Origin of the sequence: Parasphingorhabdus sp., assembly GCF_036963805.1 — a bacterium.
Taxonomy (GTDB): Bacteria; Pseudomonadota; Alphaproteobacteria; order Sphingomonadales; family Sphingomonadaceae; genus Parasphingorhabdus.
Map to the genome: position 1 here is coordinate 57,672 of NZ_JBALUN010000006.1, position 57,671 is coordinate 115,342.

Consider the following 57,671-nt stretch of genomic DNA (forward strand, 5'->3'; position numbering starts at 1 on the left):
CGCCGATCACGCCGCCGAGGCAAATTTGGATGTGCCCGATTTTCCAACCATATTTGCTAGATTTTCCTCAAATTTAATCGGCCATGACGCACCGATCTTGAAACCGAAAACCTCCGATCAGCTGGATTATGAAGGCGAGATGGTAGCGGTAATCGGCAAACGGGCAAAAAATGTTCCGGCATCCGAAGCCTTGTCCCATGTCATGGGTTACTCTGTATTCAATGATGGTTCGGTTCGCGATTATCAGCTCAAAACTCCGCAATGGACGGCAGGCAAAAATTTCGACAACACCGGATCATTCGGCCCTTGGCTGGTGACGGCCGACGAACTGCCTGCGGGTGGCGAAGGACTGAAAATCGAAACGCGGCTCAATGGCAATGTCATGCAATCGGCTAGTACTGACCAGATGATCTTCAACGTCGAACAGACGGTAACCCTATTATCGTCCTTTTTGACGCTGGAACCCGGCGATGTGCTGGTGATGGGAACACCTTCGGGAATCGGGCTTGCCCGCACCCCGCCGGTTTTCATGAAGGATGGCGATGTTATCGAGGTAGAGATCGAGAATATTGGCTTGCTGCGCAATCCGATTGCAGCAGAATAAGCTGCGACAAGCGAGCCAGGCAAAGGTGAGGAATGTGATATGACGGCAAAGAGAGCGGGAGCGCTAGGCGTTCATTCGATTGACCATTTTGGTCTGCAGGTACCGGACCTGAATGTAGCCCGGTCCTTTTACAAAGCGTTCGGGCTCGATGTCCGGGATTTGGATGAAGGGCTGGAGCTGTTCACAGTCGGCCATCCACAATGCTGGGGCCGGATCGTGCAAGCGCCAGTCAAGCAACTGCGATATTTGAGCTTTGGTATCTATGCCGATGACGAGGCCGCCATGATCGCCGATCTCGAATCCAAAGGGGCCGTGAAGATTGACGCTTTGCCCGGTGCACCTGCGGGTGGCATATGGATCGAAGGTTTTGACGGCCTGCCCCTCAACATTCGCGTAGCGGAAAAATGTTCGCCTGATGCGAAGACAAAATTTGAGACAATTTCGTCAGCGCCAGGCACTTCGGGAGCAATCTTCAATTCTGCAGCTCCCAAAACGCAACCGCGCAATCTTTCCCATTTTGCTGTTTATACCACCGATGTCATTGCCGCGACGGCATGGTATGAAAAGATGCTGGGGCTCCGCCTCTCCGATGGCAGTGGTCCTGTGGTTGCGTTCCTGCACGGCCCGCATGGTAGCGATCATCATCTACTCGCGCTGGTCGGCTCTACCCATCGCGGGATGCATCATAGCAGTTGGGACGTCGGATCGTTCCAGGAAGTCGGCCTTGGTTCCGCACAGATGTTCCGCGCGGGGTACAAGGAAGGTTGGGGCGTAGGCCGCCATGTACTGGGTGGTAATTACTTCTATTATGCCCGCGATCCATGGGGCAGTTATGCAGAGTTCTCAGCGGACATTGACTATATTCCTGCGGACTGTGAATGGCCTGCTGCCCAACACCCACCGGATGACAGTTTTTACCTTTGGGGGCCTGACGTGCCGCCAGAACTTGTCTCCAACCTTGAACCGGGAGCACCAGAATAATGGCTACATATCTTTTAATGCACGGCGGCGGCATGGGCGGCTGGACTTGGAAGTTCATGCGCGAAATCCTTGAAGCAAAGGGCCATAAAGTTTTCACCCCAACGTTTACCGGCTTTGGGGAACGGGTGCACCTGATTGGCCGAGATGTCGGCAATGAAACGCATGTAGCAGATATCGTCAACGTGCTGCATTATGAGGATTTGAACGACGTCATCCTCGTGGCACACAGTTATTCTGGTACAGTTGCACCGGGCGTACTGGCGCAGGCCGGGGACCGTATACGCCGGGTGATCTATCTGGATGCGATCATCCCTCATGCAGGCGAACGAATTGCTTCCCTGCTCGGTTTTGCGAGTGAAGAAGAAATGGTCGGGCTTGATGCGATGCTCGATGCAGGCGAAGGACCAATTGGTTCTGGTGTCCACGAACAGCAGCGGGCCATGGCCAAGGAACATCCGCATATGATGGACCCGGATCGCGAAAAATGGTTGCTCGATCATCTGTCTGACCAGCCGATGCGCGCTACTTGTTGCGTCATTTCTGTCGGGGCTGAGAGCATCAAGCATCCGGTTGATTATATCGCTGCAAAAAACACCATCATGACAGCCATGCATGATCGCGCTCGCGCTTTGGGTTGGCCGGTTCATGATCATCCTGGCGACCATGCGTTCAATGTGGGTGACCCCGAAGGCGTATGCGAAATCATTGAAAAGATTGTCGGCTGATGGATACTTCCAACCTTTTTTCCGTCAAAGGTCGCGTTGCCCTTGTTACCGGCGGAAGCGCTGGCATTGGCAGAATGATCGCAACCGGTCTCGCCTCTGCAGGTGCGCGCGTTTATATTTGTGCGCGCGGGGCTGAAAAAATTGCCAAGGCCGCAGCCGAAATGGATGGCGACGTCATCGGATTAGCGGCTGATGTTTCTACTGTAGAGGGAATCACTCCGCTGGTTGCCGAAATCGAACGGCGGGAATCCGCTCTTCATATTCTGGTCAACAATGCAGGCACGCTAACAGACGCGCCGATTGATACGTTCAGTGAAAATCAGTGGGATGACGTGATCGACCTCAATCTCAAGACACCCTTTTTCCTGATGCAAAAGCTCCTTCCTCTTCTACGCGCCGGAGCGAGTGCAGAACGCCCGTCAAATGTGATCAATATAGGATCGGTCGGCGCACTAAAAATCGGCCCGCGCGAAGTGTATAGCTATCAGGCATCAAAGGGTGCAATCCACTGGCTCACCAAATCAATAGCCAAGAAGCTGGGGCCGGATCACATCACGGTCAACGCAATTGCTCCAGGCTTTTTTGAAAGCGACATGACAGTCATCACTGACGACAATATGCGCAAAATGGTGGAAGGCATGGTGCCGCGTGGGCGCACCGGCACACCGGAAGATATGGCTGGTGCTGCCATCTATCTGACAAGCCGTGCTGGCGCTTATGTCACCGGCTCCGTCATTCCTGTCGAAGGCGGACTGGCGATTTAAACCCCACGTTCGATAGGTTGCCAATCACCGCAGAGCCTACAAGGATAAAATATGGACTTTAATCTAACAGAAGAACAGACCGCGTTCCGCGACACCGTACACCGCTGGGTTGACGCCGAGCTCCCGAAAGACCTGATGCGCAAGCTAGAGGCCGACGAAGAAAATTACCCATATGAAATCTGGGACAAGCTCAAAGAACAGGGCTTCTTCGGCATTGGCATCCCGGAAGAATATGGTGGGTTAGGCGGCGATGTCGTCATGCAGATGATCTTTGCGCGTGAAATGGCGCGGACAGCAGGCGGTTTGCTCTGGGTTTGGGGCCTCACTTCCTTTGGCGGCGCCAAGACACTGGCGACGGCGGGCTCCGACGAGCAGCGCAAAAAATGGCTCCCTAAAATGGCAGCGGGTGAACTCCGCGTTTCCCTCTCTATGACCGAACCCGATGGTGGTACGGATGTGCTGGGCGCGATGAAAACCTATGCCGACAAAGTCGACGGCGGGTGGAAAATCAATGGGGCAAAGATGTGGACAACGGCGGCCCGCGCCGCTGACCGGTTGCTGGTTCTCTGTCGATCCGACCGCAATGCCGAGAAAAAGCATCATGGTCTGACAGCCTTTTTTGTCGATGCCAAATCGCCTGGAATTACCGCCACGCTCCTACCCAAACTAGGCATGCGCGCGATGGGTAGTTGTTCGGTTACCTATGATGATGTTTTTGTTCCTGATGAAGATGTGCTGGGCGAACCACACAAAGCGTGGAGCGCAATGCTGCCGAGCCTCAATAATGAACGCATCATGGTCGGCGCGCAGTGCCTTGGGGCAATTGACGGCGTACTGGAAGATGCGCTCGATTATATGAAACAGCGCAAGGCCTTCGGAAAAATCATTGGAGAATTCCAGATACTCCAGCATTATATTGCCGATATCGCAACGTCGCAAAAGCTTGTTGAATTATTGCTCTACAATGTCGCCTGGATGCAGGCGCAGGGCATGCCGTGCGGCAATGAAGCGAATATGCTCAAGATGGTCGCAACGGAGCGCGCAGTTGAAGCGGCGGACCTTGGCATCCAGATATTGGGCGGCATGGGCTATTCAGCCGAAACCGACATGCAGCGGTACTGGCGCGATCACCGTATTCTTCGCATGACACCAATTTCCAATGAGATGGTCCGTAACAGCATTGCGGAGAATCTTGGTCTGCCGAGGTCATTCTGATGAGTGGAGCCGATTTTCCCCCTGCCCCCGACGTCGCTGGAACATCACTGGACGGCACTAAGATATTCACGATCACTGCCGAAGAAAATGCCGATCTTTGCCGCTCGACCGGTGTTGAACCGGCTATAGATGGCAGCGCACACCCGATCTATTACTACATCGCAACCCAGGTTGCGATGGGCAAAACGGTCGCCGGTGTCTGTGAAACCTGTGAATTTGATGTAGATGATGGCCCCATGATGGGCTCATCCGGCGTCAAATTCTCCGAGCCGCTGATGGTCGGGCAAAGCTATAAGGTCACCGGCGAGATACTCAGCTTGGTCCGCAAGCAAAGCCGCAAATTAGGCGTAATGGACGTTCTCACCTATCGTCTGCGCCTTCACAAGGAAGCGGATGGCAGTTGCATACTCGAAACTGATAATGTCTGGGTTCTCCCGCGCAAGGAGCTAGCCGCATGAGTTACAATGTTGGAGACGAACTGCCGCCGTTCGTGATTGAAAACGTCAGCCCCCAGGCGATGAAACAATGGGCTATATTTCTGGCCGACCCCAATCCAATCCATCTGGATGTGGAGGTCGTTAAGGCAAAAGGCCTTGGCGATAAGGTGATTAATCAGGGACCGGCCAATGTCGCCTATATGATGAATATGCTGATGGCCGCCTTCCCCGGTTGCAGAATTGAGGCCATGGATTCCCGCTTTCTTGACAACGTCTATGGTGAAGACAAGGTCGTTGCGTCCGGCAAAATTACCGCGATTGAAGACGATAGAATTTCCTGCGAATTTACCCTCGACGTCGAAGGACGCGGAACGGTGAATAGCGGCACGGCAACCGTAATTATTTAAATTTAAGGAGTTTAATTATGCCTAGTGGTCCTTTCGCACATGTGTGCATGGTCGTACGCGATCTTGATAAAGCAATCGAAGACTGGACAAAGATCTTGCGCGTGCTTGATCCCCAGAGTCTGGAAAAGCGGATCGTTAAATATGACGAATTTTCCAGCGGCGATGATGCCGGGATGAAATGGGCGACCTTCGTCAATGAATATTCGACTGAAATACAGTTCATTCAGCCAGCGCCCGGAACGCCGATGGGCCGCCGCCTCGATAAAGTTGGCGAACATGTCCATCATCTGTGCTTCTCCACCGATGATGTCCCCGGTGCTATGGCCAAATTGAAAGCAGAAGGCATCGATCTGCCCGGTGATGGCGAGACATTTAACGACCCCGACATGACTTGGCAGAAATGGAGCTGGGTTGGCGCAAAAAGCACACATGGCTGCCTGATCGAAGTTGCGTCACCTTATGAAAGCAGGAATGACGGAAATTGGCATCATGCTCCGAACAAGTTTGCCTATAAGGGCCCGGGCGAACATCCGAGCCATGCAGAAGTAGCGCCCATCAAAGCGGCATAATTTGTCGCCGACGAAAATCCGTTTGCAAGGGGACGGGCTGGAGCTTGCCGGAAGCGCTTATGGCGATCCGGCTGCTCCGCCCGTCCTTTTCTTTCATGGCGGCGGCCAGAGCCGCAACGCCTGGCTCGGTTCGGCCAAAAAAGTGGCCGAAGCTGGCTTTTACGGCATCAGTTTTGATCTGCGCGGCCATGGCGATAGCGATTGGGCTTCCGATGGTGATTATCTGCTTGATGCTTTCGGCCGTGACGTGGAGCGGCTACTCTACCTGTTTGACCGTCCGGTCACATTGGTCGGAGCATCCCGTGGCGGCCAAGCAGCTCTGGTTGGCGGGTCACGTCACCCCGACCGGGTTCGCCTGATCATGCTTGCCGATGTCGCCCCGCTGATGCGCGATGATGGCGTGGGCGGCATTCGCGCTTTTTTTGAAGAAGGACAAACCGGCTTTGCATCGCTGGACGACGCGGCAGATTCGCTGGCCCGGAATCTGCATCAGCCCCGTATGGCGGATGCCAGTAAACTGGCGCGATCCATGCGGCAGGACGACACAGGCCGTTGGCACTGGCATTGGGATCCGGCCACAGGTAAGCGGGAATTTCTCCATCCACCAAGCGAGGGTGAAAGCATTTTGGCGGCGGCTACACGCCTGCAGTCACCGACGGTTCTGGTCCGTGCAGAACTCAGCCACTTGCTGACCGACGAAGGCGTTGCGACTTTCCAGCGACTGGCTCCCCAACTTGAAGTGGTGACAGCGCCCGGTGTCGGCCATATGTTCACGGCAGACCGCAATGATGACTTTGCAGCGCAATTGCTGGAAGTACTTACACGCACGCCGGAAAGGATGTTTTCATGACTCGCAAAGCCGCATTTGTTGTCGGTGCCACTGGCGGACTCGGCCATGCCGCTTGTCACGCACTGGCGCGTGATTGGGATGGTGTTGCGATTGGCTATCGTTCCAGCTCCGACAAGGCAAAGGCAATAGCGGCAGAATTGCCCAAGACATGTGAAACCCTGCCCGTTCATTGCGATCTCGCTGACACAGCTTCGATCACTGCATCAATAGCGCAAGCACGCGATCATTTTGGCGGACTCGGCACAGTGGTATTCGCTTCCGGCGTCGCGATTGAACAGCCATTTGTTAGCAAAATCAGCGAAGACCAATGGCGCGAGGTCATCGAGACCGAATTAATTGGTTTAACGCGCGTTGTTTCAACAACGCTTCCGATTTTCCGAGAGCAGCAATTTGGAAATTTCGTGATTGTCGTTTCCGTCGCCAACTATAGTTTCCCGCCGGGAGATGCTTTGTCATCGGTCCCCAAAGCCGGGATGGAGGCTCTCGGCCGAGCGATTGCGAAGGAAGAAGGAAAATTCGGTGTCCGCGCCAACATGGTCGCGCCGGGCATCATTGATGCAGGGTTGGGCAGCCATTTTCTGGAAACCCTTTATTCACCTGACATCTGGGAAAGCCAGAAAAAAAATGTTGCTCTCCGCCGCTTCGGCACGGGCGAGGAAATAGCAGAGGCCATCGCATTTCTGGCCTCGGACCGTGCGCGCTATATAACCGGACAGACGTTGATCGTCGATGGTGGATTCAGCCTCTAGAATAAAAAAAGGGGAGACCAAACGCCTCCCCTTTCTCATCAGAATAAGTGACAATCCTATTTATAGGGATCAACTGGCTGAGGTGCTTCCATCACTTCCAGATCGATGAGCATGGAAAGAACGTCCGATATCGAATAGATATGGACGATCTTGTCGCCGTCAAATTTGATCCAGCTGAACCACAGCACGTCTAGCTGATTGCCGGTTGGCTGTACGCCCATGTACGGACCGCCTGTGTGCTTGCCATGGTGATGGCACAAAACACAGATTTCATCGTCGCCTTTACCCCAAGCCTTTAGCGTGCGGTACACGCTGGGCGGGAAAGTGTCGAAAAGTGCGCGGGGTGACGTATTCCATTCTTCGAACGTTCCCAGATCGGGGCGGTTCGGATTGTCATAGGTCATCTTCTCCGTGTCCATGAATTCATCAAAACCCGTCCAGTCACCGACATTAAGCTTGTTGTGCAGGTCCATCCATTGATTGACCATGAAGGTTTGACGTTCTGTCAAACCATCGCAGATTTCCGCGCGTTTTTCAGGTGAAAGTTTAAAATCTTCAAGGGTAAAAGGTGGAATACGGCCAGCCATATATAATCTCCATTTGGATACCGCATTTCGCGACATCGAGGTTTAAAGCGACCGCTTTCCATGACTTGGAGCGGCCTCTGATTGGTAGCCCTTTTCCAGTCAGTCCCCTTCGGTGCAACCTACCAATGGGAAGGAACCATCTTTGTGTAAACAATTAGGTATGGATCAGAAATGGGGATTGGAGAAGGGTGTAGATATGACGCTTTCCTTGCAGGAAATATCAGATCGATTTGAAATCCAGGATCTGCTGGTGGGCTATTGCTACGCAGTGGACGACAAAGATTTTGATGCGTTAGACCAATTTTTTACCGAAGATGCAGTGATCGACTATAGCGAGATGGTCGGAGTGAAGGGTTCGCTTACAGAGATTAAGGAATTCCTGCGGACCAGTCTTCAGCCGATTCCGATGGCCCAACACGCGGTGATGACGACCCAATATAAATTCGATGGTGACAATTGCGAAACGCGAACCGTCTGCCACAATCCTATGGTTGTGCCCGGCGATAACGGCGAGCCCCAGACGATTTTCTTTGGCCTTTGGTACATTCACAAATTCCGGAGAACAATCGATGGCTGGCGCATTTTCAGTCTCTACGAGAAGAAATGCTATAACCATAATCTGCCTGACTATATCAAAGAGCAGACCACATGAGCGCCCAAGACATTGCGGCCCAGACAATGGGTGAACCGATCAATCCTTGGATGATGGAAACAGGCAGCTTCTGGATATGGGGTGTACTTCTGGCACTGGCGCTGGTGTGGACAGTAAAAGACAAGCGACTGCCACTGTTCGGCCTTGTGCTGATTGCAGCGACAAGCGGCTTCTGGCAAGAATTTTTTGGCGACTGGGGTGCCTATGTGGCGTGGAACCCGGCTTTCGCACGCCTACCCTTTTGGGGTGAGATGGCCTACACCACTCCCGTCAAACCGCTGTTCATTCCCTTCAGTTGGGGCTGGTGGTTCGCCATTTCTATTCCGCTGCTCACTTCGCTCGTTATGTGGCTCAAGCGCAAATTTCCGACCCGGTCGGTAAGAGTACTGGCTATGCTGACGGCATTTCCATTGTTCCTCGCCTATCAGATATATGTCGAGGGTAGTTCGGTCGCGAATGGCTGGTGGACTTATGACTCAGTCGTCGGCCCCGCATTGGAAAGCGAAAATGGCAGCCTGCCACTGATTTTCCCATTGCTGATCGGGATTTGGGCAGGTTGGTTTGTTGGCATTCTAGCGGACCGTGATTCGGACGGCTTGATGTCCCACGAGAAGCGCGCTGGAGTCGCTTCCAAACCGACCGGTTGGCGGCGCGAATGGACCCGCTTGTGGAGTATGATTGCCGTCTTTCAGATAAGCTTTTTTGTCGTCAATATCGGCCCGGCGATGATCGGCCGCGCCCTGTTTGGAGGGCCCAGCCTTCTTGTTCCCTGAAAACTCTTACTCTGGAAATAATAGCTCATGATAATTCTCAACCGGTTGCTTGCGCTATTGCTTCTGCTGCTTGGACTAGGCCTTCTGTGGGTTGGCGGGCAGTTGCTGTTCGCTGGCGGTTCACCTTATTATCTGTTCTCAGGGCTTGCGCTAGCAGTGGTCTCATGGCTTCTCTGGAGACAATCAGCGAAAGCGCTGACTTTGTTCGGCCTGTTATGGGCAATTACCTTTTTTTGGGCGTTATGGGAATCGGGCCTTTCCTTCTGGCCGCTACTCGGGCGGCTCGGATTGCTAACCGGCATAGGCGTGTGGCTGCTGACGCCATGGGTCCGGCGTTCGCTTGGAACAAAGCCGCACTCGGCGATTACGCTTTCGCTTCTAGGCTTACTACTGGTCTGCACAATCGGCGGGACGGGTTGGATATTTTGGAATGACCGCATTACAGGTGGTGATGATCTGGCCTTAATGGCAGACGGACCCGCCCAGGCCCGTGACGGCGAATGGCACCATTACGGCAATTTCCAGGCTGGACGCCGCTATTCCCCGCTGGCCCAGATAACGGCAGCCAATGTGGGCGCGCTGGCCGAAAGCTGGACCTTTTCGCTGGGCAAAGAACCGAACGGGGAAGCTGCCCCCTTTCAGGCAACACCGCTCAAGATTGGTGAGAAACTCTATTTTTGCACCGGATATAATGACATTATCGCCCTCGATGCCGAAACAGGCGCGCAGGTTTGGCGCTATATTGCGAATGCCGACACGACAGGGATTTTCGGACAGACCTGCCGCGGCGTGAGCTATTACCGCGTACCAGAAGGATCTGCCGAAACTCATTGCTCGGAACGGATTTATACAGCCACCATCGATAGCCGATTGATCGCGGTCGATGCTGCAGATGGTCAGGTCTGCGCAAATTTCGGCAAGGCTGGCATTGTCGATCTGCTGAAAGGTATGAGCGACGCGCCCAAGGGCTATTATCATGTGTCCTCGCCTCCCACGATCATCGCAGGCAAGCTCGTTATCGGTGGCTGGGTAACCGATGGACAGACGGTAGGAGAACCGTCAGGCGTGATCCGCGCTTTCGATGCGGTCACGGGAGACCTCGCATGGGCATGGGACATGGGTCAGCCCGACCGGTTGGGCGAACCGGGTCCCGGAGAAACATACACTCCCGGAACACCCAATAGCTGGAGCGTGATGAGCGCAGACGAAAAACTCGGTCTGGTCTATGTACCTATGGGAAATGCAACCCCTGATTATACCGGCACGCACCGCACACCCGAGATGGAGAAATATTCAAGCGGCGTAGTCGCGCTCGATGCCGAAACCGGCAGGCCTAGGTGGAATTTTCAGATCACGCATCACGATGTTTGGGATTATGATGTTCCGGCTCAACCAGTATTGCTCGACTTGGCCGATGGCCGCCCGGCACTGCTGCAACCGACCAAGCGCGGCGAGCTATTCATGCTTGACCGGCGCACCGGCAAGCCGATTGCAGAGGTTGTCGAACGCAAGGTTGCGGTGAGCAAAGTCGAAGGCACCCTGTCCTCACCAACCCAGCCATTTTCGGTTGGCTTGCCGAACTTTACTGGCCCGCGCCCGAACGAAAAAACCATGTGGGGCATGGCCATGCTTGATCAGGCATGGTGTCGCCTCAAATTCAAACAAGCGCGCTTCGACGGCTCGATGACACCACTCGAAGCAGACAATCCGTCGATCATGTGGCCGGGAACTTTGGGGGGTAATAATTGGGGTAGCATAGCAGTCGATCCCGAAAGCCGAATCGCTTTCGTGAATTCCAGCCATGTGATCAACTATAACAAGTTGATTCCGCGCAACGAGGCCGACAAAATGGGGCTGAAACCGGTTGCAAAACCGAGCTTCGAAAATGTTGCCGGACCAGTTGCTCAGGCTGGCACACCCTATGCGGCATCCGTTGCACCGTTTCTCTCTCCGCTGGTCGCACCGTGCACTCAGCCGCCTTATGGTCTGGTTAGCGCGGTGGATCTCAACACCGGGAAACTTTTGTGGCAGAAACCATTCGGAACCGCACGGGATAGCGGCCCGCTCTTACTCAGCACTGGGCTACCCATCCCGATGGGTGTTCCCAATATCGGCGGCGCGGTGATTACAGGGTCAGGACTGGCGTTCATCGGCGCGACTCAGGAACATATGATCCGTGCTTATGACATCAAGACGGGCAAGGAATTATGGAAGGGCAGATTGCCCGCGGGCGGCAATGCCACCCCGATGACCTATTGGTCGGAAAAGTCCGGACGGCAATTTGTGGTAATCGCCGCGGGTGGTCATGGCGGTATCCTGTCGGGTTATAGCGACAAGCTGATCGCCTATGCATTGCCAATATCAAACGGGAAATGAGGATATAATATCATGAGCTATATAGCCGTTGTAACAGGAGCGACACGAGGACTCGGCAGGGGCATTGCGCGCGGATTGGGATCAAAAGGAGCAACCGTCGGCGTAACGGGACGAGATATCAAAGCATTGGCCGACGTCTGCGCTGAAATAGAAGCGCAAGGCGGCAAAGCGCTGGCAATCGTCTGTGACCACAAGGATGACGCACAGGTAGAAGCCGCCTTTGCGCAGGTAAAGCGGCTTCTGGGCGGGATAGATATTCTCGTCAACAATGCAGCAGCCGTTTATGGTGAAGACCTCATGGTACCTGGCCCCTTCTGGGAAAAGCCGCTCAGGCTAGCTGAAATGATCGATGTGGGCCTGCGTTCCAACTATGTTGCTGCTTGGCATGCAGCGCCAATAATGGCAGCAGCGGGCAAGGGGCTGATTGCCAGCATATCCTTTTATGGCGCAATATCCTATTTCCACGGCGCAGCCTATGGCGCGGCCAAGGCCGGGACCGATAAAATGATGGCCGACATGGCTGTCGATCTTGCCCCTCACGGCGTCGCCGCCATTTCCTATTGGCCCGGCTTCATTCTGACCGATGCGGTAAAAGCGATGCCGCCGGAGATGATCCCGGAAGACCTGCGCGCTATGTTGCCGCACTGGGAAACGCCCGAATTTTCCGGCTTGGTGATTGACGCATTATACCGAGATAAGAAGCTGATGGAGATGAGCGGACAGACCCTTATCGGAGCCGAATTGGCCGAGCGTTACGGCATAGTCGATCTAGACGGAAAACAACCAATGTCCTATCGTGCCTCCATGGGCGCGCCGCACATACCCTTCACTCCAGCAGCGGGATAAAAGTCATGATCGAAGCGGTTCTCGTTGTTCTCACCAAAGCACATCCCGGCCGTGAAGATGACCTGGATGACTGGTACAGCAATATTCATGTCCGTGACGCCTTGCGCTTTCGTGGTTCAATCGCCGCCCAGCGTTTTAGCCGCAGCGCCCATCAGCCGATGGATTTACCCGAAGCTTTCGATTGGCAATGTCTGGCTCTATATGATGTTTTCGATGCTGAGCGCTTTTCCCGCGAGCATTGGGATAACGCGCTGACCAGCCGGATGATGGTCACCAATGCTATTGATGATAGCGTGTTGGAAGATTATCATTATTACCCTCTGGCCTTCCGCGACAATGATCCCGAAACCCCTCATATTGGCGGGATCGTGCTCGAGCAGATGAATGCCGTGCCGGGACAGGAACAGGAGTTTCGCGAATGGTATACCGATAGCTATTTGCCGCAAGCAGCCAGACGCCCCGGCATACAATCTGCAGGATTCGCTATGTTTCGCACATACGGCCAGATGATCCCGACGACCCCGTCCCATAATTATGTCGGTATATACAAGGTGAATGACGCCAATGCGTGGCGGGCATGGCAAGATGCGCCACTACTCGCCGATGCGCCTAATGTCGAGAAAGCCTCTGTGCGCGTAACACATTGGGAGCATTTGACCGACAAGCTGACCAAAGACGCGGTCCAAAACCCTACATCTGAGGGGCTGGCCGCCGAAGAACAGGCAAGGCTGCGCATGGGAGACAAGGTGCTGACCGGCGGAGCGGAAAAACTCGGCGCGGCTTGAGACTAACGCATATTTACTTCAGCCAGAGGTAATGCCATTATCGGCAGTATAACATGCCCCGTGAACCGAACGCGCACGGTCGGACGCCAGGAAGATCAGCGGTTCGACAATGTCTTCTGGCTGCGACGGCGGACGAATGCCGATGTAGCGCGCGATCAGGCTTTGATCTGCGTCCTCAGGAAATTCCAAATTCTGGACCATTTCTGTCATCATTCCACCGGGAGCGAGAGCATTGATGCGCACGGGTTCATGCATGAATTCCATCGCCAGAGATTTCGTCAGGCTGAGCAGCGCCGCCTTGGTTGCCGCATAAGGCGCAGTATATGCCTGTCCTATGAAAGCCGCCGTCGAAACGACATTGATGACATTACCCTTGGCTTCAATCAAATGCGGCATGGCGGATTGAATCATGAAGAAGGCTCCATTGACATTCGCCGAAAATAATCGGTTCCAATCATCCGGGGTAACATCGGCCAGCGCATGAAACCGCAAGATACCAGCTACATTGCAAAGCACATCCAGGCTACCGAAGGCATCGACCGCGCTAGCCACGGCTTTCGCACAATTGATCGGATCACCCAAATCGCCCGAATAGGTAACAGCCTCGCCGCCCGCTTCAGTGATGCTCGCTGCCGTTTCTGCAACACCGTCGCTGTTCAGATCGACCAAGCATAGTTTCGCGCCTTCAGCCGCGAAACGCAGGCTTGCCGCGCGTCCAAGGCCAGAAGCCGTTCCGGTCACAAGAACGGTTTTGCCTGCAAATTCACCCTTGCTCATGTTCAATCCTTCGCGTTTGCTGAAACAACTGGCGTAATCGCCTCATATAAGTGAATGGCCATATCCTCCATCGAGAACGCCTCGCTCATATACATTTGGCCAGTTTCAACGGTTGCCGTTAGCCGTTCGACGGCTGCAGCCGGATCATCCGTTTCCATCGTGTAAATCGCCATATAGCGCTGCTGCGGTGCGCCCTCTGCCTCCGCATCCGCCAAACGAAAACGCTGCGCAGAAACGAAGCCCTCAACTGCAGTGACATCAGCCAGATGCTGATTGCTGTACCAGTCATTATATTCATCTTCACGGCCAGCAACCGGATTGCTGAGAACGACATAGGCAAATTGCGGCATGGATAATCCTTTAGATAAATTTCGGTAACGGACTACCAAACCAGCGGCAGAGTAACCGGTTGAATCATACCCAGATGATATTCGATCTGGTGATCGGGCTTGACGGAAAACTCGGGAATTCGGTTCACAAATTCCTCGATGGCGATCCGCATCTCACGCTTGGCAAGATGCATGCCCACGCACATATGCGGGCCAAACCCCCAAGAAAGAAGTCTTGGTTTCCGGTCAAAGCTAACCTGCTCTGGATTAGGAAATTCCTCAGGATCGCGGCCGGCCAGTGTAGTGGACATCATCACTTTGTCACCAGGCATCATTTTCACACCGCCAAATTCAGTTTCTTTTGTGCAAGTGCGGAAAGTTGAGACAGCGGCATAGGCGCGCATCATTTCATCAATCGCATTTGGAATCAGCTTTGGGTTATCCTTCAGCCGTTTCTGGTCTTGCGGATTGCGGGCCAAATGGAGGAATTGATGCCCCATGTTTGTGGAAACCGTGTCCAGTCCGCCAATAAACAAATTGAAGGAAAATCCAACAAGCTCATCCTCGGTCAGTTTACGCCCGTCAATCTCCACACCCAACGCGTAACTGATAACATCGTCGCGCGGATTTTTACGGCGGTCTTCGATCTGTTCCCGCAAAAATCCGACTACATTGCGGGTGGCTTCTGCGATCTTCCACATGTCCATTTCATGCAGCAGGCCATATTCCCACTCCAAAAATTGCTTGGTGTTGCTCAATGGAAAATCCATCAGCTCAAGGAATACCTTGATTGGAAATTCGAAGGCGAAATCTTCCATAAATTCGCACGAGCCTTTCTCGCGAAAACTCTCTACATATTCCGCTGCATAGCTGCGTATCTTTTCATCAAGCTTTGCCATCGCCTTTGGCGTGAACAACGGATTGATAAAGGCACGATATTTGGCATGCTCTGGCGGGTCAATCTCCACCGGCGTATTAATCCAAGTGTCACCCGCAAGCTTGGAGAAAGGAGAAAAGTCCTTGCTGGAGAAGGTGTCCGTATCCAAATAGATTTTCCGCAAGTCTTCGGCGCGCCGCACTACCCATGCAGGGGAGCCGCCGGGATATGCATGAGGCGCATAGAAAATATCGGGACCTTCATGGACCTCAGCAGCCCAATCACCAAAAGGATCTTCCGGCGTTGTCATCCCGAAAACATAAGGGAAAGGGCGAACCAAAGACGGCGGAACATGCTCCGGTATTGTCGGTTTAGGAAATTCTATCTGCATCGCACTTCTCCGTCTAAAATCTAGTGGCTCTTAGAGCTTCCATCTGATCGGGCCGATATATTGCCTGATCTAGGATCAACCCGAACCTAATAATGCAGTTGACTATTCCTTTACATCATTTCTAACAAGTAGGATGAATTTCAAAGGGTAAGTATGGAAAATAAGACTATTGAGAAAAACCGCGATGTTCAGCCCGAGGAATATGCGGATTTACGCAAGGCCCTCACCCTCATTTCGGGAAAGTGGAAGCTTGAAATTCTCTGGCTATTATATCATCGTACTCACCGATTCGGCGAACTGCTGCGGACGATCGACGGTGTGACACAGCATATGCTCACCAAGCAGTTGCGCGAGCTGGAGGCCAATGGCCTAGTGACACGCACCGTTTATGCTGAAGTCCCGCCTCGCGTCGAATACAGCATGACTGACGCAACCAAAGCGCTGGAGCCGACGATACAAGCGCTGATGACATGGTGGCAACAATTTGGCCGAAGCGCACAAAAGAACAGTCAGCCTAAAAGCTGATCCACCGACTTACCAGCGACGCCGATATTGCACAGCCCGCCGCCGCGCTCGCAATTGTGCCTCGCGCATTTCACGCGTGACGTCCAGCGTGTCTGGAGGCAACTGCGAACGCAAATCGGCCAGATCAACCAGCCGCAAGCTAGGCGTTGGTCCGCTGCTCGCTTCTGTCCAGCGCAGCATGATCGCGCCTTCGCTGTTGCCGCCGGTGTCGAGCCAATTGGGCACTCCAGGATCATCCAGCGCGATCACTGCTCGGAATTTGCCGTCGGCATCAATTTGCGCCTGCCCGCCATTAAGGCTCGATTGGCGGTTCATCCAGTCGACACTGTTCCACAGCATATCCGATAGCTGGACATTCCAATAGCGAGCCGTTTCGGGCAGCTCGGTTTCCAGCAATAGCACCTTTCCCGGTTCCAGCCGGAACAGTCCCTGATAATAATGCTGGCCCTGCACGCCGCCCTTTCCAGCCCAGTCATCATGCTCGAGCGCGTTCCACAGACCTTTGTCCCGCTGCGCCTTGATGAACCCCATTGCCATTCCGGAAAGCCGCTTTGGATAGCCGGCAAGCGCCGTCAGCCTTTCGGCAATCTCCTCGACTGACCAACAGCGTGGCAAGTGCGACTTGTCGGTCCGTTCAATTGCGATGCGGGCTTCGCGTCCATGGCCCCAATCATAGCTTGCCTGCCGCAGCGAAAGCGAGCGCGCGGCAGGATCAAGCCGTTGCCAATCTCCTTCCCAGCCTACCGGTTTTTCAGAGCTAAGCAGCAAAGAAAACCGGCCTTCATCATCCAGTGACAGCACGTCAAAATCTAACGTGCCGAGAGACGGTCCCAGCTCGTCCATCACGCCCAAGCCGCCAGCTGTGATGTCCATGAGAAGAAACAGTCCATCACCGCGTTCGCCGGTCAACAGATAGGAGCCGCTGCCCTCGATTGAGGCGGTGCCGTAAATGAAATCGGGATTGGTCCCGATACAATTCAGATGCGTGTTCACAGCGGGTACGAAATCGGGCAGATCGGGATCAGCAAATGCGGTGAACCAACCCGAAGCCAGCGTCATCCAGAACAGACGTTCTGCTTCTGCGGCAGCTTGCGGGTCATTGGGATTGGCGAGCAGCTTCAGCAACTCGGACGTATCGCCGAAGCGGGCAATGCGTTCTTCCCAGCCGCTCACAGATAATCGCCGTAAGCATGGATATAATCGGCGTAGACGCTTTCCACCTGTTCCCGGGTCAGCCCATAATCCGCCAGTTCATATTTATGCTGGCCATGCTTGTCCGCCGGGTTGGCATCCCACCAGCCCTGCACGGCACGCTCGGTCTCGGGGGTGAAATCCATATCGGCATGGGCATAGATACTGCGCACCGCAGTCACCGGATCGGCGACGATATCCTTGAACCGCAGATCATGCACTTGTATCTGCGGATTTGCCTTGCGCCATGCCATTGATGCCACCTGACCATCATGCCATAAATGCATTAGTTCCTGCCCCAACGCAGCGCGATCAATCTGAGCAAAACTCACGCAGCGGATGACCTCGATCAGGCGTGAGATCGAAGCCATCACCGTCACCGGATCACGGTGCGGCTGCACCAGCACGGCATCAGGATAGACAGACATAAGTTCAGGCAGGTGAAAAGCATGTTCCTGAACCTTCAGTACCCATCGCTTGCGCGGATTTTTCCATGCCAGATGCTGCAACCACATCTTGTGGACCTGATAACCGAAGCTCGTATCGGCGTCGCGATACCAGCTATAATAGTCTGGAAGGCGAAATAGCATTGTCGGGTTGATGCCCTGAAACGCAGTCTCTAATATCATACCACATTCCTGCGGGATGCGCGCGCCAATGGGGTGCGCTTTCAGAACATCCGCCCATGCGCCAGTAAAATTCTCTGCGACATAAGCGTCAAAGCCGTCCGCGCGCGGATCGCTATCAAAACTGTCGACCTCTGGCGGTGGCGACGGCGCGGCAACCTCCCATTGCAACGGTGTGCGCACCTGCGGGTCCGCCCCGATGAGTGCTTGGAGAATGGAGGTACCGCAGCGTGGCAGGCCCAGAATGAAGACCGGCCGGTCAATCACCACCTCCGCAATTTCGGGATGCGCCTTCCTGTCGGCTGCTATTGTCGCCAACCGCGCCAGATTGTCCTCAAATTGAACGAGCGCCCGCGCACGGCCATCTGCCGAAAGCCCGCTCTCTTGCCCCAATGCTGACAACGCCGCTGTTAATCCCGGCAAAGTGCCAGCCGCCAGATCATCGGATAAACCGGCGGCCGCTAGCATCGCTTCGGCGGTTGGAATTGCAGTCACCACAAACTCTCCCTCTTTTCCTGAGCATTGCCAGACTACATGTGTATGAAATGGTCGTCGCCCACCTGTCACTGGATAGGCCCTCTCGGCTCTGCAACGGGCCAATCGCTGGTGGTGAAGGACAGCACGCTGACTTGCTGAAAGGCCATTGATGAATGTATGAAATCTATGATTATATTATTGTCGGCGCAGGTTCATCTGGCTGCGTATTGGCCAACCGGCTGTCGGCCGATCCGCAAACGCGCGTGTTGCTGATCGAAAGCGGGCCGGATGACAAAAGCCCGCTTATTAAAATGCCGCGCGGCATCGGCAAATTGCTCACACCGGGAAACGAGCATGTTTACGCCTACCCCGTCACCCCGGCTGGCAATCAACCGGAAGAGGTCTGGTTGAAGGGCCGTGCGATTGGTGGTTCCAGTTCGATCAACGGCATGGTCTATATGCGGGGCAGCCCTCAGGACTATGATGATTGGGAGAAAGACGGTTGCACCGGTTGGGGCTGGGACAAGATCGGCGAGCATTATGTCGATCTGGAAGACCATGTACTGGGTGATGACGAATGGCGCGGAACGGGTGGTCCGTTGCGCATTTCCCGTCAACCATCGGGAAACCCTTTGTGCGCCGCAGTGCTCAATGCAGCGAACGAACTTGGCGTGCCAACCGTTGAAGATGTAAATCACGTCGATGTGGTGTCCGATCAGGGCGTAGGCTATCAGACTCTGACCACGCACAAAGGGATGCGTTTTTCCGCTGCACGGGCTTTTCTGGACCCGGTGCGGGCGCGTCCCAATCTGGATATTTTAACCGGTCAGCGTGTCGAAAAGCTTTTGTTTGAGGGCACCCGCGTCAAGGGTGTCCAACTGGCCGACCGCATGGTCCAGTGCCGCGGTGAAATAATCCTGAGCGCGGGCGCGGTGGAATCTCCCAAGCTGCTCGAATTATCAGGCATTGGTGATGGCGAGCGATTGCAAGCCCTTGGTATCGAAACGCTCGTACACAGCCCGCTGGTGGGTGAAAATTTACGTGAACATCGCTATGTCGCGATCGACTGGCGGGTTAAGGGAGGCAGTTCCAATCAAAATTTACAGGGACTGCCACTGATCGCCTCAGTGCTGCGCTATTTGCTATTTAAATCTGGGCCGATGACGGATGCTGCGCATGAAGTGGGCGGTTTTATCAAAACACACCCGGAGCTTTCGCGGCCAGATGCCCAAATTGGTTCAATGCTCGTCACCATGTCGCTCGGCAAAAACGGCGCGCCCGTTCTCGACAGCTTCCCGGGAATGCGCATTCTCGGTTATTTCACGCGACCCGAAAGTCGTGGCTGGACCCATATCACCTCCCGTGACGCAGATACACCGCCGGACATCAATGCCAACCATTTTGCCGAGAGCATTGACCGTAATACCGCTGTTGATTTGTTCAAATGGATCAGGCGTCTAGGCCAGCAAAATGCTCTTGCGCCGTGGATAGTTGAGGAAACCGAAAGAAGTACAGTTTTCCAGAGTGATGAAGACATTGCTGCCAATTTGTTAAATCTGGGTGGCACCAGCTTTCACATTGCCGGCACAGCGGCAATGGGGGCGGACCCAGATAGCGTTTTAGACCCGCAATTGCGGGTGCGCGGCGTGGAAGGGCTTCGCGTCTGCGATACGTCGATCATGCCGACGCTCGTTTCCGGCAATACAAACGCGCCCGCCATGGCGATCGCCATGAATGCGGCAGACATCATTCTTTCAGCAAAGGGCAATATATGACCACATCCTTTACACAAATCGACCATCTTTACATCAACGGAGAGCGAATCGCTCCTCAAGGCGGCACCGAAGCTGTCATCAACCCGGCAACGGAATCCGTAATCGGCCATGCGCCAGTGGCAAGCAGCCCGCAAGTGGATGCCGCAATCGCCGCAGCGCGTGAAGCCTTTGATAATGGACCTTGGCCAAACATGTCGATGGACGAACGCGCAGCAATCATGGACCGCATGGTAGACGCACTGGTTGCGCGGCAAGAGGATATCGTCGCTCTCATCGTTGCGGAGGTCGGCTGCGCCCAAGGCATAACGCGCATGATGCAGGTAATGAATCCGATCAATCATTTGCGTTCAACGATCAAATATGCCCGCCGTGAAGAAGAAAGTGAGCGACTGCCGCTCGACATCACACCCAATATGTTTGCGCCAGACGGACCGAAAAATATCGGTGGCACAACGGTTGTACGCGAGCCCTTTGGCGTCGTGAGCGCTATTACCGGCTATAATTTCCCTTTCCTGCTCAACCTTGCAAAAATTGGTCCAGCGCTGATGGCGGGATGCACGATGATATTGAAACCCTCTCCGTTCACGCCCTATTCGGCGCTGTTGTTCGGCGAGATTGCGGACGAAATCGGCTTGCCCCAAGGGGTGCTCAACATTGTCACGGGCGGTATTGAAGAGGGGCAATTGCTGTGCACGGATGAACGCGTCGACATGGTGACCTTCACCGGCTCCGAAGCGGTCGGCGCGACGATCATGGCACAGGCTGCTCCCACGCTCAAAAAAGTGCATCTTGAACTGGGTGGAAAATCAGCAATGATTGTCCGCGAGGATGCCGATGTGCAGCGTGCTGCGGCGATGGCCGTGGGTTTTCTCTCGGTCAATGCTGGCCAAGGCTGCGCAATCCCGACGCGCCTGCTCGTCCATAACAGCATCCGGCCCGCCTTTGTCGCGACGGCTACAGCAATTGCTGCGCAGATAAAAATCGGTGATGCGGCGGACCCTAGCGTCGGCATGGGGCCGCTTATCCGGGAAAGCCAGCGCACCAAGGTGGAACATTATATTGCACTCGGCAATGCAGCAGGGGCGACTTTGGTGTGTGGCGGCGGACGGCCTGCCGGGCTGGACAAAGGGTATTTCACCGAATTCACCCTGTTCGACAATGTCACCAATGACATGGCGATTGCGCAGGATGAAATTTTTGGACCGGTTGGCTGCATCATCGGTTTTGACAGTGACGAAGAAGCCGTCAGCATAGCCAATGATTCCCGCTACGGCCTCAACGGTGCCATTGAAACGGCGGACGCAGCAAAAGGTTATGAGATGGCGCTGCAAATTCGCGCGGGCAGCGTCGCATTGAATGGCGGCACAGGTACAATGAGCTTTGCTCCGATTGGTGGTTACAAACGCTCCGGCATCGGGCGCGAATATGGACCGCATTGGCTACGCGAATATCAGCAAGAAAAATCAGTCTTTTATCCAGTTGGGCGTTAATATTTTCGCGCCAACTGGTCATGCGTTTTAGAGGCTTTGCGCAGTTGCCAAAACGTTACTGGCAAAGCAATCTATCGCCGCCTCGCGCTGCGCCGGATTACCGACGCCCCATGCTAGGTCGACCACGCCGACACCGCAATCCCGAATGGCTTCCATCCGACCTTTCAGCGTCTCTGGTCCGCCAACGAAATAAGGTTCGGTAATCAACGGCACAACAGGGGGACCGCCTAACGTTTGCTGCTGGATCTTTGCTTGTTCGACCGCCTTCGCGCCAAAAAAAGCTCCCATATCGTCCGCTGCCCGGGTGTCACTTTCCGCCGCATAGGCGATGCCGCGATAGATGACGTGCGATGGATCTGGCTGCCAGCCCGCCTTTGCGGCTTCTTCCTGATAAAGCTTAACCCAGTTCCGCACGGTTTCCGGCGGAGCAAAAGAAAAAGCGATACCCATCCGCCGGGCAGCGGCAAAACGGACTGATTCTTCGCTGTTGCCCGATCCGTATATGACGGGATGGGGTTCCTGCACCGTACGGGGCCAGACGGCGACATTGCTATACTGATATTGCTCCCCTTCCCAGGCGAACGCTTCATCACTCGTCCATGCCTTGATGATCAGATCAATGCCTTCCTGCGTCTGAGCGCGGGTGGCGTCCGGATCGTTATCATATGTGCGGTGTTCATTGGGCGTGCCGCGCAGAAACAGCACCACGATCCGACCACCCGAAAGCATGTCGAGCATCGCCAGTTCCTCGGCCAGCCGCACCGGATTTGACAGCGGCACCAGCGGACCTAATAATGCAATCTTCGCGCATTTTACCACCTGTGTCAGTGCGCCCGCCATCACAGCCGGGTTAGGTGTCATGATGTACGGCGCATAATGATGCTCCGATACGCTCACCCAGTCAAAACCCAGCGCATCCGCTTTCCGAGCCATGGCGAGGCTATGATTGAACGAGGCCAGCGCGATATCCGGTTTGCAATAATCAGGCTGAGCGGGCCAGATTTCAAGCCCCGGCGCGGGACCGTCATATCCCACCATGCATAAACTCGATACCAGCATTGCAATCATCCTTTTCCAGTAACGAACAGAATTGCCGAGCCGGCGCACAATACGCCTATCCAAAGAAGGGCGAGTCCCCTGCCCTGATCTCTAGATTTGTGAGCCGGACAGTGAGGATTGCTAGATGAACGAAATTACGTTTATGGGTTCAGGCTTGAGCGCCCAGGATGAACGCGCGATTTCCGCGATACTAGTAGCCTATGGGACATCAATTGACCAGCGCGACTGGAAAAGGCTGCGCGCCTGCTTTTCCGAAGATTGCGAGGCAGATTACGGCAATTTCGGAAAATGGCAGGGTAGCGCCGCAATCGCTGCCTATATGAAGCAGGCCCATGCCGATTTGGGGCCCACGCTGCACCGCATGACCAATATCGAGATCCGGGCCGAAAAAGAGCAGGTCCGTGTCCGAACTTATGTCGATGCACTGCTCATGCCAATTAATGAGGGCGGCCCTGTTCATCGCGGCATTGGCTATTATGATGACCAGCTGGTCCGCACTGGCGGGGGCTGGCGGATCGCACGGCGCCTGTTCACACCCGTATTGATTGATTGAGGACAACCCCATGACCAACCTTTCTGGAAAAACCGCTATTGTAACGGGAGCCTCCTCCGGCATTGGCGAGGCGACAGCGCGCGCACTGGCCCAAGCAGGAGCAAGGGTGATGCTGGTCGCCCGGCGGGAAGAACGGCTGATTGCACTGGCAGCGGAAATTGGCGACAGCGCATGTCATCTCGCGTTGGACCTGTCCCAGGAAGACGCGGCCCAGGTCATGCTGGACACCGCTATCGCTCAGTTGGGAAAGGTGGATATTCTCATCAACAATGCGGGAATTTTGCGCACCAGCCACGTCGACGCGTTTGATCTCGCGGAACTGGAGCCATTGATCGCGATCAACTATACAGCCGCTGTGCGTGCCAGCCTGTTGTTTGCGCGCCACATGAAAGCGCATGGGAGCGGACAGATCGTCAACCTCTCCAGTATCGGAGCCAGTCTAACGGCAGCTGGCACCGGCATTTATGGAGGGTTAAAGGCGGCGCTAGACCGCTTTACCGATGTGCTCCGCGTCGAAATGGCAGGCAGCGGCGTGCGGGTTGGCATTGTTGCTCCAGGTACGACCACGACTGAAATTTTTGAGGATATGAAGTCAAAAGGCCTGCCCGGCTGGGATGAATATATCCCACCGATGGTGCCTGACGACATCGCCCGCGCAATATTATTCATGTGCGAACAGACCGGCAATGCCAATGCTGCGCGGATGCATATCTATGCGACTTCGGAAGCATTTTAGAGAGAGAGAGCGACAACCTCAGGCGAGTTTTCCGCTTTCGATGCATTGCAGACATTGGAAAGGATTTACAAAATGAATACCCAACTAAAGCATCCGACATCGGCCGATGACATCTCTCCGGCCTATCTGACTGCTCTGATGGCGGAGTTGGTGCCCGGCGTCACTGTCACAGAGGTAACGACGATCGAGGCGAAGGCCTATGGTGAGCAATTCGTGTCAACGGCGGGCCGTGTTGCTGTTGATGTATGTTATGGTGCGGACAGTCCCCCCGACTTGCCCAAGCGCTTAATCATCAAGATCTCGCGCGGAGTTGATAAAATAATGGCGCCTTTTTACGAAAACGAAGTCAATTTCTATAAACATATTCGTCCGGAAATGAAGATTGAAGCCCCGCGGGCCTTTGGCGCCGGATTTGATGCTTCATCAAGCAACTTCGCGATCGTGCTAGAAGACCTGACTTTACGCGGCGCGACCTTTCCAAACGTCCTCTCGCCTGTGTCGCTGGACAGCATACGTTCCATTTTATCTCAGCAGGCCAAACTTCACGCGCATTATTGGGAAAGTCCGCGCCTGCGTCCAAACGGCGATCTAGCCTGGGCAGGTAGTCATGTTGAGGGCAAGGTAGCCGAGTTGTTGATGTATGGCGCAGAACCACTGATCCAGCATGAAATTGATACCGTGTCGTTCAAGCGCGAGATGGTGCAAAGGCTGCGCATCACTGGACCGGAATTACGCGATGCTACTCTCGCACTTCATCAACACCAGCAAAGCCTGCCACAAACATTAGTCGAGGGAGATATGCATATCGGCAACACCTATCTGCTGCCGGATGGATCGGGGGGACTACTTGACTGGCAACTCACCTGTCGCGGCCATCATATGCATGACGTGAGCTATCTAATAACGACATCACTATCAGTAGAGGATCGCCGCGCCAACGAACAAGAGCTTGTGCATTTCTATCTAGACAGACTGGCGGCGGAAGGCGTGACTGATCCCCCGTCATTTGAAATCAGCTTTACCGAATTTGGCCGCTGCCTGATGTGGGGCGTCTATATTGGCTGGTTAACTACGCCGGTGGTAAATTATGGCTGGGAAATAAATGTCATGAATCACTTCCGGCTGACAACCGCGTTTGAAGACCATAATACGGCTCAATTGATCGCTGAAATATCCTGAAGCACAGTCTGCATGGCAAAGTCGCAATGGTCACGGGTGCTAACAATAGTCGACTGACAACCCAATGCATCCATTCTCTTCAATCCAGACGGCTATATGCCGACAGATCGAATGCTTCAAACGGTTCGCCTGCCTGCACTTTCAACACCCATTCCGGATCCATCAGCAGGGCACGGCCGAGAGCAACCAAATCAAACTCCTCCGCTTCGAACCGGCGCACCACTTCATCTAGATTATCCAAGGCGCTAGTCGGCTCCGCAAAGCTTGCTGCTAGCTCTTTGTCAAAACCAATGCCGCCCACAGTCATGACCGGCTTTCCGGAAAGTTTACGCACCCATCCAGCCAGCCCCATATTTGAGCCTACGAAGGCAGGGACCGAAAACACGCGGGTACTCACGTCGAATATATCCACGCCAGCCTCGACAAGCGTACCGGTGATGATCGCCAGTTCGTCGGGCGTCTCCGCAAGCTTTGCCTCATAATCTTGCATTTTCCATTGGGACAGGCGGAACAGGATCGGAAAATCAGGACCCACTTCGGCGCGAATTGCTTTCACCAGTTCGGACGCAAAGCGCGTGCGGCGTTTTATATCCCCGCCCCACGCGTCATCGCGACGGTTGGTTTGCTTCCACAGAAAGGCGTCAATCAGATAACCATGTCCACCATGCAGTGCTACACCATCAAAACCGATAGCCTTGGCATTGGCGGCGCTGCTTACAAATGCTGCGATTATTTCGGCTATCTCATCCTCGCTCATGTCATCAGGCCGCATGGATTTGGTCTCGGGATGCGGCGGAGTGCCTTCGAGCCGCGCACCACCCATATGCCAGAGCTGCGGAATGATCTTGCCGCCCTCAGAATGGACATCGTCTATTACCTTGCGCCAGCCAGCCAGAGCTGCTTCCCCATGTAGCACAGGGATATTCTCTTCTCCCATGGTGCTGTGACCGATTGCGGACGGGTGATTGACGCCGATACCTTCGGTGATGATCAGGCCAGTTTTCGCGGTCGCGCGGCGTGTATAATAAGACGCAACATTATCACCCGGAACGCCATCAGGCGAAAAATTGCGCGTCATCGGCGACATGACGAAACGGTTCGCAAGAGAAAGATTCCCATATTCAAATGAAGTAAATAGTGGTTCAACTGACGGTCGCATCTTGTTCTCCCGGTAGGCTCTGTCGACTTGATCGTTGAGTTAAGCTCGTAAATTCGAACCTCTCTAGCGACAGGCGCGACAAAATGCGACTTGACCAAACTCGAAAAAGTAAAAATCCGCGCTGAATCTATCGCGGCAGCTATAAAGCAGCGCTCATAGCATGGTAACAGGAGCGCAGGGAAAGCACGATATGACTGACGGATATCAGAATGATGCAGAAATTATGGAGCAATCGCTATTCATCGTCGTGGAAGCCGATGTCGATATAACAGAGCGCCTTTACGCGCAATTCTTCGCAGCCCACCCAGAACAAAAGGCAAGCTTTTTCCATCCCACCACCACCAAAGGTCAAATGGTCAACGAAATATTGGAATGCCTACTCGCGCTGGCACAGGGCGAGCAATGGGTCGAGAATTCGATCCAAAACCACGTTATTGCCCATCGCAGCTATGGTGATATTCCATTTCGGCTTTATGCCGAACTACTCGATATGCTGGTCACCTGTCTCGCCGAGATTTCGGGCAAATGTTGGTCAACCCAATATCAGGCCGCCTGGGACCGGCAAACCGCCCGCCTCATCCGGATGGTTGCTGATGATTTTTGACACATTCATTGTCTTGAAACAATCAGACCGGAACCACTTGTAGTGCAGATTGCGGACAGGCATCGGCGCCCTCGCGTGCCGCAGCTTCCAAACCAGCAGGCACGATCGGATCGTCAACGTAGACCATTCCATTTTCATCCAGCTTGTAGACTTCCGGGCAGATCTCCGCGCAAACGCCATAGCCGCAACATGCAGGCTTGTTGATTTCTACCTTTAATTTTGTCTCATCAGACATGTACTTCTCCTATGAATTTTCATTAGCATGTAATTTACAACTTGAACAGATTATATTCAATATGTATAACGCGAATCAACCTTAAAATGTCCTGGAGAGGAAATAGCAGCATGTTACAGAAATCCAGCTTAGTTTTGCGTGATGGTACATCGCTTGACGATTTGATCATGCGGGACAGTAACGAAGTCTCGTTACGTGTCATGACCGATGAAGAACTTTATCAACATGAAATGGAACGAATCTTTGCCAAAACATGGTTGTTGTTAGGCCATGAGAGCGAAATCCCGAAATCCGGTGACTTCATTGTCCGCGATATGGCCGAAGATAATGTCATCGTCGCGCGCGATCGGGAAGGCAATGTCAATGCCTCGCTCAATGTCTGTCCTCACCGCGGAATGCGCGTCTGTCTAGGCGAAGCAGGCAACAAGCCTATTCATCAGTGCATCTATCACGGCTGGGCTTTCAAGCCGAATGGCGATTTTATCGGCGCACCGGTCGAGCGCGAAAAGATGCACGGCAATGATGTTGATAAAAAGACATTGGGCCTCAAAAAAGCCCGGGTGCATCTTTATGGTGGCCTGATCTTTGCCACATGGAATGTCGACGGCCCATCATTTGATGAATATATGGGCGATATCAAATATTACATGGACCAGCTATTTTGCCGGACCGATAGTGGTCTGGAGTTGCTTGGCCCACCGCAACGCTTTGTGTTGCCATGCAACTGGAAGGTTCCGGGTGAACAATCGGGCTCCGATGGTTTTCACACATTGACGCTTCACCGCAGTTTGATGGAAGGCGGTGTGATGGGCGGAACGGCCGAGTCAATCTATGATCAGGCGCCAGGTATGTATGGTGTCGATGTGTCTTGCGAGCAGGGTCATTCGCTCCGCTGCCTCGAAGCTGAAAAGACATTCAAGATGTTTGCTGATGTGCCATTTGAAGGCAAATCAGTGGAAGAACGTCTCAACCTGCTGACGCCGCCGGGCATCACCAAAGAGATGATTCCGCAATTGTTCAAAAACCTGTCGGCTGATCAGGTAGAGCAGCTGGCAACTATCCCACCACAGGTAGGCGGAATGTTTCCGAACATTCTGATCGCTTTCATTTTTGCACCACGCACTGATGGGGGGGCCTCCGGTGCGCTCGCGCTACATACTTATGTGCCGAAAGGGCCGGACAAGGTCGAGTTCGTCAATTATATCTTTGCGGAAAAAGACGCGCCCGAACAAATGAAGCGCGACATGCTACAAAATGCAGTTCAGCAAACTGGCACATCTGGCACTATCGAGCAGGATGATGCCGATGTCTGGCCCGTCATCATGAAAAATGCACGCGGTGCGGCTAGTAAGACTATGACGCTGAAATATCAGGCGCTGCATGGTCACGAACGGCCCGAGGGCTGGAAAGGGGACGGCCTTCTGTATCCCGGCTTTACCAAGGATGACACGCAATGGAATTGGTGGCTTGCTTACCATAAATTGATGAGTGAAGCCTGATAGGCGGGAGGAATAACATATGACTTGGGAAACAAAATCAACCGCAGCTCCTGATTCCACGACAATCATTCGTGGGCTGGTATCGCGCAAACGTGTGCCACTAGGTTCGGCAATATATAACAAACTGCTTGAAACGCTTTATGATGAGGCCGCTGCTCTCGACGAACGGCGCTTTGATGACTGGGTTGCGATGCTGACAGAGGATTTGGTATATCAAGCTCCTATCCGGATCACCCGTACGGGCCCGAATAAGGACCGCGACGTTATGCGGACAATGTTCCACTTTGACGAAGATTATAACTCTATTCTGATGCGCACCGGACGCCTTCAAAAAAGTGCCTGGGCAGAAGATCCGCCATCGCGGTGTCGGCGTTTCGTAACCAATGTTCGAATTGGTGAATGTGACACTGCTAGTGAATATGAAGTCGTCAGTTATATCTACCTAGAACGCAGCCGGGGCGACAGTCCGGACAATGAGAGCCTGACCGCCGAGCGCCGTGATATCTGGCGTGAAGTCGATGGTATTTATAAATTGGTGAGCCGTGAAATCATCGTGGACCAGTCGGTCCTCGGCATGTCCAACCTAGCCGTGTTCATCTAATCAAGATGAGCGGTTCAACACCAAAATCTGTTGTTGTTGTCGGAAGCGGCCTTGCAGGCTTTGGCGTCTTGCGAGAATTACGTAAATCTGCGCCGGATGCCAAGCTCACTCTAGTTACGCTGGAGGATGGGCATTTCTATTCGAAACCGGCGCTTTCAACGGCCCTAGCGAAGGGCAAGACGGCAGTCACTCTGGTGACCTCGGATGCAGAAAAAATGAAGACCCAGTTGAAACTGGATGCACGCATTGGCCGAGAGGCTGAGGCGATTGATCGTGCGGGCAAAGCCTTGTGCACAACTGGCGGGCCGATCCATTATGATTCACTGATCTTGGCGACAGGGGCGCTGCCCTTTCGCCCCCCGATGGAAGGAAACGCAGCGCACCGCGCCATTTCTGTCAACCAGCTCGATCATTATGGCCGGTTTCGGACCGAACTGCCCGATGGTGCGCGTGTGCTTGTCATGGGTTCCGGTCTGGTCGGCACCGAATTTGCCAATGATCTGGTGACCAATGGCTACAAGCCAATTGTTGTCGACATGCTGGCGCTGCCGCTCGCACAGCTGGTTCCGCCTGCTGTTGGCGAGAAGATACGCGATACGCTTGCCGCCGAAGGGGTGGAATGGCATCTGGGCCGCAAAATTACGGCCATAGATTATAGCGAGCCCGGCCCAGGTTATGTCGCCACACTTGATGACGGCAGCACCATTAATGCGGATCTGGTGCTTTCTGCCGTTGGCCTGCGACCTAATATAAGTCTAGCGGAAGAGGCCGGACTTGAGGTCGGACTTGGCATCAAGGTCAATCAATTTGGCCAGACGAGCGATCCCGATATATACGCCATTGGCGATTGCGCAGAATATCAGCACGGCTTGTCGGCGTACGTCACACCGATCATGGCGGCGGCACGCGGCATTGCCCCTTCGGTTCTGGGTACGCCCACCGAAATTCGGTTTCCGCCACTTTCGGTGCAGGTGAAGACAACCCTCTTCCCGATCAATTTGCTACCCCCTGCCCCTTCGGTTGCCGGAGAATGGCGAGAGGTTGAGGATGACGCAAGTGGCTCTAAACATGTCTTCGTTGACAACGATAATGTGGTGCGCGGCTATGTGCTGACACAAGAAAAATGCGAACAACGCATAGATATGGACAAATTAGTGGGAGAGAAAGCATGAGCCGATTGCTGGAAGGCAAAGTTGCTATTGTCACGGGCGGAGCGAAGGGCCTTGGTTATGGCATTTCCCGCGCGATAGCAAAAGAAGGCGCGTCCCTCCTCATAACCGGGCGCGACGGCATCGCAACCGAAAAAGTCGCGGCCGAAATCCGCGACGAATTTGGCACGCAGGCGATCGGGATGTCCGCTGACATGGGCGTTAAAGAACAGGTCGAAGCGATGGTACAGCGAGCCGTCAATGAATTTGGTGGGCTGGATATTCTGGTTAACAACGCATCCTTGCTGTCGGATAATGTTTTGTTGGAACACAAGACTGACGAAATGTTGAAACGTACGCTAGATATCGGTGTCTGGGGATGTTGGTGGGGCATGCGTGCAGCCTTGCCGCATATGAAAAAGCGCGGGGGCGGTTCAATCATCAATTTCCACAGCATTGATGCCCAGACGGGCGCATGGCTGCACAGCGATTATAATATCAACAAAATGGGCATTATGGGCCTCACCCGCAGCGCTGCAGTGGAATGGGGCAGATTTAACATTCGTTGCAATGCTATCGCTCCCACCGGTCTGGGGCAGGTTTTTGCGGAACTGGTCGAGAAAGTACCAGGTTTTCTGGAACAAGCTACGGCCAATAATCCGCTGAAGCGTGCTGGCGATCCTGAAAAGGATATTGGCCCGGTCATCGTCTTTCTGGCGTCTGAAATGTCGGCATTTGTCACCGGAGAGATGATCAATGTTGACGGCGGACAGAATTTGCCCGGTTATGTCAGCGTGCCGCACAATCTAGAAGAATTGGAAGAGGGTAGCCCATGAGACTTGTCGCTGCTGAAATCGAAGCCGATCCGACACCGGAAATAGAGCTTTCTCCAAGCGTGATACGCATCCTGAGCGGCGCGCTGGATGCTATTGCCAGCCGCGGTGTGAAGCGTCTCTCGATGAGTGACATCATTGAAGCCAGCGGAGTGTCTCGCGGAACACTGTACCGCTATTTTTCCAACAAAGACGAAGTGCTCGTGGCTGTTGCAGAATTTGTGTGCGTCGGCTTTGAAACTGGCATCCGCGATGCTGGCAATGGCATTCTGGATCCCATGGAGCGCTTCAAATCAGTTATGAGGTTTTATGGACAATATACAATCGAGAATTCGCCGGACCGCGTCTTCGAAGTTGAGCCAGCTTTTCACCTCGCCTTCTTCCGCAGCCGCTTTGATCGCTACAAACAGGCCGTGCTGGAAGCACTTGAACACACCTTTGATTATTTCGATGGCCTGCTCGGTGAACCGATGAACCGCGAAGCATTTGTCGAAATGCTGGTGCGGATGCAGCTCAGTACATTGTTGGTGCCTGCTAGTGATGAATGGAAACAACGTTGGGACGATACGGCGGAAAACGTGCAAAAATGGGCGCTTAAAATCGCCGCTACACAGAAATAGAACGGGAAAGGAATACCAATGGCCACTGTTGAAAAAATCAAGAATGAGGAACTATCGACATTTGCGGATAAGGCGACCGCCGACGCCATGGTCGCCAAAGCAATAGAACTGCGGCCTTTGTTCGCGGCAGAAGCTGCGGACGGAGAAAAACAGCGGTCACCTACCAAGACTGTCGAAGACGCATTGTTTGAAAATAATCTCCTGTACGCATTGCTTCCCAAACGTTTGGGCGGAGTGGGCCTGTCACTCACTGACTTCTGTCGTATGCAAATTGAAATTGCAAAAGGCGACCCTGCCGTGAGCTGGGTAGTGCAGATCATTAACGGCACCAGCTGGGTTACCAGTATGGCACCTGACAGCGTTCAGGACGTGGTGTTTGCCGATGGCCCTACAACGGTCTGTGGTGCCTATAACCCGCCGGGCAAGGCCCGCAAGGTTGACGGCGGCTGGATCATCAATGGTGCATGGCCGTACACATCCGGTTCGCGCCAATCTAAATGGGCGCAGCAGGGTGTTGTGCTCGAAGATTATGAAGGACCGGTCGTGCCGGGAATCAGCATGTGCTATATCCCGTTCAGCGACCTGACCATCAAAGATACGTGGTTTGTATCGGGTATGCAGGGCACCGGATCGGACACTAGCGTCGCAACCGATGTCTTCATTCCCGAAGGCCAGATGGTGTTGATGGATGAACGCGCCGGACAAATTGACCGGACCAAACGGCATTTTGGAGCGCCGACAGACGTGCTGCCAGTGGTACCTGTTGTCCGCACGACCGGTATTGCCCAGCTTATCGGTACAGTCGAAGCGATGCTGGAAATTGTCAGAGCGGAGTCAGAATTCAAGCCGGTTTTGACGACGATCATCGGGCCGCGGAAAAATTCCGGTGCCTATATGCGCGATCTGGGTGAAGCGGCAGCAATGCTCGACACTGCCAAGCTGATATTGTTCAGTCTGGTGGGCGAACTCGATCAGGTTGCGTTGACCGACGGAGAACTGTCCGTGGAAGACAAGGCACGACATCGCGCACAAGGTGCGCAAATGATCGAGCTTGTGCATCGCACCTCTGAATCGCTGATGTTCCAGGCAGGATCCTCGGCCTTCTCGCTCGACAAGCCAATCAACCGCTACTGGAGAGATGTTTCCATGGCCCTGCGCCACATCCAGAACATCCCGACGATCGGCTATGAAATTTACGGCCGCAATATTGCCGGCGGCGACATGATCTCGCCCCCTGGCGCTTATTGATCGCTGATCAGGCGCGCGCGAAAGAAATCTAGTATTTCGTCGCGCGCCTCGACGGTCGGCTGACCAACTTCGTCGATTAGGTGCAATGTGACTACGCTGTGCGGGGTTTTGAGCGGCGCATCCGGATTGGCGGCTGAATCGGGCAATACCTTGCCGATGAACCGGTCTCCTAATGCTTCGCTATAGGCTGCAAACCGCTCGGCCTTACAAAAGCTGTCACCCTCGAAGCGATAGGCGAGCGCAGTCAGGTCTTCGGCCTCCATTCGCGCCTTGACGAGAGCGAGTTCGTCAGGATCAATGGCAAGTCCTGACGGATTGTGCATAGGCAGTGAGGGCTGCGAAAGCACAGGCGCAATCACTGCTTTTTCCAGCATCATTGACAGCGCGAAATTTCCGGTAAAACACATGCCGATGGCACCCACGCCCTCTCCGCCGCATTCTTGATGCGCCTGCGCTGCCAACGCACGTAACCATTTTGTCACCGGGCTAGACGCATTGCTAGCAAAAGCCCTGAACTCCTTGCTGATACAGGCGCGGGCGACCGTCATCATCGTTTTACCGTTGCTCGGCAAAACGCCATCCTCCCCGAACAACGATGGCATATAGACCGTAAAACCGGCATCTCGTACCCAGCGAGCAAATCGCGCGACATAGGGACTGATCCCCGGCATCTCCGACATGACGATCACCGCCGGACCGCTACCTGCAATATAGACGCGCTTGGTCTTGCCCAGCAGCGTCACCTCACGCCTTTCAAAATCCTCCAGCGAGTCCCTGAATTTTGGATCGATATCAGCCATGATTTTCTCCATTTCCCTCAAACGATACGGCACGCTTCCTCAAAATCAAGCCGCGGATTACGCGGAAACAGGCTATCTTCGCGGCCATAGCCAAGCGCACAAATGAAATTCGCCTGCCACTGCCCGTCAGGGAAGAATTCAGTGTTGAGCTTTGCCGCGTCAAAGCCGGACATGGGACCGCAATCGAGCCCCAATGCCCGTGCAGCAATGATCATGTAAGCGCCTTGCAACGGTACATTCCTTGCGAGAAGGTCGGCTATCACCGCATCCTTGCCTGCGAATATAGAAATGAAATCACGTGACGGGAACAGCTTTGGCATCTGCTCGAAAAAACGGGTGTCGCCGGCGATGATCACAGTCACTGGAGCGGAAGCAACCTTGTCGACATTGCCTTCATTCACGCAGGGTAACAACCGAGATTTGGCTTCCGGAGACGTTACGAACACGAAGCGGGCCGGGCAACTATTGGCCGATGTCGGCCCCCATTTCAAATGATCGTAAACTTGCCGCAGCAGGGCAGCTGGAACGGGGCGGTCTTCGAAAGCGTTATATGTCCGGGCCGCCTCAAAGATTACATCTATGTCCATCGTTCAATCCCAGACCAAAGGTAATTTTTCTGGCTGCAAAATACCGCCAGTATGCGTCTTCACCGTATAATCATCTCGGATACGAAATTCCGGAATTGCGGTAAGGAATTCTTCGAGCGCAATGCGCATTTCACGCCGGGCAAGATGCATTCCAACACATAGATGCGGGCCGTACCCAAAGCTCAAATAGCGGGTTTTGCGATCAAGCATCACCTTGTCGGCGTCCTCATATTCTTCCGGATCACGGCCGGCCAAGCTGGTTGGCATGGCTATTTTGTCACCGGGCTGAAAAGTAATGTCACCAATCGACACTTCCTTCTTGCAGGTGCGGAAGGTCGTAACAGCGGGATAGGCGCGCATCAATTCCTCAATTGCATCAGGAATCATAGAGGGATTGTTACGCAGCATATTCTGGTCTTCCTGGTGCGTCGCAAGATGGCGGAACTGCCAAGCCATATTGGTTGAGACCGTATCCATACCACCGATGAACAAGTTGAATGCAAATCCGATGAGTTCATCATCTGTCATTGGTCTGCCGTCAATTTGCGTCGTCACGCCATAGCTGATTAGATCGTCACGCGGATTGGCCTTGCGGTCGGCAATCTCCGGTCGAAGATAGTCGACCACTTTTCGGGTACTCGCGGCGATCACGGACAGATCATTGGTGTGGAGCAGCCCCATTTCCCACTCTAGAAATTCTGCTGTCATCTCTTGCGGCAAACCCATCAGCTCAAGGAACACCTTGATCGGGAATTCAAACGCAAACTCGCGCATGAATTCACAAGATCCTTTGGCTTTAATCGTCGCGCAATATTCTTCAGCATATTGGCGGATTTTCCCGTCCAGCTTGTTAATTTCCTTAGGCGTGAACAATGGGTTCACCCATTTGCGATAGAGGCCGTGCATCGGCGGATCGGTTTCTGCCGGCAGCGAGCTCCAGCTCTCACCGACCAGCAATGCAAAGGGCGCGAAATCCTTGTTGGAAAAGCTATCGGTATCAAAATAGATCTTCTGCAAATCCGCGACGCGGCGCACTATCCACGCCGGTGTGCCGCCCGGATAGGCATCCAATGCATAAAAAATTGGCGGCCTCGTACGATGGATATCGGGTATAATTCGGTCAAAAGGATTTTCGTCAATCAACCCACCCATCTTGATCGGATATTCGAGCACCAGTTCTTTCGGCACATGGGCCGGAGCCTCGGTTACTTGTTGACCTAACATAGACACCTCACATTACATTCTAATTCATTGAAATAGCTCCCACAACAAGCGGATTTTCTGACCTACTAAAGGATAGGTAACCGTAATTAGTTCGGACTTTATGCGCGATGAGTAGAGAATTCCATTAGCTCATATTTCTCATTATATCGGATTTACCGCCATTGCTTTGCCTCCAAGATCCGTCCTCCGATCCTTTACGCGAGTCAAACAAACATGTCTTTAGGCAGGTACAGGCGCGCGGTAAACTCCGCAAAACATACCGAAGCCAATCAGAATGTGAGAACCTTAATCATGAACAGTAAGACCCTTGCCCCGCTGGACCAGATGGTTGCCGACTATTCGCTGGTAACAAACGGATATTCGGGCAACGCACCCAACAACCCCTATCCGATGTTTGAAGAAAAACGGTCAAAATGTCCGGTAATGCATGGAGATATCCTAAAAGAACATATGGTCCCCAGCATGGCGGATTATATGATGACCGGACGTCCGACAGTAAGCCTATTCCGTTACAAGGACATTCACAGCGTCCTTATGAATCCGAAAGACTGGCTGAGCTATATCGTCGGCGATGGTTTTGGCGCTGCCGTAGACAATATGTTGCTGACTGCGATGGATGGCGAGGAGCACGACAAATTCCGAGCCACGCTGCAAAAACCGTTCATGCGGTCAGAAATCCGCAAGTTGATCGACACACTCATCCGTCCGGTCGTGGTGACAGAGTTTGTCGACAAACTGCGCCCCAATGGCAAGGCGGATCTGCTGCGCGAATTTGCCCTGCCTTTTCCGATCCGCGCCATGTACGCCTATTTCGGTTTCCCGCATCAGGAAAGCCTGCTCTCCGATCTGGCGAGCTGGGCAATTCAGGTCGTCGCCGCACCGCAAGCCGATCCGGAAATCGCAAAAATTACAGTGCCGCAATCGATGGTGGCCGGTCAATCCATGTACGATACGCTGCTCCCAATCGTTCAGGACTATCGCGCGCGCGGCGAAATGCGTGCCGATATCCTAGGCTACATGATGCAGGTTGAGCACGAGGGCGAACGCTTTACGGATGAGGAAATCACCGCCTTTATCCGTATGCTGCTGCTGGCCGCTGGGGAAACAACCACGCGCAGCTTTGCCAACATGATGGTGCAGCTGCTGGAAAATCCAGACGTGTTGGATGAGGTCCGGCAGGATCGCAAGCTCATTCCCAAGGCGGTCATGGAAACCATGCGGCGCGACCCCACAGCGGGCGCAGTTGCAAGAATTGCGGCCCGAGATATGAAAATTGGTGACGTCGAAGTCCCAAAAGGGACGGCAGTGCTCTGCTCGATCGCAGCAGCAAACCGCGATCCGGAAACATATGAAGACCCAGACAGACTCTGGCTGAAGCGCCCGATGCGCCCTCTGCTTAGCTTCGGCTTTGGTCCACATATGTGCTTGGGAATGCATATGGCGCTAGCCGAATTGGAAGTCGCGCTCGATGCCATATTGGACTTGCCAAATTTGCGTTTTGATCCAGCTTATCCACACCCGGAAATCAAAGGCCTGAACATGCGCGGCCCAGACGCCGTGCATGTTCTTTGGGATTAAACATCCGAAATGTTCCACACAGAAAATGTAAGGAAGCTCGGAAAGGAACGGTAAGAGCATGAGTATCGTCGAATTCAAAGGATTCGCAGGAATCCGGCTCGAAGCTGAAGCCATAGGATCAGAGGAGAATCCATCCATTCTCCTCATCCATGGAGGCGGACAGACGCGCAGTGTCTGGACGGATGTGGCGAAGGCGCTGGAGAAAGCCGGACGCCGCGTGATCAGCCTCGACCTGCGGGGTCATGGAGGCAGTGAATGGTCCCCGGACGGTAGCTATGATTTTGATACCTATGTCGAAGATTTGCGTGCCGTTCTCGCGCAAATGGCTACCCGCCCGGTCGTGGTTGCGGCAACACTGGGCGGTTGGATTGCAACGATTGCGCTAGGTAAGGATGCAGCGACGCTTGCAGCCGGGCTGGTTCTGGTCGACATCCCAACCCATGTCGATCGCGAAACGGCGCGCACGATTAGCGAACAAATGCGTGAACGAGCTGCACAGTCAAAAGACGCATCAACCTGGGATTTGCGGTTGATAGACAGTCTGGAAGTGACCGGTTTGTCTGATCGCTTGGCCGAGGCCGCTCCGGGACTGAGCATTCCAGTATTATCTGTGCGCGGCGCGCTTAACGATATGGGTTCAGGTGCAGAAGCTGCCGCTTTTGTCAGCATATTGCCGAATGCTGAGTTCGTGGAAGTCGAAGATACCAGTCTCCTCGTAACTGGCGATCGAACCGAGACTTTCAACGCATTACTAATTGATTTCCTTGAACGGCGCCAACCGCTTGCCCCGCCGGAATATCGCTCGGGCTCCGATGCCCGGACCCTGCGCGATGCACTGGGTTGTTTTGCAACCGGCGTCACTATTGTCACAGCTACCGCAACCGATGGGTCCCCCATTGGTCTGACGGCCAACAGTTTCACATCCGTCTCACTTGATCCTCCATTGCTGCTAGTCTGCATTGCCAATAACGCAGGGAGCGCGACGACGCTAAAGGCCGCCTCTCATTTTGCGGTCAACGTGCTTCAGATCGGCCAGCAACCAGCCTCCGACCGATTCGCCGGCAAAAGCGATGATCGGTTTGCTGATACCGCTTGGGAACCTGGAGAGACAGGCGTGCCGGTACTCACGGGCTCGCTGAGCAGCTTTGAATGTGTGCAGGACGCTATACATGACGGCGGTGACCATTTCATTCTGGTTGGAAGGGTCATAAAAGCAAGCTTTGAACCGCGGCGTGATCCACTGCTGTACTTCCGGGGCAAATATCGCCGCCTGCATTTCGCATAAGCGACGCATTTCTTCCTGCTTTGTTAATGCGCGCTCTGGATGTGGTTACCATGAACACATCCCTAAGCTGGTCTCCATATCTAGTAAATCGCAATACTACCGGAATATTCCAACATTCTCAGCACTTGTGATGCCACGTTGAGTACATTATATTGTTTGCCTGCGGGTGGCATCAATGGAAGAGCGATTGTAATTCACGGTGCTTGATATGCATATCCCAAAATGGTTAGAACACACGGCAAACTGAGCCGGAGCCAAAGCTGATTTGCATTCTCTGAAACCGACCTCGATCAAGTATTTAGCAAGACTGAGGTCAGGCCGTCTTCTCTACGCCGACAAGGCTTGAGCAGCTTCAGCATTGAGCGCCGCCAACATTTTCCCAACTTCGAATTGGTCGCGTTCCCTCGCTTCCCGGCGATACAGGCGCAGGACATCTCCTAGGCGACATAATTGTGTTCCCGTCGTAATGACCGCTGCTGATCCGGCAGCTATACCAAAATGAAACGCTTCCTCGATGCCAATTCCGTTAGCCAGTGCAAACACCATCGCGCCAACAAAACTGTCGCCTGCCCCCACCGCCGATCCAGTCCTTACTTTTGGTGCCGGCGCATGAATATATCCGGAATTTCTTGCTAGAAGCGCGCCATCGGCACCCATGGAAACGACTATATTTTCCGCATTGCCGCGCTTGATGATCTTGATTGTCTCCGCGCCTGCCTGTTCCCGGTTTAATGATTTGCCAACGAGCTGTTCGAGCTCTTCCAAACTTGGTTTGGCAAGAAAAACCCCGCCATGGCTAAGCGCGCCACTCAATGCTCTCCCGCTACTGTCGAGAATGACTCGCGCGCCCCGTTCGACCGCAATTTTGGTCAACTGCGTATAAACGTCAAGCGGCGCATTTTTAGGCAGGCTGCCGGTCAGGACAATATAGTGGTAATCAAGCTCGCAAACGAGTTTTAACACCTGTTCAAATTCCCCTGCCTTGATATCCGGTCCTTCGGGAATAAAGCGATATTCTAGCCCTTCTTCCAAATCCCGCACGGTGTAGGATATGCGCGTAGCCCCCGACGCAGCAATTGGATACCCAATGACCGGCAATTGGCCAATAATATCCTGGAGCAACGCGCCCGTTACGCCGCCCGCCACATAGAGCAGCCCCGGTTTTCCGCCGAGCGTCGCGATAACTCGCGCGACATTGACCCCGCATCCACCGGGGTCATGGACCTGATCGTGCGTTCTGATTTTAACCGTTGGCGCGATCCTCTCGGCCGTGCAGGAAACATCAATTGCTGGGTTGAGCGATACAGAGAGGATTTTTTCCATCATATAATGACCTCGACATGAAGTTCGGAACCATCATCTGGAAATTGGATCAATCGTTCAGATTGTTCTTTGCCATCGACGATAAACCGAGCCATATTGGTTCCAGTCTCACCCCGTCGAATATTCAGCGATATCGAGCCGTCAGTTTGTCTAAATTTAGCCGAGTAACCGGCCCACTCCGTCGGAATAGCAGGATTAATCTCCAGTTTTCCATCCTTGAGCTTCAAACCTAATATTTCCTCGGTTGCGAGCCGCCATGTCCAAGCCGCTGCTCCAGTATACCAGGTCCAGCCACCTCGGCCACCATGCGTTTCGCCGCCTGCAATATCGGCTGCGACAGCATAGGGCTCGACCAGATAGTCTTCGGCTTGTTCAGAGTTACCAACGCGGCCGATGGCACACAGCATATTGAAAATATCCATCGCTTTATCGGGTTCACCAAATCGGGCCAGTGCTATGCCAAACCACACTGTCGCGTGTGAATATTGACCTCCATTTTCCCGAATACCCGGTGGATAAGCCTTGATATAGCCCGGATCGCGAGGTGTTTTATCAAATGGAGGCCAGAGCAACCGCGCGATATGATTGTCCTCGTCCACCAGTTCCCGCCAAGCCGCTTCGAGCGCTATTTTCGTCCGTTCGCTATTTGCCCCGGCAAATACGGCCCAGGATTGCGAGATAGAATCAATCTGACATTCCATATTGGTCGACGACCCCCAAGGGTGTCTGTCATCATCAAAAGCACGCCGATACCAGCCTCCGTCCCAGCCTGAATCTTCTGCAGCTAAAAGCATATCCCTGGCTCGCCCCGACCAGTTGTCTGCAATCCGCACCTGTCCGGTTCGGCGGCTCAGCGCCGCAAACGCATTGGCCGTGACAATCGCGAACCAGGCAAGCCAGATGCTTTCTCCCCGCCCGTCACGTCCGACGCGGTCCATCCCGTCATTCCAGTCACCTGCGCCAATGAGCGGAAGACCGTTATGGCCATGGGTAAATCCCTTTTCCAGCGCTTGCTGACAATGATCATAAAGGCTATATTGCGCTGTCGTACTTTCAAATGCAGAATAGCGATCTTCCTCATCATCCGATAATGGCGGTGCCCGTAAATAAGGAATTTTCTCGCTCAAGATCGTTTCGTCACCAGTTTTTTCGACATATTCGCAGGTGGCATAGGTCAGCCAGAGCAAGTCATCCGAACATCGCGTCCGAACGCCGCGATCAGATGGCGGATGCCACCAGTGTAATACATCACCCTGTTCAAACTGATGCGCTGCACAGTCCAAAATATGCGCCCGAGCGCGTGCAGGATCGTTATGCATGAAGGCCATTACGTCCTGTAACTGATCGCGAAACCCAATTGCACCGCTCGCCTGATAAAATCCGGCGCGGGCCAATAGGCGGGAACTCATCGATTGATAAAGCAACCAGCGGTTGACCATTAGATCGAAGGCAGGATCTGGTGTGTTCACTTCAATTGCGCCCAGTAGATCATCCCATTTAGCAGTTAACTTCTCAAATGCGGCCTCTACCTTCGCCGGGTCTTTCCAATCAGCAATCAAGGATCTTGCGTGACTTTCGCTTGCACCCTGACCTAAAACGAACACCAGCTCCTCCGCTTCACCGGGATCAAGTTCCAGATGCACCTGATAAGCAGCGCAGGGATCAGCTCCCAGATGGTCTCCCCTTTCAAGCCCCCATCGCTTAAGACCTGCCGGGTTTTCCAGATTACCCTCTCGTCCCAGAAATTCCTTCCGGTCGGTTGTCGTGCTATGTGGCGGCTTATTGGCAGTCAAAAATGCCATCTGCTCGGAAAAGTCCGGGTTCCAGCTATTCCGGGCAATCAGTGCCTCCTGCTGAGGATCATAATGGGTGACTATGGTGCCTCGTGATACACTACGCAGCGCACCGAGCAGCCATTCCGCATAATAGGTGGCCGTTACCCTGCGATGGCGTGCACTATGGTTCATTAGGCGCAGGCGGATAATCTTAACTGGATCATCGGCCGGTACGAAAATTCGTAGCTCCTGCCCCAGTCCATGAGAGATTTTATGCCAATCGGTATAGCCAGCGCCGTGACGAATTTGGCAACTTTCTTCTCTTCCATTCGGCCCGGGTGTAGGAGTCCAGACTTCCGCAGTTTCCTCATCGCGAAGATAAAGCACCTCGGCCGGTTCGTCAGTAATTGCGTCATTAGTCCAAGGTGTTAGCCGGTTTTCGCCGCTATTAACAGCCCAACTAAAACCGCACCCAGTCTCGCTAGCGATGCATCCAAAAACATTGTTAGCGAGGATATTCACCCACGGTGCTGGAGTTGACTGTCCCGGCTCCAGGTGAATGCAATATTCTCGTCCATCGGGCATAAATCCACCGAAACCATTGTCGAAAAGCAGGTTGTCGGGGCGGACTACTGCAGGCGCATCGTCATCTTCAAACGGTGCTTCCGCAGGTTCAAAGTGAGGCAGGGCCACCTGAGGCCGCAGAGCTTTTTCTAATTGTTCCTTAAGCGCTCCCAAACGGTCATCGACCACAACGCGGGCCACCGCCTCGATCAACCGCGCCTGATCGGTTCCGATCTGGTCTAAAAATAGCAAATGGACACCGCCATTTCTTCCCAGCATCCATTGCGCGTCGATGGCCTGCAACATATCCATCAGGTCATCACGCACTGGCTCAATATAACCCGAGGCAGCCGTCTGCATGATGACCAGATCAACCTCAAGACCTTGCCTCCGCCAAAGTTGATGAGCCTTGATCAGTAATGGCAACAACGCATCGGAACCCCTATCTGCCTTGTACAGCAGGATCGGATAATCGCCGGAAATTGCCATTCCCCAAAGACTTGGTTGACCAAGCCGGTTTTCAAGGATTTTTTCTGGCTGGCCGCGCAATTTTCCATGCGGATAGACAAGCAGGGAGCCGAGTGATTGTATTTCGGCCAGTTGGTCTGCAGCTATTTTAAGTCGCTCAGTTTCATGGACCGCAGCGGATGCCGCATCATTAATTGCCCAGTCGAGTGAAGGTAGCGTCGCGTAGCGTTCTGCAATCTCAAGCGCGCTTTCCCGCGTTGCAGCAGCAATCGTAACTAGGCAAATTTCCTTGCGTTCATAAGGCTCCAACTCACATACAAGCTGCAACGCCATTATTGGGTCTAGAGTCCAACCGCTGCTTCCGGACAGATTGACGCTCGCACCCCGTGGCCGGCGCAGGCTGCCATTTCGGCCAATGAATTTACGGCGATCTGATTCATAGCTCAAAGGAAGAGACTGTCCATCGGCACGCACCGAAAAATGAAGCAGTACCGGCGGAGTATCCTGTGGCTTGCGAGGACGGCGAGTAAACAGTAGCCCGCCGAGATGCGGAATAAATTCGCTGCCCACAAATAATTTGCTGAACGCGGGATGCCTTTCATCATCTAGCGCGGGAGCCAAGACAGGCTCGCCGTAACTGGTCAGCTTAAGCGAGCGCGGCCGATTACCCAGATTAGTGATGGAAAGCCGCCGGATTTCCAGATCATCTCCTGCCGCTACACAAACCTCCATCCCAACACTGATATCATTGTCGCGCCGATGAAACTCAGCTAGATGGGAATGGTAAGTGACCTCATATTGTTCCGGCTTTTTGTCTGTCGGTTGACGCGTAGCGGACCAGATATTTCCGTTCTCATTGTCATGAAGGTAAATCCACAAACCATCTCGATCCAACGTGGAATCAGGTAAGAATCGGGTCAAAGCATTGTGTCGCCAGCGCAACCCACCACCACCGCCTGTAGAAATACATGCCGAAAGGCTGCCATTTCCAAGCAACTGGGTTTGCGGAGAGTCGGTCTTTAGCGCTGGCGCCCAGACCTGGGGTTGTAGTCCAGCACCAAGCGTACGACTGGCCAGATCAACACTCTCTATCCGTTCGACTTCGGACGGAAGTTCCTGAGGAACCCTTTCGTGCAGCAACAGGGAAACAGCCCGCATTCGAGGGTCTTCCTCGAAGCGTTTGACCAATACATCATCGCACAAACTATTACCAATCGCACACAAGATCATACCTTGATGATGAGCCATATAGGCGTGCACGGGATTCACAGTTTGCCCAGTTTCCAAACGCTCATCGGTATAATCTGCGGCTTCGAACAGACCGTAAAGCCCGGATAATCCTTCACGAACTATTTTCCGAATATTGTCAGCTGATTCAGCCGGAAACACCTGGAGCGCCAAGGCCGACGCATAGGGCGCCACCACCACATCTTTTGCAAGACCGCGGCGTAGACCAAGGCTGGGAACTCCAAAAGCCTGATATTGATAACGATGTTCCGGATCGCGCGCGGCATAGGCGGATTCAGAAACACCCCAGGGTGTACCGGTTTCACGGCCATAATTCTGTTGGGCCCGAACCGCTACTTTTTCACTTTCATGAAGCAAGGTTTCGGGACCGCTGCGCATCATCAAACGCGGCATCAGATATTCGAACATCGAGCCATTCCAGGATATCAATGCCAATCCCTTACCGCTACGCATGACCGGACGGCCCAGATGAAACCAGTGTTCAAGCGGTACCTGACCAAACGCAATGGCAATATAGCTCGCCAGACGGGCTTCGCTGGCAAGCAAATCATAATGATGCGAATCGAGCTTATCCGCACTAGCATTATAGCCGATATTAAACAGGCGACGGTCGCGGTCATAAAACGGCGCAAATTGCATATTGTCATTATAAGCTGCGGTTCGTTTGGACAATTCTCGTAGCTTGGATACGAGTGTTTGATGATGCTTCTCGCCAGATTTTATGGCATCCACGCAAGATATACGCCAGCGCTGACCTTCTTCTCCGTCAACCTTCGTGGTAGATAATATTTCCAGCGCATGTTCAAAGCGCTGCTTATCGCTACCGCCATTCAGCAACTTGACAACGTCCCTCCAAACTATTTCCAGATATGGAGGTGGGGGGGCAAGTGTCAGCCATGGAGCAAATTTCTTGATATCGCGCTGAATCGCTTGCGACTGACGTCGCAATCGATCAAGCCAAGCATGTATTTCGCGCAAGGTTTCGGTTGAGATCGATTCCGGTATTGCGGCGAGTTCCCCAACGACAGCTTCCAATTCGGGGATATCGGTTTTACAGATAACGGCTAATCCTTCATGCCAGCGGCGCGGATTTTCAACCAAATTGAGAAACTGCATGCGCAGCGATTCGATGCTAGATTTCAGACCTGTCAGTTCGCTTTCTAAATGTTTACTTGCTGCCGCGAGCAAACGCAGCACATCGTCCACTCCAGACCATCTCTGCGGTTCTATCGCCGGCGCCGTCTCGATTTCTTTCAAAACAGAGATCGTCACGATAAAGCATCCAGCGAGATTGCCGCTATCGACCACAGACACATAGCGCGGTTCGAGCGGTTGAAGGCTCTGGGTATCGTACCAGTTGAGAAAATGGCCACGATGCGTTTCAAGCCGGTCAAGCGTATCGTAACAATTGCCTGTCCGTGCGGCCAGCTCTTCTATTCCCAAAAAACCAAGATCCCAAGCGCTCGCTGTCGAAAGCATCATCATACCGATATTAGTAGGAGATGTTCGGTGCGCAGTTTCAGGATAAGGCTCACCCTGATAATTATCGGGCGGCAACCAATTGTCCTGAGGTCCCGCAAATGTTTCAAAATAGAGCCACGTCCGCCTAGCGATTTCACGAAGGAATAGGCGATCGGAATTATCCAGAGGCCGAACAGGCCTATGACGTAAATGACCTAGCCGAGCCGTAATCTCCGGAGCGATAAACCAAAGTAACAGTATCGGTATTGCTGCAGGTAAAGAAACAGGATTTGTCCAGAAAATTGTCAGTCCCAAGGCGACCGCGGAAGTCGGTCCTATCCACATTCTCGACCAGATTACGCTGCGCGAACTCTGTGAGGATTGCAGCATGGATTCATGTGCCGCAGATGTCCATTGTAACATATTTCGTCGGGATATAAACTGCCGCCACAAGGCCACCAGTATTGCATGTGCCGTGACAAAACTCTCAAAGGGCAAATAAGCAATCGCAAGGAACCAGCGGCCACTTTGGTCCGCCATCTGCGCAAATAAACCGCGCACCGCTCCGCGCCTGCGGCCTTGTGCGAGGCCAGTCACCAAATCGGTGAACAACTGACCAGCATGCGTAAAAACTGTCAGGAATGTCCAAAACCATGGGTTCCCGGGTAGGAAAAGCCAACCGATTGTGACCATGAGAAGCAATGATGGCGGGACAAGGCTGCGCCGTAGATTATCGATAATTTTCCAGCGATCTAGCCCCGTGAGGGTATTTCGTATTTTTCGACCATCACTTGTCGGAACCGAAAGGCCAAGCCAAGGTAGTAATTGCCAATCCCCCCGAATCCAGCGATGCCACCGTTTAATATATTCCAGATAAGTGCTTGGAAACCCTTCATAAAGAACAATGTCTGAAACGAGCCCCGCTCTGCCGAGAGCTCCCTCCAGCAAATCATGACTGAGTATCGTATCTTCCGGAACACGTCCGTCCACACTCAGATGAAACGCGGCTAAATCATAAATGCCTTTACCAACAAAAATACCAGACCCGAATAAATCCTGATAAACATTCGAAACCGCACGACTGTAAATATCTATCGCTGTATCGCCCGCAAAAAACCGGGTGAAGAATGTTCGGCTGATACTTTGTGGCGCCATTTCGACACGGGGCTGTAATATCGAATATCCCGAAACAATTTTACCTGTCTTTGAATCGAAGCGTGCCCAATTCTCTGGGTGTGCAAGGGTTCCGGCAAGTTTCGCAACCGAACCTGTTGGGAGCATTGTGTCCACATCTACGGTCACTACAAAGCGGATACCCTTTAATGCACTTCGATTGCCAATATGCACCGAAAAGGCGCTATCATCACCCTCAACTAACAACCGGTTGAATTGCTCCAGCTTGCCGCGTTTTCGCTCCCAGGACATCCAGCAGCCTTCGCGGTGATTAAATTGACGGGGTCGGAGCAGCAGATGAAATTGACCGCGTCCCTTAATACTGTGCTTACGGTTGAGCCGACGGAATTCCTTGGTCAGCCGATCGACAATCTCCTGATCACCATTTGCATGTTCGGTTGCGGCATCCGCAAGATCTGCAAGCAGAGCTACCTGCAATTGATCATCGCTATTGGAGAGCCAATGAGATTCAACCTTTTCGACAAGCGCCTGCACTTCTCCCGGTGACGCGACAAGGGAAGGAACAACCACAATGGTTGGACTTTCCTCCGAAAAGCCCTCTGTAAAATCTAGCTTGGGCAAATTTTTAGGCGGTACGACCAATGTTGCTAACCGTTGCACCAAAGACATCGAAAGAACCGAGGCCGGGATCAGCATGACAAGCAATGATCCGGCAAAAGCAAGCGTATTGGCTTCGATAAGGAGCAGATAAATGGTTGGAACCATTAAAGCGCCCAACAAAAACAAAATTAAGCCGGCTGCGTAGATGAATCCGGCATGATCAAAAGCAGCCCGCCTGATCTTCAGTCCAGTTGGCGGCGAAGCACCCAAATGTTCCTCGAAACCTCGGCGGCCCTCGCCAATCAACCAGTGACCAACATGATTTTCTGCAGCACCGACTTTTGTTGATATGGATTGTTCGACTGCCTCAGCAGCAATACTGGGTTCGTTCTTATCACAATAAGATGCCAAATTCTCGACAGCACGACGATAGCGATTGCGGGTTTCAAAATCCATTTTCGAATAAAATCCAGACGGATCGCTGCTTAAATTGCGCTCGACAAGGCTCGTCTGATCAAAAAAGTCCTCCCAGGAAATGGATCCGATGAGCGAGAGATTGGCGATTGATCTGGCAACACGTTCGGTATCGTCGAGCGAATATTTTGCCATAGCGGTATCAGTTGACACAAACGGTCTGACAATGCGTTCTGCAAATATTGAGCTAAGAGAATCGACCAGAATTTCCAAGCACGCAATCCTGATCATCGTAGGAAAGGCCCAAAGCTCGGCGATACTGAGGGGATGGGCACGTTGATAGGCGCATATGAACTTTACGGTTGCAGATAGAGTCACCTGCAGGTGCGTCGTTTGGATTAACAAATGTGCCAACGAATAAACACGCGGGTATTTTGCTTCACCGTCTACCATTAACGCAGGCAATTGCTTATAGAAACTCAGCGGCAGATCTTCTTTGATCTGCCGTATCGCCCGGTAAACCTGATAGTCGTTGTCGAGCAACCATTCAGCCGCCTTAGCCGCCTCACTTGGAGCGTTTGCGCAAGCCTTACGAGCTTCGTTGAGCCAATCGTTAGTCTTTCCAATTTCCTGCCATGCGGGCACCTGTTTAGCCGATTTTGAAGATAAGCGGTGCGAGTCATGAAGATCGACCGCAACCCGTTCTAGAAGGCCGACTATTTCTGCATCAATTTGTTCTGGTTCTTCTGTTCCAGCAGCACGCTGGTCGGGTCGTTCGGCATCCAGATTTAAGGGAGCAGAAATACCATCATCTGTTCTAAGCGTGTCGGTCACGAGTTAGTGTGCCGACTCCCAAAATAGCCTCGGTATGCGGTTGCCCTGGGGTATCTGGATCTGATCTCGTATACCCGTTTCCTGCTGACGGATCATCAAGAGAGGAATGTCCGAATAGGTTGCGATGTGGCGGGCAATATTGCCACACGAAATATCCGTCATTCCGCTTCGCCCGCGCGCCGACATGATGATAAGATCAGCAGACTGTTCATTTGCAATGCCGAGCAAGCGGTCTCTTGGGTCGCCCTCGTTTTGGACAACCGCCTTTATAGCCACGGATTCATCACGTAGCCTAGTCTTTAGACGGTCAAGATAGACACGGGCATTCTGCTCGTTAAACTGCCGCAGTTGATCCATGAGATCGCGCACTTCCTCGTCATAAGCAGTCGATTCTACAATTTCCGGCTTCGGGACCACATGGGCAAGAATGAGTTCAGCGCCCTGCTGGCGTGCAATCCTGATGGCAATCGGCAATATGCTTTCCGCACGGCATGATCCATCAAGTGGAACAACGATGCGTTGATAGCGCACCACCGCCGTATCCGGAGCACCTGGCGGAATAAAGAGCATCGAGGCCGTACTGCTTTCCAGTATTCTCTGCACGGTGCTACCCAGAAAATGATTGGTTCCCGGATGTTCCTGCGCGTTTCGGCCAGAATTGCAACGTGTGTTCAGTGCCATCAAGCTGCCGCTATGCCCCCGGGCCCAACGAGCAAGCTCGTTCCCAGCGAGACCGTTCAGCATAAGTTGATCGTGCGCCATCATTGTTTCATGTTCATCATCAAGCAATTGACGCAAATGATCTCGGGCTTCTCGGCATTGAAGCTGCCATTGTATCGGGTCGCTGGGTCCAAATCCCGGATTAGCTCCCTGTAGGACATGGGCGATCTTGAGCGGTATTTGTAGTCCATCCGCAATGGCTTTTGTGTGACGAAAGACCATCAATCCATGGGATGTGTTATCAAGACAAGCAACTGCGTTTTGGAACCCTATACGATCATTGCTCTGGCGCGTTGAAAAATCCAACTTATCCGCCGGAAATTTGCTTGGCTTCAAAGGCGTGTGGACGGACGGCGTTTCAATCGTCGATGACTTCGTCTGCATGTTATGGATCTTTCTAAAGCTAGAGTGATCCCCCCTGCGGTAATTATAGCGATTCGCGACTTTGGATGAATTGACCGCGATCAATTGAAGTTAAAAAAATCCCGCGAATTCGTCTGCTTAGTGAAACAATGTTACGCAATTTAGATATTTCCTCCATCTGCGATCTTTTGGAGGCGCGCCATATTGGAAATTTCAAGGCCGCACCTGCCCCTACGCGCATTTTGCGACTTCAATATTCCCGCCTCGCGGAACTTGCGAAGCGTGCGGCTATATGTTTCGGGTGCAACTGCAAGATAGGTCGCGATATCACGCTGGGTCATCGGTAGATGAACGAAAGCGGAGGGCCTGTCGTCGGAGGATTGTTTTCTAACAGAATTTAGCACGAATGCAGCAATCCGCGATGTTGTATGTGCAATGGTCAATAAGGCAATGTGCGCCTGACTTGCCATTTCCTGATCTGCAAGCCGGTCAAGTAGTTTTAGGTTGAGTGCGTTATTCTCAGCTAATTTTCTATAAATTGCTCGGCGCGAAATGGGGCGAAGTTTCGCCGCGCTCACGGTTTCGGCGGTATGAAGATATTTGGAGACACCAGCCAGCCCGATAACATCTCCAATCGAAGGAAAACCCAGAATAAGTTGGCGGCCATCCTCGGTCACTTTTGATATTTTCAATGTTCCGCTTTGAACTTCGAAAATATACTCAGATATGTTTCCTTCATGAAACACGGTTTGACCAGATGACAGATTCAATATTTTCTGGTGAACATGCCTTTGATGCCAAACATATAGTGGGTCGGGCGGTTCTCGCAATTCATCGAAGAGCGGAATCTGCTCCATCGGGCCAATGTTCCTTTATTTCTCAAACTCATCGAAACAGTTGATGTACAACGCTTCGTATCCAAAATTATGCCGACGACCTATTATCGGTGATTTGCTTTCCCCGCTGTTTGCTCTCTTGGTTGACAATGCCCTTTGGATTTGACAGCCTCTGCAATACAGCCACCACGCTGTCCGGACTCAAGCTGATACTATCGATGTGCTTTTCAACCAGCCAATCTGCAAAACCAGGGCGATCCGATGGTGCCTGCCCGCATATTCCGCATTTTAGACCGTTGCGATGCGCACCAGCTATCGCCTTTTCAATCATCATTGTAACCGCGGGGTCCTGCTCGTCAAAGTCAGCAGCGAGTATCTCCGAATCTCGGTCCACGCCCAGAACCAGCTGTGTCAGATCATTCGATCCAATGGAAAACCCGTCAAAAAGCTTGGCAAATTCATCAATCAGGATGACGTTGCTGGGAATCTCGCACATGATATAAAGCTGGAGGCCACCCTTCCCTTGCTTCAATCCATTCTCGGCCATAGTCGCTATTACTTGCTCGGCCTCTTCAATCCGTCGGCAAAAAGGTATCATGACAATAACGTTCGACAAACCCATGTCGTCGCGAACACGCCGGAGTGCCTGACATTCAAGGCCAAAGGCTTCTTGATATGCCGGATGAACATAACGCGAGGCACCACGAAAGCCTATCATCGGATTATTCTCGGCATCCTCAAAATCGCTACCGCCGAGCAAGGACGCATATTCGTTGCTTTTAAAATCCGAAGTCCTCACGATGACAGGCCGAGGATAGAATGCAGCGGCAATCATTGCTATTCCCTCAGCAAGGCGTGTAACAAAATAATCTACGCCATCCGAATATCCTGCGGTCAATTTGTCGATCTTTTTCCGTGTCTTCCGTTTGCTGATCCGATCTGGGAATAGTAGCGCCATAGGATGGGCCTTGATCTCGTTCGCAATGATAAACTCGGTGCGCGCCAACCCCACTCCGGCAACGGGCAAAGCGGCGGTTTTGAAGGCTGCGCCGGGATTAGCCATATTGACCATGATATCAACATCAGGCGAGCTGATTTTACCAATGTCAATCGTATCGATGGAAAACGGAACTCGGCCATCCAGCACGCGACCCGTCATGCCTTGTGAGCAATCAACTGTGACCTCTTGCCCCGTCATGAGCAAGCCCCGGACGCCCGCAACACCAACGATGACAGGAACACCCAGTTCGCGCGCAACAATAGCTGCATGACAGGTTCGCCCGCCATGTTCGGTAATGATTGCGGCAGCGCGTTTCATCGCCGGTTCCCAATCGGGCGTCGTGGCCTCTGCGACCATTATATCTCCTGACTGGACGTTTTCTAACTCGGCGCTATTTCCAACAATCCGAACCGGGCCAGCTCCGATCCGATCACCGACTGCTTGACCTTCCGCTATCACCTTTGCTTCGCCGTCTAAGTGATATTGGGTTAGTAAATTTGCATCGGATGACGCGTAAATAGTTTCTGGTCTGGCCTGAAGGATATAGAGTTGGCCATCTTGGCCATCTTTCGCCCATTCAATATCCATAGGCATGGGTTTCCCATGCAATTTGCTATAATGTTCCTCAACAGTAATCGCCTGTTTGGCGAGTTTGATAATTTCCGCATCTGAAAGACAGAGCCTGGACTGGTCTTTTCGTGATACGGAACGCCACAAAGTTGGTTCTACCGCATCACTGCAAGCATAAATCAACTTCACTTTTTTGCCGCCAATCCGGTGCGAAATCACTTGCTCAAAACCCTGTTTCAGCGTCAGCTTGTGAACAATATACTCATCGGGATCGGCGACCCCTTGAACGATCGCTTCTCCTAGACCCCAGACCGCAGCAATCGTCACTACATCCCTATTTCCACTTTCTGTATCAAGTGTAAAAATCACACCGGATGACGCCTTGTCCGCCCGGATCATACGTTGGACCCCGACTGACAACGCAACATCCTTATGATCGAACCCTTTGTTTATCCGATATAAAATTGCGCGCTGTGTAAATAGGGAAGCGAAGCATTTGCTAACGGCCTCGAACAGATCATCAGCGCCTCGAATATTGAGATATGTCTCATGCTGGCCGGCAAAGGAAGCATCCGGCAGATCTTCGGCAGTAGCGCTGCTGCGAACAGCAACAGAAGTGTTTAGGCCATGTTCCTTACAAAGCGATTGATAAGCAGAGCGGATGCCTTCCTCCAATCCCTCCGGCAGGCTTGCCTTCTCCACCATGTCACGCAGGCGAGCGGCCATGGATGCAGCCAGTTTGATATCCGTCCAGTCGGTTTTACTCAGAATCTGGTCCATTCGCGGCCAAATTTCATTATGGCTCAGGAGATCACGATAGGCCTGAGCGGTCACCGAAAAACTCTCCGGCACATGGATATGGCCTGAAAGCGCATTCGCCAGTTCACCGAGGGATGCATTTTTACCACCAACCTGCTGCAAATCGTCAAGGCTTGTGTCCTTCAACCACCGGATATATTTTTCATGCAACATAGACATTGTCATTTATCTCCCGTTCCAGATCATTATCTTCTGCACCAGACGGAAGTGCCCACCAGGTTGCCAGTCCAACAAAGCTGCACGCTATGGCGCCAGCTAAAGCTCCAAAACGCACTATTTATCAGGGCAATTTGGGCGGGTAGAGCGAGATTGCTTTACGTATTTATTCGTATGAGCCATCCCTTGATCAGCACGATTACGGGGTTGCAGCCATATTTAGTTGTTCCATTGAGTGAAGGATCAATCGGAGATTATAGAAAACTCAAGATATGGCGGAACTGCTGAAAAAATACCATGTAATGGTCCTAGAAAAACCAAGCGCGCTGCTCCAGATATTCGACCGTGCAGTGCCAAAAATTCAATCCGATGAAATACTAATCGAGGGTCTGGCATGCGGTGTTTGCCGGACCGATCTTCACATATCGGATGGCGGGCCCTGCGGATGGCAGGAACAGTTCACAGGATCGCATTATACGGTTTCGGCGCTGGTATCTACATGAGCAATATTCCGGGTTTTCCCTATGCCGATTTATGGGGCGAGCGGGCGATTATACGTAACCGGCTTGATCAGCTCGATCTAATCAGTGTCCTGAAAACGAGGGAATGAGGAAATGACTAAGAACTTGCGTTACCGACTAGGCCCGAAAATTATATTCGGACTAATTTCAATAGTGGTCATTTCTGGCATTTTCTGAGTATTGCATACGCCCCCCATCGAAGTTGACGCCGCAGATGTGGTGGAAGCACCGTTACTGATCACAATTGACGATAGGCGAAACCCGGGTCCGGGACATGTTCGTCGTATCTGCGCCGATTAACGGTCAGTTGCAGCGGATTAATCTTGATGCTGGAGATCCCGTGGTGGCGGAACAAACAGTGGTGGCGCGGATCTGGACTTGCACCGGATTGGTTCCGGTCACTTGAGATTATATACCTCACTCAAGGAGACCGATCATGGCGATCAAGCATACGGAAGATTTCAAGCAAGAGGCAGTTAGGATTGCACTGAACAGCGGGTTGCCGCGCCGTCGTGTGGCATCGGATTTAGGGGTCGGCTTTTCGACATTGATCAGAGTTTCGAGCAGCGAGCCTGGAACTTCCGGGAGGGCCGAGAAAAAGCGGAAGCGCAGGTCATCCTTGGAAACATGAGTGAAGAATTCCGCAAATGCTTCCGTGTCGGAAGGCTCCACCGGGCGAACATGAAATTCAAATCCGGCATGCGTTGTGAGCGGAATGCTCTTGCTGACAATCACCGAATGATAGGGTTTAATCGGTGAGATGGTTGCAGGCTGATTACCGGAGGTTTTTGCGAGGGCATGGGGCTCCTTTCATAACCATGGATTTAAAATATTGGGTTCCGCTTATCTAATCACGCGGCTCTTTCGCAATCCGTAAACATTCCTATCTAATGGTTATAATGCGACCTTCCGACGCCATCTATACAGCTTCCACACTTCCGAAGCCGCAAGACCCGCCACTGAAGCAATAAGACATATCCCGAGTTCGCGCACATTGAGCGGCTGGGTGTGGAACAACTCCTGTCCAAGTTGTGTATATATGATTAGCAGATGCAGCCCGGCGCTGATCAGGATGGCGCCAATCAAAAATGGATTCCCGAAGGGTTTGAAAAGAAAGGCCGAACGTTTCTCTGACCGCACAGCAAGAGCTTGACCCAATTGCAAAAACGTCAGGATGGTAAACACCATCGTTTGCCAGTTTTCATTGCCAGCAGCCAAGGCGCCATATTGCGCCGCAATGGTGACCGATGCCATAAACCCGCCAAAAATCCAGATATGAAACCACATATTGCGGTCAAATATTCCATCGACTGGCGGAATGGGTGGGCGCTCCATAACATCCGGCTCCGCCTTTTCGGCCGCCAGAGCCAGACCGGGCAGCCCGTCAGTAACCAGATTGATCCATAATATTTGCAGTGGCAGCAAGGGCAGCGGAAGGCCGAGCAAAGGCGCTATAAATATTGTCAGGACTTCGGCAAGATTACAGGCAAGAACATAACGGATAAACTTACGGATATTGTCAAAAACGCGGCGCCCTTCGCGTACCGCATAAACGATGGATGCAAAATTATCGTCGAGCAGGATAAGATCGGCTGCCTCCCGCGCAACATCTGTACCGCCGCGCCCCATGGCAACCCCTATATCTGCTGCTGACAAGGCGGGGGCGTCATTGATACCGTCGCCGGTCATAGCAACATATTGGTCGTGACTTTGTAGTGCTTTGACGATCCGTATTTTCTGGACGGGGTCAACACGGGCATAAGTTCTAGCGGTGAGGACTTTGTTCGCAAGTTGGGTGTCGCTCAGCCTTGCCAGTTCGGGTCCGCTGATGACTTCGTCGGTCTCGTCCGCCAAACCGACGTTGATTGCAATCGCGCGCGCAGTTTGGGGATGGTCACCGGTAATCATAACCGGATGAATTCCCGCAGACCGGCAAGAAGCGATTGCGGCAGCAGATTCTTTACGCGGCGGATCCTGCAACGCAACCAACCCAAGTATTTCCAGTGTACCTTCAATTTCATCGGAAACTGGAAGATGCTGAGATTCCCGGCGCGCAAAAGCAAGGACACGCATTCCTTTTTTTGCCAGGTCCTCGGCTTTTTGTCGCCATTCTGAAGAAGATGCGAGCACTGTCTCAGGGGCACCTTTTATGAACGAAACATAACCGGTTTGCGATGGGTGAACGGTAGTCATCCGTTTACGCTCTGAGCTGAAAGCGAAGGTTTTTACGCGCGGCCACTTAGCTTCAAGCTCTCGCCGACGGTATCCCATTTCTACGGCATAGGCCGCGAGGGCAAGCTCGGTTGGTTCGCCCTTAAATCCGTCGACCGCATTGCCATCAACTTCGGTACAGAGCCCCATTGCTGCAAATAGCGCTTCCCGACTTTCGCTAACAAGTTCCGCCACGTGCATTTTGTTCTGGGTGAGCGTGCCGGTTTTGTCCGAGCATATATAGGTTACTGAACCAAGAGTTTCGACGGCAGGCAATCGGCGGATCAACGCATTTTGTTTGGCCATTTTTCGCGCTCCAATTGCCAGAAGAACCGTCACCACCGCCGGCAGGGCTTCGGGCATCGCGGCCACAGCGACACTGGCAGCGGTCATAAACATGATTAGCGGTGGATGACCTTGCCACAACCCGACTGCAAAAATGATGATGCACACAAACACTGCTGCAATCGCCAGCTTTCTACTGACTTCGGTTAGGCGCAACTGCAAAGGAGTTGGGACTTGTTTCTCGCGCTGCATCAAATCCGCGATCCGGCCGATTTCGCTTTGCAGACCGGTTGCAACAACCAGTCCGGTCCCTTTACCTCGCGCGACCGTTGTACCAGCAAAGGCCATGTTCATCCGGTCGCCAATCGCCAGATTATCGCCAGTGACAATTTCGGTTGTTTTTCCGGTGCTAAGAGATTCTCCCGTTAGTGCAGATTCATCTAGTTCAAGGTCAGAAATTTCCGTAAGGCGCATATCAGCGGGTACCCGGCTCCCTGCCTCTATCTGGACAAGATCTCCAGGCACTAGGTCGCGGGCATTGTGCATATTTTGAGAACCAGAGCGGATGACATTCACACTGTTCGGGACCAGTAATTTGAGTGCTGCAACAGCCTTTTGCGCCCGTACCTCATGAAACATACCAATGGCAGCATTGATCAGTAATATGAGCGCTATCATAGCCGCATCGCGCAGTTCACCAGCCAAGCCAGCAACGATAGCGGCTATCAGTAACAATAAGATCATTGCATCATTGAACTGCGCGAACATGATTTGACCGATATTCTGGCTGCGACTGTCGGGTAGTGCATTGGGTCCGTATTTAAGCAGTCGGTCAGCGGCAGCGATTTCCGACAAACCTGTTTCCAGATCGCTATCTAGATTGTGCGCGACCGCTTTACAGTCTTTTTCCGACCAATAATCCGTCGCTTCAATTGATGCTCCCTCACCTACAGAAACACCCTCTATTGTCCGATTCAAGAAATCCAATTTGAGATTGGAGATAGACCATAAAGCCACCTTCTCTTCCTTTATTCAAGAACCCTAATGATATTAAGGAACAGGGCCACAGCCCGTAATACGTATTGCTGCGTATTGACGTTTCACTGAAATTTCCCTTCTTTCCAATCCTCTCAGTTGTTCAGTACATCTATTCGAAGGACAGCGATTTGCCCGTGAAACATATTGTGATTCCCGATTCCCCAACCATTCCAAATAAAACCTGCAGTTCTGTGAAGGTGCTGTCAGTGGACTCCATCGTAAAGTCATTTGGCAAGCGGCTGGTTCTTGACGGGATTTCTCTGAATGTAGATCGATCCGAAGTTGTAGGCCTGCTCGGCCCCGATGGAGCTGGAAAAACGGTAACCTTTTTTTCCATACTTGGTTTGGCAAAAGTAGATTCCGGTCATATTCTGCTGGATGGCAAAGATGTCACCCGTCTCCCGCTTGACCAGCGCGCTCGCCACGGGCTCGGATATCTCCCTCAGGAAACATCAATTTTTCGCGGTCAGACTGTTGCTCAGAACATAATGATGGTACTCGAACTGTTCGAACGAGACAAAAGCAAGCAGGCCCTAAAACTCGATGAACTACTGGCTGAATTCCACATAGACTATATCCGTGACACACCTGCGGTAGCATTGTCC

The 57,671-nt window shown here is 52.9% G+C and carries 51 protein-coding genes and 1 pseudogene (2 of these 52 cut by a window edge); 34 read left to right on the top strand and 18 right to left on the bottom strand.

Annotation, left to right across the window (positions count from 1 at the left end; translation table 11 throughout):
* The 10 genes in view from V7676_RS14025 to V7676_RS14070 are tightly spaced (at most 51 nt apart) and all read left to right on the top strand, a layout consistent with a single transcriptional unit that may run on beyond the window.
* Nucleotides 1-604: the 3' portion of a fumarylacetoacetate hydrolase family protein gene (locus V7676_RS14025; protein ID WP_335660332.1), read on the top strand. Its footprint begins 236 nt before the window's first position; 604 of the gene's 840 nt are visible here — the last part of the coding sequence; its start codon lies off the left edge, out of view; the stop codon is at nucleotides 602-604.
* Between the two features lie 39 nt (nucleotides 605-643).
* The gene (locus tag V7676_RS14030) at nucleotides 644-1,585 is read left to right on the top strand and encodes a VOC family protein (protein WP_335660333.1); all 942 of its coding nucleotides are present in this window, start codon (nucleotides 644-646) and stop codon (nucleotides 1,583-1,585) included.
* Entirely contained in the window at nucleotides 1,585-2,310 is a 726-nt protein-coding gene (locus V7676_RS14035) for an alpha/beta hydrolase (RefSeq protein WP_335660334.1), read from the top strand. Before V7676_RS14030 ends, V7676_RS14035 begins: the two co-directional genes overlap by 1 nt.
* Nucleotides 2,310-3,074, top strand: coding sequence for an SDR family oxidoreductase (locus tag V7676_RS14040; protein ID WP_335660335.1), 765 nt, complete (start codon nucleotides 2,310-2,312; stop codon nucleotides 3,072-3,074). Before V7676_RS14035 ends, V7676_RS14040 begins: the two co-directional genes overlap by 1 nt.
* A gap of 51 nt (nucleotides 3,075-3,125) precedes the next feature.
* Nucleotides 3,126-4,289: an acyl-CoA dehydrogenase family protein gene (locus tag V7676_RS14045; protein WP_335660336.1), complete on the top strand. Its 1,164-nt coding sequence runs from the start codon at nucleotides 3,126-3,128 to the stop codon at nucleotides 4,287-4,289.
* Nucleotides 4,289-4,747, top strand: coding sequence for a hypothetical protein (locus V7676_RS14050; RefSeq protein WP_335660337.1), 459 nt, complete (start codon nucleotides 4,289-4,291; stop codon nucleotides 4,745-4,747). Before V7676_RS14045 ends, V7676_RS14050 begins: the two co-directional genes overlap by 1 nt.
* Nucleotides 4,744-5,133: a MaoC family dehydratase gene (locus V7676_RS14055; protein ID WP_335660338.1), complete on the top strand. Its 390-nt coding sequence runs from the start codon at nucleotides 4,744-4,746 to the stop codon at nucleotides 5,131-5,133. The genes V7676_RS14050 and V7676_RS14055 overlap by 4 nt, the downstream gene beginning before the upstream one ends.
* A 17-nt stretch (nucleotides 5,134-5,150) precedes the next feature.
* Complete coding sequence (locus V7676_RS14060) at nucleotides 5,151-5,702, top strand: VOC family protein (RefSeq protein WP_335660339.1); 552 nt, start codon at nucleotides 5,151-5,153, stop codon at nucleotides 5,700-5,702.
* A gap of 1 nt (nucleotide 5,703) precedes the next feature.
* Complete coding sequence (locus V7676_RS14065) at nucleotides 5,704-6,552, top strand: alpha/beta fold hydrolase (protein ID WP_335660340.1); 849 nt, start codon at nucleotides 5,704-5,706, stop codon at nucleotides 6,550-6,552.
* A complete protein-coding gene (locus V7676_RS14070) occupies nucleotides 6,549-7,301 on the top strand; it encodes an SDR family NAD(P)-dependent oxidoreductase (RefSeq protein WP_335660341.1) in 753 nt (250 codons plus the stop codon). Before V7676_RS14065 ends, V7676_RS14070 begins: the two co-directional genes overlap by 4 nt.
* A 56-nt stretch (nucleotides 7,302-7,357) precedes the next feature.
* On the opposite strand, the gene V7676_RS14075 is transcribed toward V7676_RS14070, so the two are convergent.
* The gene (locus V7676_RS14075; protein ID WP_335660342.1) at nucleotides 7,358-7,888 is read right to left on the bottom strand and encodes an ester cyclase; all 531 of its coding nucleotides are present in this window, start codon (nucleotides 7,886-7,888) and stop codon (nucleotides 7,358-7,360) included.
* 142 nt (nucleotides 7,889-8,030) lie between these two features.
* Between V7676_RS14075 and V7676_RS14080 the strand changes: the two genes are divergently transcribed.
* From V7676_RS14080 to V7676_RS14100, 5 genes are read left to right on the top strand one after another with little or no spacing between them, the layout of a single operon-like run.
* Nucleotides 8,031-8,540, top strand: coding sequence for a nuclear transport factor 2 family protein (locus V7676_RS14080; protein WP_335660343.1), 510 nt, complete (start codon nucleotides 8,031-8,033; stop codon nucleotides 8,538-8,540).
* Nucleotides 8,537-9,313 (top strand): hypothetical protein, encoded by a 777-nt coding sequence (locus tag V7676_RS14085; protein ID WP_335660344.1) that lies wholly within the window; start codon nucleotides 8,537-8,539, stop codon nucleotides 9,311-9,313. The genes V7676_RS14080 and V7676_RS14085 overlap by 4 nt, the downstream gene beginning before the upstream one ends.
* A 27-nt stretch (nucleotides 9,314-9,340) precedes the next feature.
* Nucleotides 9,341-11,689, top strand: coding sequence for a membrane-bound PQQ-dependent dehydrogenase, glucose/quinate/shikimate family (locus V7676_RS14090; RefSeq protein ID WP_335660345.1), 2,349 nt, complete (start codon nucleotides 9,341-9,343; stop codon nucleotides 11,687-11,689).
* Nucleotides 11,690-11,701: 12 nt separating this feature from the next.
* A complete protein-coding gene (locus V7676_RS14095; protein ID WP_442955447.1) occupies nucleotides 11,702-12,535 on the top strand; it encodes an SDR family NAD(P)-dependent oxidoreductase in 834 nt (277 codons plus the stop codon).
* A gap of 5 nt (nucleotides 12,536-12,540) precedes the next feature.
* The gene (locus V7676_RS14100) at nucleotides 12,541-13,320 is read left to right on the top strand and encodes a hypothetical protein (RefSeq protein WP_335660346.1); all 780 of its coding nucleotides are present in this window, start codon (nucleotides 12,541-12,543) and stop codon (nucleotides 13,318-13,320) included.
* Between the two features lie 18 nt (nucleotides 13,321-13,338).
* Here V7676_RS14100 and V7676_RS14105 read toward each other — a convergent pair whose 3' ends face one another.
* The 3 genes from V7676_RS14105 to V7676_RS14115 are packed head-to-tail and all read right to left on the bottom strand — an operon-like array spanning nucleotide 13,339 to nucleotide 15,694.
* Nucleotides 13,339-14,097 carry an SDR family NAD(P)-dependent oxidoreductase gene (locus tag V7676_RS14105; RefSeq protein ID WP_335660347.1) on the bottom strand — a complete coding sequence of 253 codons (759 nt, stop codon included), beginning with the start codon at nucleotides 14,095-14,097 and terminating at the stop codon, nucleotides 13,339-13,341.
* Between the two features lie 2 nt (nucleotides 14,098-14,099).
* Complete coding sequence (locus V7676_RS14110) at nucleotides 14,100-14,447, bottom strand: hypothetical protein (RefSeq protein ID WP_335660348.1); 348 nt, start codon at nucleotides 14,445-14,447, stop codon at nucleotides 14,100-14,102.
* A gap of 32 nt (nucleotides 14,448-14,479) precedes the next feature.
* Entirely contained in the window at nucleotides 14,480-15,694 is a 1,215-nt protein-coding gene (locus tag V7676_RS14115; RefSeq protein WP_335660349.1) for a cytochrome P450, read from the bottom strand.
* A 153-nt stretch (nucleotides 15,695-15,847) separates the two neighbouring features.
* Here V7676_RS14115 and V7676_RS14120 point away from each other — a divergent pair, with 153 nt between their 5' ends.
* The gene (locus V7676_RS14120) at nucleotides 15,848-16,219 is read left to right on the top strand and encodes a winged helix-turn-helix transcriptional regulator (RefSeq protein WP_335660350.1); all 372 of its coding nucleotides are present in this window, start codon (nucleotides 15,848-15,850) and stop codon (nucleotides 16,217-16,219) included.
* Nucleotides 16,220-16,228: 9 nt separating this feature from the next.
* Here V7676_RS14120 and V7676_RS14125 read toward each other — a convergent pair whose 3' ends face one another.
* Nucleotides 16,229-17,392 carry a hypothetical protein gene (locus tag V7676_RS14125; RefSeq protein WP_335660351.1) on the bottom strand — a complete coding sequence of 388 codons (1,164 nt, stop codon included), beginning with the start codon at nucleotides 17,390-17,392 and terminating at the stop codon, nucleotides 16,229-16,231.
* The gene (locus tag V7676_RS14130; protein WP_335660352.1) at nucleotides 17,389-18,531 is read right to left on the bottom strand and encodes a sulfotransferase family protein; all 1,143 of its coding nucleotides are present in this window, start codon (nucleotides 18,529-18,531) and stop codon (nucleotides 17,389-17,391) included. Before V7676_RS14130 ends, V7676_RS14125 begins: the two co-directional genes overlap by 4 nt.
* A 155-nt stretch (nucleotides 18,532-18,686) precedes the next feature.
* Between V7676_RS14130 and V7676_RS14135 the strand changes: the two genes are divergently transcribed.
* Together V7676_RS14135 and V7676_RS14140 are read left to right on the top strand one after the other, a co-directional pair.
* Nucleotides 18,687-20,288, top strand: a complete 1,602-nt coding sequence (locus V7676_RS14135; protein WP_335660353.1) for a GMC family oxidoreductase — start codon at nucleotides 18,687-18,689, stop codon at nucleotides 20,286-20,288.
* Nucleotides 20,285-21,778, top strand: coding sequence for an aldehyde dehydrogenase family protein (locus tag V7676_RS14140; protein ID WP_335660354.1), 1,494 nt, complete (start codon nucleotides 20,285-20,287; stop codon nucleotides 21,776-21,778). Before V7676_RS14135 ends, V7676_RS14140 begins: the two co-directional genes overlap by 4 nt.
* Nucleotides 21,779-21,805: 27 nt before the next feature.
* Here V7676_RS14140 and V7676_RS14145 read toward each other — a convergent pair whose 3' ends face one another.
* Nucleotides 21,806-22,837, bottom strand: coding sequence for an LLM class flavin-dependent oxidoreductase (locus tag V7676_RS14145; RefSeq protein ID WP_335660355.1), 1,032 nt, complete (start codon nucleotides 22,835-22,837; stop codon nucleotides 21,806-21,808).
* A 124-nt stretch (nucleotides 22,838-22,961) separates the two neighbouring features.
* Between V7676_RS14145 and V7676_RS14150 the strand changes: the two genes are divergently transcribed.
* The 3 genes from V7676_RS14150 to V7676_RS14160 all read left to right on the top strand — a co-directional run bounded on the left by V7676_RS14150 (nucleotide 22,962) and on the right by V7676_RS14160 (nucleotide 25,305).
* Complete coding sequence (locus V7676_RS14150) at nucleotides 22,962-23,390, top strand: nuclear transport factor 2 family protein (RefSeq protein WP_335660356.1); 429 nt, start codon at nucleotides 22,962-22,964, stop codon at nucleotides 23,388-23,390.
* A gap of 10 nt (nucleotides 23,391-23,400) precedes the next feature.
* Nucleotides 23,401-24,126, top strand: coding sequence for an SDR family oxidoreductase (locus tag V7676_RS14155; RefSeq protein WP_335660357.1), 726 nt, complete (start codon nucleotides 23,401-23,403; stop codon nucleotides 24,124-24,126).
* Between the two features lie 72 nt (nucleotides 24,127-24,198).
* Nucleotides 24,199-25,305 (top strand): phosphotransferase, encoded by a 1,107-nt coding sequence (locus V7676_RS14160; RefSeq protein ID WP_335660358.1) that lies wholly within the window; start codon nucleotides 24,199-24,201, stop codon nucleotides 25,303-25,305.
* Between the two features lie 79 nt (nucleotides 25,306-25,384).
* On the opposite strand, the gene V7676_RS14165 is transcribed toward V7676_RS14160, so the two are convergent.
* Nucleotides 25,385-26,464, bottom strand: a complete 1,080-nt coding sequence (locus V7676_RS14165; RefSeq protein ID WP_335660359.1) for an NADH:flavin oxidoreductase — start codon at nucleotides 26,462-26,464, stop codon at nucleotides 25,385-25,387.
* Nucleotides 26,465-26,654: 190 nt separating this feature from the next.
* On the opposite strand from V7676_RS14165, the gene V7676_RS14170 reads away from it, so the two are divergent.
* A complete protein-coding gene (locus V7676_RS14170) occupies nucleotides 26,655-27,068 on the top strand; it encodes a hypothetical protein (RefSeq protein WP_335660360.1) in 414 nt (137 codons plus the stop codon).
* Nucleotides 27,069-27,090: 22 nt separating this feature from the next.
* On the opposite strand, the gene V7676_RS14175 is transcribed toward V7676_RS14170, so the two are convergent.
* Entirely contained in the window at nucleotides 27,091-27,303 is a 213-nt protein-coding gene (locus tag V7676_RS14175) for a ferredoxin (protein ID WP_335660361.1), read from the bottom strand.
* A 110-nt stretch (nucleotides 27,304-27,413) separates the two neighbouring features.
* On the opposite strand from V7676_RS14175, the gene V7676_RS14180 reads away from it, so the two are divergent.
* The 6 genes from V7676_RS14180 to V7676_RS14205 are packed head-to-tail and all read left to right on the top strand — an operon-like array spanning nucleotide 27,414 to nucleotide 33,252.
* Nucleotides 27,414-28,802 (top strand): aromatic ring-hydroxylating dioxygenase subunit alpha, encoded by a 1,389-nt coding sequence (locus V7676_RS14180; protein ID WP_335660362.1) that lies wholly within the window; start codon nucleotides 27,414-27,416, stop codon nucleotides 28,800-28,802.
* A 19-nt stretch (nucleotides 28,803-28,821) separates the two neighbouring features.
* Nucleotides 28,822-29,403 carry a 3-phenylpropionate/cinnamic acid dioxygenase subunit beta gene (locus tag V7676_RS14185; protein ID WP_335660363.1) on the top strand — a complete coding sequence of 194 codons (582 nt, stop codon included), beginning with the start codon at nucleotides 28,822-28,824 and terminating at the stop codon, nucleotides 29,401-29,403.
* A gap of 5 nt (nucleotides 29,404-29,408) precedes the next feature.
* Nucleotides 29,409-30,575, top strand: a complete 1,167-nt coding sequence (locus tag V7676_RS14190) for an NAD(P)/FAD-dependent oxidoreductase (RefSeq protein WP_335660364.1) — start codon at nucleotides 29,409-29,411, stop codon at nucleotides 30,573-30,575.
* A complete protein-coding gene (locus V7676_RS14195) occupies nucleotides 30,572-31,387 on the top strand; it encodes an SDR family NAD(P)-dependent oxidoreductase (protein ID WP_335660365.1) in 816 nt (271 codons plus the stop codon). The genes V7676_RS14190 and V7676_RS14195 overlap by 4 nt, the downstream gene beginning before the upstream one ends.
* Nucleotides 31,384-32,004 (top strand): TetR/AcrR family transcriptional regulator, encoded by a 621-nt coding sequence (locus tag V7676_RS14200; RefSeq protein ID WP_335660366.1) that lies wholly within the window; start codon nucleotides 31,384-31,386, stop codon nucleotides 32,002-32,004. The genes V7676_RS14195 and V7676_RS14200 overlap by 4 nt, the downstream gene beginning before the upstream one ends.
* Before the next feature lie 18 nt (nucleotides 32,005-32,022).
* Complete coding sequence (locus V7676_RS14205; RefSeq protein ID WP_335660367.1) at nucleotides 32,023-33,252, top strand: acyl-CoA dehydrogenase; 1,230 nt, start codon at nucleotides 32,023-32,025, stop codon at nucleotides 33,250-33,252.
* Here V7676_RS14205 and V7676_RS14210 read toward each other — a convergent pair.
* From V7676_RS14210 to V7676_RS14220, 3 genes are read right to left on the bottom strand one after another with little or no spacing between them, the layout of a single operon-like run.
* Nucleotides 33,246-34,052 carry a dienelactone hydrolase family protein gene (locus V7676_RS14210; RefSeq protein WP_335660368.1) on the bottom strand — a complete coding sequence of 269 codons (807 nt, stop codon included), beginning with the start codon at nucleotides 34,050-34,052 and terminating at the stop codon, nucleotides 33,246-33,248. The genes V7676_RS14205 and V7676_RS14210 overlap by 7 nt on opposite strands.
* Nucleotides 34,053-34,069: 17 nt before the next feature.
* Nucleotides 34,070-34,639: a malonic semialdehyde reductase gene (locus V7676_RS14215; RefSeq protein WP_335660369.1), complete on the bottom strand. Its 570-nt coding sequence runs from the start codon at nucleotides 34,637-34,639 to the stop codon at nucleotides 34,070-34,072.
* 3 nt (nucleotides 34,640-34,642) lie between these two features.
* On the bottom strand, nucleotides 34,643-35,863 hold the full coding sequence (locus V7676_RS14220; protein WP_335660370.1) for a cytochrome P450: 1,221 nt from the start codon (nucleotides 35,861-35,863) through the stop codon (nucleotides 34,643-34,645).
* Between the two features lie 291 nt (nucleotides 35,864-36,154).
* Here V7676_RS14220 and V7676_RS14225 point away from each other — a divergent pair, with 291 nt between their 5' ends.
* Both V7676_RS14225 and V7676_RS14230 read left to right on the top strand, forming a co-directional pair.
* Nucleotides 36,155-37,441: a cytochrome P450 gene (locus V7676_RS14225; protein WP_335660371.1), complete on the top strand. Its 1,287-nt coding sequence runs from the start codon at nucleotides 36,155-36,157 to the stop codon at nucleotides 37,439-37,441.
* Nucleotides 37,442-37,499: 58 nt separating this feature from the next.
* Complete coding sequence (locus V7676_RS14230; RefSeq protein ID WP_335660372.1) at nucleotides 37,500-38,726, top strand: alpha/beta fold hydrolase; 1,227 nt, start codon at nucleotides 37,500-37,502, stop codon at nucleotides 38,724-38,726.
* 327 nt (nucleotides 38,727-39,053) lie between these two features.
* Here the strand turns inward: V7676_RS14230 and V7676_RS14235 are convergent, their stop codons facing one another.
* The 5 genes from V7676_RS14235 to ppsA all read right to left on the bottom strand — a co-directional run bounded on the left by V7676_RS14235 (nucleotide 39,054) and on the right by ppsA (nucleotide 53,020).
* Nucleotides 39,054-40,052: a 1-phosphofructokinase family hexose kinase gene (locus tag V7676_RS14235; protein WP_335660373.1), complete on the bottom strand. Its 999-nt coding sequence runs from the start codon at nucleotides 40,050-40,052 to the stop codon at nucleotides 39,054-39,056.
* Entirely contained in the window at nucleotides 40,049-48,547 is an 8,499-nt protein-coding gene (locus V7676_RS14240; RefSeq protein ID WP_335660374.1) for a GH36-type glycosyl hydrolase domain-containing protein, read from the bottom strand. Before V7676_RS14240 ends, V7676_RS14235 begins: the two co-directional genes overlap by 4 nt.
* 3 nt (nucleotides 48,548-48,550) lie before the next feature.
* Nucleotides 48,551-49,651: a universal stress protein gene (locus tag V7676_RS14245; protein ID WP_335660375.1), complete on the bottom strand. Its 1,101-nt coding sequence runs from the start codon at nucleotides 49,649-49,651 to the stop codon at nucleotides 48,551-48,553.
* Between the two features lie 140 nt (nucleotides 49,652-49,791).
* Nucleotides 49,792-50,487, bottom strand: a complete 696-nt coding sequence (locus V7676_RS14250; protein ID WP_335660376.1) for a Crp/Fnr family transcriptional regulator — start codon at nucleotides 50,485-50,487, stop codon at nucleotides 49,792-49,794.
* Nucleotides 50,488-50,554: 67 nt separating this feature from the next.
* Nucleotides 50,555-53,020, bottom strand: coding sequence for a phosphoenolpyruvate synthase (ppsA, locus tag V7676_RS14255; protein ID WP_335660377.1), 2,466 nt, complete (start codon nucleotides 53,018-53,020; stop codon nucleotides 50,555-50,557).
* Between the two features lie 263 nt (nucleotides 53,021-53,283).
* Between ppsA and V7676_RS14260 the strand changes: the two genes are divergently transcribed.
* From V7676_RS14260 to V7676_RS14270, 3 genes and pseudogenes are all read left to right on the top strand, one after another.
* The gene (locus V7676_RS14260) at nucleotides 53,284-53,514 is read left to right on the top strand and encodes a hypothetical protein (protein ID WP_335660378.1); all 231 of its coding nucleotides are present in this window, start codon (nucleotides 53,284-53,286) and stop codon (nucleotides 53,512-53,514) included.
* A 292-nt stretch (nucleotides 53,515-53,806) separates the two neighbouring features.
* Nucleotides 53,807-53,938: a hypothetical protein gene (locus V7676_RS14265; RefSeq protein WP_335660379.1), complete on the top strand. Its 132-nt coding sequence runs from the start codon at nucleotides 53,807-53,809 to the stop codon at nucleotides 53,936-53,938.
* Between the two features lie 30 nt (nucleotides 53,939-53,968).
* Nucleotides 53,969-54,088: pseudogene (locus V7676_RS14270) on the top strand (IS3-like element IS1133 family transposase); the annotation flags it as partial.
* Nucleotides 54,089-54,426: 338 nt separating this feature from the next.
* Here V7676_RS14270 and V7676_RS14275 read toward each other — a convergent pair.
* Nucleotides 54,427-57,045, bottom strand: coding sequence for a cation-translocating P-type ATPase (locus V7676_RS14275; protein ID WP_335660380.1), 2,619 nt, complete (start codon nucleotides 57,043-57,045; stop codon nucleotides 54,427-54,429).
* A gap of 164 nt (nucleotides 57,046-57,209) precedes the next feature.
* Here V7676_RS14275 and lptB point away from each other — a divergent pair, with 164 nt between their 5' ends.
* Nucleotides 57,210-57,671, top strand: partial view of an LPS export ABC transporter ATP-binding protein gene (gene lptB, locus V7676_RS14280; protein ID WP_442955448.1) — the 5' portion only. 309 nt of this gene lie beyond the right edge of the window; 462 of the gene's 771 nt are visible here — the first part of the coding sequence; it begins with the start codon at nucleotides 57,210-57,212; the stop codon falls past the right edge of the window.

Coding starts and splice junctions, on each gene's coding strand:
- V7676_RS14030 (WP_335660333.1), top strand. CDS start 644: ATGACGGCAAAGAGAGCGGGAGCGCTAGGCGTTCATTCGATTGACCAT.
- V7676_RS14035 (WP_335660334.1), top strand. CDS start 1,585: ATGGCTACATATCTTTTAATGCACGGCGGCGGCATGGGCGGCTGGACT.
- V7676_RS14040 (WP_335660335.1), top strand. CDS start 2,310: ATGGATACTTCCAACCTTTTTTCCGTCAAAGGTCGCGTTGCCCTTGTT.
- V7676_RS14045 (WP_335660336.1), top strand. CDS start 3,126: ATGGACTTTAATCTAACAGAAGAACAGACCGCGTTCCGCGACACCGTA.
- V7676_RS14050 (WP_335660337.1), top strand. CDS start 4,289: ATGAGTGGAGCCGATTTTCCCCCTGCCCCCGACGTCGCTGGAACATCA.
- V7676_RS14055 (WP_335660338.1), top strand. CDS start 4,744: ATGAGTTACAATGTTGGAGACGAACTGCCGCCGTTCGTGATTGAAAAC.
- V7676_RS14060 (WP_335660339.1), top strand. CDS start 5,151: ATGCCTAGTGGTCCTTTCGCACATGTGTGCATGGTCGTACGCGATCTT.
- V7676_RS14070 (WP_335660341.1), top strand. CDS start 6,549: ATGACTCGCAAAGCCGCATTTGTTGTCGGTGCCACTGGCGGACTCGGC.
- V7676_RS14075 (WP_335660342.1), bottom strand. CDS start 7,888: ATGGCTGGCCGTATTCCACCTTTTACCCTTGAAGATTTTAAACTTTCA.
- V7676_RS14085 (WP_335660344.1), top strand. CDS start 8,537: ATGAGCGCCCAAGACATTGCGGCCCAGACAATGGGTGAACCGATCAAT.
- V7676_RS14090 (WP_335660345.1), top strand. CDS start 9,341: ATGATAATTCTCAACCGGTTGCTTGCGCTATTGCTTCTGCTGCTTGGA.
- V7676_RS14095 (WP_442955447.1), top strand. CDS start 11,702: ATGAGCTATATAGCCGTTGTAACAGGAGCGACACGAGGACTCGGCAGG.
- V7676_RS14100 (WP_335660346.1), top strand. CDS start 12,541: ATGATCGAAGCGGTTCTCGTTGTTCTCACCAAAGCACATCCCGGCCGT.
- V7676_RS14105 (WP_335660347.1), bottom strand. CDS start 14,097: ATGAGCAAGGGTGAATTTGCAGGCAAAACCGTTCTTGTGACCGGAACG.
- V7676_RS14110 (WP_335660348.1), bottom strand. CDS start 14,447: ATGCCGCAATTTGCCTATGTCGTTCTCAGCAATCCGGTTGCTGGCCGT.
- V7676_RS14115 (WP_335660349.1), bottom strand. CDS start 15,694: ATGCAGATAGAATTTCCTAAACCGACAATACCGGAGCATGTTCCGCCG.
- V7676_RS14120 (WP_335660350.1), top strand. CDS start 15,848: ATGGAAAATAAGACTATTGAGAAAAACCGCGATGTTCAGCCCGAGGAA.
- V7676_RS14135 (WP_335660353.1), top strand. CDS start 18,687: ATGTATGAAATCTATGATTATATTATTGTCGGCGCAGGTTCATCTGGC.
- V7676_RS14140 (WP_335660354.1), top strand. CDS start 20,285: ATGACCACATCCTTTACACAAATCGACCATCTTTACATCAACGGAGAG.
- V7676_RS14145 (WP_335660355.1), bottom strand. CDS start 22,837: ATGCTGGTATCGAGTTTATGCATGGTGGGATATGACGGTCCCGCGCCG.
- V7676_RS14150 (WP_335660356.1), top strand. CDS start 22,962: ATGAACGAAATTACGTTTATGGGTTCAGGCTTGAGCGCCCAGGATGAA.
- V7676_RS14155 (WP_335660357.1), top strand. CDS start 23,401: ATGACCAACCTTTCTGGAAAAACCGCTATTGTAACGGGAGCCTCCTCC.
- V7676_RS14160 (WP_335660358.1), top strand. CDS start 24,199: ATGAATACCCAACTAAAGCATCCGACATCGGCCGATGACATCTCTCCG.
- V7676_RS14165 (WP_335660359.1), bottom strand. CDS start 26,464: ATGCGACCGTCAGTTGAACCACTATTTACTTCATTTGAATATGGGAAT.
- V7676_RS14170 (WP_335660360.1), top strand. CDS start 26,655: ATGACTGACGGATATCAGAATGATGCAGAAATTATGGAGCAATCGCTA.
- V7676_RS14175 (WP_335660361.1), bottom strand. CDS start 27,303: ATGTCTGATGAGACAAAATTAAAGGTAGAAATCAACAAGCCTGCATGT.
- V7676_RS14180 (WP_335660362.1), top strand. CDS start 27,414: ATGTTACAGAAATCCAGCTTAGTTTTGCGTGATGGTACATCGCTTGAC.
- V7676_RS14185 (WP_335660363.1), top strand. CDS start 28,822: ATGACTTGGGAAACAAAATCAACCGCAGCTCCTGATTCCACGACAATC.
- V7676_RS14190 (WP_335660364.1), top strand. CDS start 29,409: ATGAGCGGTTCAACACCAAAATCTGTTGTTGTTGTCGGAAGCGGCCTT.
- V7676_RS14195 (WP_335660365.1), top strand. CDS start 30,572: ATGAGCCGATTGCTGGAAGGCAAAGTTGCTATTGTCACGGGCGGAGCG.
- V7676_RS14200 (WP_335660366.1), top strand. CDS start 31,384: ATGAGACTTGTCGCTGCTGAAATCGAAGCCGATCCGACACCGGAAATA.
- V7676_RS14205 (WP_335660367.1), top strand. CDS start 32,023: ATGGCCACTGTTGAAAAAATCAAGAATGAGGAACTATCGACATTTGCG.
- V7676_RS14210 (WP_335660368.1), bottom strand. CDS start 34,052: ATGGCTGATATCGATCCAAAATTCAGGGACTCGCTGGAGGATTTTGAA.
- V7676_RS14215 (WP_335660369.1), bottom strand. CDS start 34,639: ATGGACATAGATGTAATCTTTGAGGCGGCCCGGACATATAACGCTTTC.
- V7676_RS14220 (WP_335660370.1), bottom strand. CDS start 35,863: ATGTTAGGTCAACAAGTAACCGAGGCTCCGGCCCATGTGCCGAAAGAA.
- V7676_RS14225 (WP_335660371.1), top strand. CDS start 36,155: ATGAACAGTAAGACCCTTGCCCCGCTGGACCAGATGGTTGCCGACTAT.
- V7676_RS14230 (WP_335660372.1), top strand. CDS start 37,500: ATGAGTATCGTCGAATTCAAAGGATTCGCAGGAATCCGGCTCGAAGCT.
- V7676_RS14235 (WP_335660373.1), bottom strand. CDS start 40,052: ATGATGGAAAAAATCCTCTCTGTATCGCTCAACCCAGCAATTGATGTT.
- V7676_RS14245 (WP_335660375.1), bottom strand. CDS start 49,651: ATGCAGACGAAGTCATCGACGATTGAAACGCCGTCCGTCCACACGCCT.
- V7676_RS14250 (WP_335660376.1), bottom strand. CDS start 50,487: ATGGAGCAGATTCCGCTCTTCGATGAATTGCGAGAACCGCCCGACCCA.
- ppsA (WP_335660377.1), bottom strand. CDS start 53,020: ATGACAATGTCTATGTTGCATGAAAAATATATCCGGTGGTTGAAGGAC.
- V7676_RS14260 (WP_335660378.1), top strand. CDS start 53,284: ATGGCGGAACTGCTGAAAAAATACCATGTAATGGTCCTAGAAAAACCA.
- V7676_RS14265 (WP_335660379.1), top strand. CDS start 53,807: ATGTTCGTCGTATCTGCGCCGATTAACGGTCAGTTGCAGCGGATTAAT.